This window comes from Elusimicrobiota bacterium (genome assembly GCA_016706425.1).
Taxonomy (GTDB): Bacteria; Elusimicrobiota; Elusimicrobia; order FEN-1173; family FEN-1173; genus JADJJR01.
This window is the reverse complement of the sequence record JADJJR010000001.1, coordinates 1-57671: the sequence shown is the minus strand read 5'-3', so window position 1 is coordinate 57671 and position 57671 is coordinate 1. Positions and strand designations below refer to the sequence as shown.

General features: G+C 55.7%; 43 protein-coding genes, 1 tRNA gene and 1 pseudogene (1 of these 45 running past the window's edge). 31 read left to right on the top strand and 14 right to left on the bottom strand.

What is annotated here, in order from left to right; genetic code table 11:
* Positions 1-120 carry the beginning of a pirin family protein gene (locus IPI56_00225; protein ID MBK7544166.1) on the bottom strand. Its footprint begins 753 nt before the window's first position, so 120 of the gene's 873 nt are visible here — the first part of the coding sequence; the start codon lies at positions 118-120; its stop codon lies off the left edge, out of view.
* A gap of 133 nt (positions 121-253) precedes the next feature.
* Between IPI56_00225 and IPI56_00220 the strand changes: the two genes are divergently transcribed.
* The 13 genes from IPI56_00220 to IPI56_00160 all read left to right on the top strand — a co-directional run bounded on the left by IPI56_00220 (position 254) and on the right by IPI56_00160 (position 14483).
* Positions 254-886, top strand: coding sequence for a redox-sensing transcriptional repressor Rex (locus IPI56_00220; protein ID MBK7544165.1), 633 nt, complete (start codon positions 254-256; stop codon positions 884-886).
* 3 nt (positions 887-889) lie between these two features.
* Complete coding sequence (locus tag IPI56_00215) at positions 890-1384, top strand: NAD(P)H-dependent oxidoreductase subunit E (GenBank protein ID MBK7544164.1); 495 nt, start codon at positions 890-892, stop codon at positions 1382-1384.
* Complete coding sequence (locus IPI56_00210; GenBank protein MBK7544163.1) at positions 1384-2994, top strand: SLBB domain-containing protein; 1611 nt, start codon at positions 1384-1386, stop codon at positions 2992-2994. Before IPI56_00215 ends, IPI56_00210 begins: the two co-directional genes overlap by 1 nt.
* 9 nt (positions 2995-3003) lie before the next feature.
* Positions 3004-4749, top strand: coding sequence for an iron hydrogenase small subunit (locus IPI56_00205; GenBank protein ID MBK7544162.1), 1746 nt, complete (start codon positions 3004-3006; stop codon positions 4747-4749).
* 14 nt (positions 4750-4763) lie between these two features.
* On the top strand, positions 4764-6155 hold the full coding sequence (locus IPI56_00200) for an aspartate ammonia-lyase (GenBank protein MBK7544161.1): 1392 nt from the start codon (positions 4764-4766) through the stop codon (positions 6153-6155).
* On the top strand, positions 6139-7398 hold the full coding sequence (gene hydF, locus IPI56_00195) for a [FeFe] hydrogenase H-cluster maturation GTPase HydF (protein MBK7544160.1): 1260 nt from the start codon (positions 6139-6141) through the stop codon (positions 7396-7398). Before IPI56_00200 ends, hydF begins: the two co-directional genes overlap by 17 nt.
* On the top strand, positions 7383-8882 hold the full coding sequence (gene hydG / locus IPI56_00190) for a [FeFe] hydrogenase H-cluster radical SAM maturase HydG (GenBank protein MBK7544159.1): 1500 nt from the start codon (positions 7383-7385) through the stop codon (positions 8880-8882). The genes hydF and hydG overlap by 16 nt, the downstream gene beginning before the upstream one ends.
* Positions 8879-9895 carry a [FeFe] hydrogenase H-cluster radical SAM maturase HydE gene (hydE, locus tag IPI56_00185; protein ID MBK7544158.1) on the top strand — a complete coding sequence of 339 codons (1017 nt, stop codon included), beginning with the start codon at positions 8879-8881 and terminating at the stop codon, positions 9893-9895. The genes hydG and hydE overlap by 4 nt, the downstream gene beginning before the upstream one ends.
* Before the next feature lie 147 nt (positions 9896-10042).
* Positions 10043-10465: a transcriptional repressor gene (locus IPI56_00180; protein ID MBK7544157.1), complete on the top strand. Its 423-nt coding sequence runs from the start codon at positions 10043-10045 to the stop codon at positions 10463-10465.
* Positions 10466-10661: 196 nt separating this feature from the next.
* Positions 10662-11927 carry a hypothetical protein gene (locus IPI56_00175; protein ID MBK7544156.1) on the top strand — a complete coding sequence of 422 codons (1266 nt, stop codon included), beginning with the start codon at positions 10662-10664 and terminating at the stop codon, positions 11925-11927.
* 93 nt (positions 11928-12020) lie between these two features.
* Entirely contained in the window at positions 12021-12920 is a 900-nt protein-coding gene (locus IPI56_00170; GenBank protein ID MBK7544155.1) for a zinc ABC transporter substrate-binding protein, read from the top strand.
* 16 nt (positions 12921-12936) lie between these two features.
* Positions 12937-13680, top strand: coding sequence for a metal ABC transporter ATP-binding protein (locus IPI56_00165; GenBank protein ID MBK7544154.1), 744 nt, complete (start codon positions 12937-12939; stop codon positions 13678-13680).
* Positions 13677-14483, top strand: coding sequence for a metal ABC transporter permease (locus tag IPI56_00160; GenBank protein ID MBK7544153.1), 807 nt, complete (start codon positions 13677-13679; stop codon positions 14481-14483). Before IPI56_00165 ends, IPI56_00160 begins: the two co-directional genes overlap by 4 nt.
* A gap of 101 nt (positions 14484-14584) precedes the next feature.
* Here IPI56_00160 and IPI56_00155 read toward each other — a convergent pair whose 3' ends face one another.
* The 3 genes from IPI56_00155 to IPI56_00145 all read right to left on the bottom strand — a co-directional run bounded on the left by IPI56_00155 (position 14585) and on the right by IPI56_00145 (position 17516).
* Positions 14585-16204 (bottom strand): cbb3-type cytochrome c oxidase subunit I, encoded by a 1620-nt coding sequence (locus tag IPI56_00155; GenBank protein ID MBK7544152.1) that lies wholly within the window; start codon positions 16202-16204, stop codon positions 14585-14587.
* Positions 16201-16770 carry a cytochrome C oxidase subunit II gene (locus IPI56_00150; protein ID MBK7544151.1) on the bottom strand — a complete coding sequence of 190 codons (570 nt, stop codon included), beginning with the start codon at positions 16768-16770 and terminating at the stop codon, positions 16201-16203. The genes IPI56_00155 and IPI56_00150 overlap by 4 nt, the downstream gene beginning before the upstream one ends.
* Positions 16771-16847: 77 nt before the next feature.
* Entirely contained in the window at positions 16848-17516 is a 669-nt protein-coding gene (locus IPI56_00145) for a Crp/Fnr family transcriptional regulator (GenBank protein MBK7544150.1), read from the bottom strand.
* 75 nt (positions 17517-17591) lie between these two features.
* Between IPI56_00145 and IPI56_00140 the strand changes: the two genes are divergently transcribed.
* A tRNA-Ala gene (locus IPI56_00140) sits at positions 17592-17664 on the top strand.
* Positions 17665-17683: 19 nt separating this feature from the next.
* Here IPI56_00140 and IPI56_00135 read toward each other — a convergent pair.
* On the bottom strand, positions 17684-19108 hold the full coding sequence (locus IPI56_00135; protein ID MBK7544149.1) for a recombinase family protein: 1425 nt from the start codon (positions 19106-19108) through the stop codon (positions 17684-17686).
* Positions 19109-19322: 214 nt separating this feature from the next.
* Between IPI56_00135 and IPI56_00130 the strand changes: the two genes are divergently transcribed.
* The 10 genes from IPI56_00130 (at position 19323) to IPI56_00085 (ending at position 34524) form a co-directional block, all read left to right on the top strand.
* Entirely contained in the window at positions 19323-19508 is a 186-nt protein-coding gene (locus tag IPI56_00130) for a hypothetical protein (protein MBK7544148.1), read from the top strand.
* Positions 19509-20826: 1318 nt separating this feature from the next.
* Positions 20827-21885 carry a hypothetical protein gene (locus IPI56_00125; protein MBK7544147.1) on the top strand — a complete coding sequence of 353 codons (1059 nt, stop codon included), beginning with the start codon at positions 20827-20829 and terminating at the stop codon, positions 21883-21885.
* Entirely contained in the window at positions 21882-22160 is a 279-nt protein-coding gene (locus IPI56_00120) for a hypothetical protein (GenBank protein ID MBK7544146.1), read from the top strand. Before IPI56_00125 ends, IPI56_00120 begins: the two co-directional genes overlap by 4 nt.
* 2 nt (positions 22161-22162) lie before the next feature.
* On the top strand, positions 22163-22843 hold the full coding sequence (locus IPI56_00115; GenBank protein MBK7544145.1) for a hypothetical protein: 681 nt from the start codon (positions 22163-22165) through the stop codon (positions 22841-22843).
* On the top strand, positions 22840-23658 hold the full coding sequence (locus tag IPI56_00110) for a thermonuclease family protein (protein MBK7544144.1): 819 nt from the start codon (positions 22840-22842) through the stop codon (positions 23656-23658). The genes IPI56_00115 and IPI56_00110 overlap by 4 nt, the downstream gene beginning before the upstream one ends.
* A gap of 88 nt (positions 23659-23746) precedes the next feature.
* Complete coding sequence (locus IPI56_00105) at positions 23747-25027, top strand: DUF2130 domain-containing protein (GenBank protein ID MBK7544143.1); 1281 nt, start codon at positions 23747-23749, stop codon at positions 25025-25027.
* Positions 25028-25052: 25 nt separating this feature from the next.
* The gene (locus IPI56_00100; protein ID MBK7544142.1) at positions 25053-27017 is read left to right on the top strand and encodes an ATP-dependent endonuclease; all 1965 of its coding nucleotides are present in this window, start codon (positions 25053-25055) and stop codon (positions 27015-27017) included.
* A 20-nt stretch (positions 27018-27037) separates the two neighbouring features.
* Positions 27038-31843, top strand: coding sequence for a DEAD/DEAH box helicase (locus IPI56_00095; GenBank protein MBK7544141.1), 4806 nt, complete (start codon positions 27038-27040; stop codon positions 31841-31843).
* Between the two features lie 3 nt (positions 31844-31846).
* Positions 31847-33268 (top strand): AAA family ATPase, encoded by a 1422-nt coding sequence (locus tag IPI56_00090; protein ID MBK7544140.1) that lies wholly within the window; start codon positions 31847-31849, stop codon positions 33266-33268.
* 275 nt (positions 33269-33543) lie between these two features.
* Entirely contained in the window at positions 33544-34524 is a 981-nt protein-coding gene (locus tag IPI56_00085; protein ID MBK7544139.1) for a DUF4268 domain-containing protein, read from the top strand.
* A gap of 122 nt (positions 34525-34646) precedes the next feature.
* On the opposite strand, the gene IPI56_00080 is transcribed toward IPI56_00085, so the two are convergent.
* From IPI56_00080 to IPI56_00065, 4 genes are all read right to left on the bottom strand, one after another.
* Positions 34647-35147 (bottom strand): hypothetical protein, encoded by a 501-nt coding sequence (locus IPI56_00080; GenBank protein MBK7544138.1) that lies wholly within the window; start codon positions 35145-35147, stop codon positions 34647-34649.
* Positions 35148-35180: 33 nt separating this feature from the next.
* On the bottom strand, positions 35181-35696 hold the full coding sequence (locus IPI56_00075; protein MBK7544137.1) for a hypothetical protein: 516 nt from the start codon (positions 35694-35696) through the stop codon (positions 35181-35183).
* Complete coding sequence (locus tag IPI56_00070) at positions 35666-38239, bottom strand: hypothetical protein (GenBank protein MBK7544136.1); 2574 nt, start codon at positions 38237-38239, stop codon at positions 35666-35668. The genes IPI56_00075 and IPI56_00070 overlap by 31 nt, the downstream gene beginning before the upstream one ends.
* A 1663-nt stretch (positions 38240-39902) precedes the next feature.
* Entirely contained in the window at positions 39903-41378 is a 1476-nt protein-coding gene (locus IPI56_00065) for a recombinase family protein (GenBank protein MBK7544135.1), read from the bottom strand.
* Positions 41379-41458: 80 nt separating this feature from the next.
* Here IPI56_00065 and IPI56_00060 point away from each other — a divergent pair, with 80 nt between their 5' ends.
* Positions 41459-41680, top strand: a complete 222-nt coding sequence (locus IPI56_00060; protein ID MBK7544134.1) for a helix-turn-helix transcriptional regulator — start codon at positions 41459-41461, stop codon at positions 41678-41680.
* Between the two features lie 649 nt (positions 41681-42329).
* Here the strand turns inward: IPI56_00060 and IPI56_00055 are convergent.
* Positions 42330-42491, bottom strand: coding sequence for a hypothetical protein (locus tag IPI56_00055; protein ID MBK7544133.1), 162 nt, complete (start codon positions 42489-42491; stop codon positions 42330-42332).
* A gap of 676 nt (positions 42492-43167) precedes the next feature.
* On the opposite strand from IPI56_00055, the gene IPI56_00050 reads away from it, so the two are divergent.
* The 6 genes and pseudogenes from IPI56_00050 to IPI56_00025 all read left to right on the top strand — a co-directional run bounded on the left by IPI56_00050 (position 43168) and on the right by IPI56_00025 (position 54061).
* Positions 43168-44004, top strand: coding sequence for a thermonuclease family protein (locus tag IPI56_00050; protein MBK7544132.1), 837 nt, complete (start codon positions 43168-43170; stop codon positions 44002-44004).
* A 114-nt stretch (positions 44005-44118) separates the two neighbouring features.
* Positions 44119-46998 (top strand): annotated as a pseudogene (locus tag IPI56_00045) (DEAD/DEAH box helicase).
* Positions 46999-47143: 145 nt separating this feature from the next.
* The gene (locus tag IPI56_00040; protein MBK7544131.1) at positions 47144-48127 is read left to right on the top strand and encodes an Abi family protein; all 984 of its coding nucleotides are present in this window, start codon (positions 47144-47146) and stop codon (positions 48125-48127) included.
* A 1-nt stretch (position 48128) separates the two neighbouring features.
* The gene (locus IPI56_00035) at positions 48129-50030 is read left to right on the top strand and encodes a site-specific DNA-methyltransferase (protein MBK7544130.1); all 1902 of its coding nucleotides are present in this window, start codon (positions 48129-48131) and stop codon (positions 50028-50030) included.
* Positions 50030-53002 (top strand): DEAD/DEAH box helicase family protein, encoded by a 2973-nt coding sequence (locus tag IPI56_00030; protein ID MBK7544129.1) that lies wholly within the window; start codon positions 50030-50032, stop codon positions 53000-53002. The genes IPI56_00035 and IPI56_00030 overlap by 1 nt, the downstream gene beginning before the upstream one ends.
* Positions 53003-53275: 273 nt before the next feature.
* Positions 53276-54061, top strand: a complete 786-nt coding sequence (locus IPI56_00025; protein ID MBK7544128.1) for a DUF2971 domain-containing protein — start codon at positions 53276-53278, stop codon at positions 54059-54061.
* Between the two features lie 300 nt (positions 54062-54361).
* Here IPI56_00025 and IPI56_00020 read toward each other — a convergent pair whose 3' ends face one another.
* From IPI56_00020 to IPI56_00005, 4 genes are all read right to left on the bottom strand, one after another.
* Complete coding sequence (locus IPI56_00020) at positions 54362-54634, bottom strand: sel1 repeat family protein (GenBank protein ID MBK7544127.1); 273 nt, start codon at positions 54632-54634, stop codon at positions 54362-54364.
* Positions 54635-54968: 334 nt separating this feature from the next.
* Positions 54969-55205, bottom strand: coding sequence for a hypothetical protein (locus tag IPI56_00015; GenBank protein ID MBK7544126.1), 237 nt, complete (start codon positions 55203-55205; stop codon positions 54969-54971).
* A gap of 130 nt (positions 55206-55335) precedes the next feature.
* On the bottom strand, positions 55336-55554 hold the full coding sequence (locus IPI56_00010; protein MBK7544125.1) for a hypothetical protein: 219 nt from the start codon (positions 55552-55554) through the stop codon (positions 55336-55338).
* Between the two features lie 90 nt (positions 55555-55644).
* A complete protein-coding gene (locus IPI56_00005) occupies positions 55645-57519 on the bottom strand; it encodes a DUF3857 domain-containing protein (GenBank protein ID MBK7544124.1) in 1875 nt (624 codons plus the stop codon).
* Positions 57520-57671 lie beyond the last annotated feature (152 nt).

Sequence of the window (57671 nt, the reverse complement as noted above, 5' to 3'; positions counted from 1 at the left end):
GAAAGGGCTCATGCGCTTGACGGTGTCCAGGGCCGCCGGGAAATAGTTGCTGACGTTGAAGCCGTTTCCGACCCAATGGTGGGGGGCGCCGCGAAAAACCCGTTCGATGGTTTTGTCCATAGGTTCCTCCTTATTAAATCAACGCCGGCCCCGGAAAAAGGTTCCACGCAAAAAGCATCGATACCCGACAATATTAGGCAAATATAATATACCTAATATTGATAAATATGTAACATCATGTTACAATAACTCCATGATCGGCAAAAACCAATTCAACAGCGTCTACCGCCTCCACCTCTACCGCAAGGCCCTGCAACGGCTGAAGCAGATGGGGTTTGTGCGGGTGTTCTCGGACAACCTGGCCGACGCCGCGGGTGTCACACCGACCCAGGTGCGGCGGGATTTCGCCTCCTTCGGCCTCACCGGCCAAAAACGGGGGGGCTATTCCGTCCAGGACCTGCTGGCCAACCTGGATGTCAAGCTGGGCAAGGAAAAGCCGCAGAACGCCGTGGTCTTGGGCGTCGGGAACATCGGCCGGGCTTTGCTGAATTACCGGGGATTCGCCACGGCCGGCATCCGCATCGTCGCCGGTTTCGACAGCGACCCCCGAAAAATCGATGGGAAAGCCGCGGTCCCGATCCTGCCCCTGGAGAAATTGCGGGAGTTCGTCGCCAAGAACGCCACCCACGTGGCCATATTGGCTGTGCCCGAGGACCAGGCCCAGGCCGTTTTCGATCAGATGATCAGAGCGGGGATCCAAGGGGTTTTGAACTTCGCCCCCCTGCGTCTGACGTCCCCCAACGACGACGTGGTCGTGCACAACATCGACGTGGGCCTCGAAATTGAAAAAATCCTTTATTTGGTTAACCAGATGAACAAGGAGTAACCGATGACAACGGACACCCTGGAGCTTGAGAAAATCCGTCTCGATGTCGATAAGATCTGCCAACCCTGGAAAGACCGGCCCGGGAACCTGATCATGGTGCTTCACGCGGTCCAAAAAAAATACAGCTACGTCCCCCGGCGCGTGTCGTTTGAGGTCGCCAAAACCCTCGACATTCCCCTGGCGCGCATCTACGAAGTGATCACCTTTTTCAATTACTTCAAGCTCGAGCCGCCGGGCAAAAACGTGGTGTCCGTGTGCATGGGCACCGCCTGTTACCTAAAAGGGGCCGGCGCGCTGGTGCAGGAACTGCACCAGGCTCTGGGCATCCGCCCGGGAGAAACAACGCCGGACAAAAACTTCCATTTGCAGGAGGTCCGCTGCCTCGGCTGCTGCGGCCAGGCGCCGGTGCTCACGGTGGGGGAAAAAGTGTACAGCCGGTTGGCGGCCGGCCAGGTCCCGGGAATTGTCCAAGCACACACGGCGGAGGGCGCCCAATGATGACACGCGACGAACTGCTGAAGATCAAGCAAGAGATTTTGTCAAAACGGAAAAAAGCGACCGTCACGATTTGCAACTCCACCGGCGGGATCGCCGCCGGGTCGCGTGAAACGTATCAGTCCATCCGCACCGAAGCGGCGAAACGCGGTTTGACCGTGGACTTCGAGGCCAAACGGTGCGGCTGTCTCGGGAAATGCGCCGAGGACCCGCTCTTGACCGTCGCGGTCGAGGGCATGCCGACGGTGACCTACGCCCGCATGACCCCGGACCGGGTCCCGGCGCTGTTGGACCGCCACATCGTGGGGCGTCAGGTGATCCCGGAGTTCGTCCTGGAAAAGAACGAAGCCAAACAACTCAAGATCGTCCTGCGCAACTGCGGCATCGTCGATCCGGAAAACATCAAAGACTACATCGCCCAGGACGGCTACACGGCCGCGGCGAAGGTGTTGTTGGAAATGAAACCGGAAGAAGTCATTGAGGAAATGATCGCCAGCGGCCTGCGGGGCCGTGGCGGCGCGGGGTTTCCCACGGGGCTCAAATGGCGGATGACCCGCGCCACGCCCAGCGACCAGCGCTACATTATTTGCAACGGCGACGAGGGAGATCCCGGCGCCTTTATGGACCGGGGCGTTCTGGAAAGCGATCCCCACTCCGTTCTGGAGGGCATGCTCATCGGGGCCTACGCCATGGGGGCGTCCATCGGGTATTTTTACATCCGCGCGGAGTACCCCCTGGCCGTCGAGCGCGTCGAGCGGGCCATCAAACAGGCCTACGGCCTGGGGCTATTGGGAAAAAACATTTTTGGGACGGATTTTTCCCTGGACTTGGAAATCCGGCTCGGGGCCGGGGCCTTCGTCTGCGGTGAAGAAACCGCGCTCATCGCCTCCATCGAGGGGAAGCGCGGCTACCCGCACCCCCGCCCCCCCTACCCGTCGGTCAAGGGGCTTTGGGACAAACCCACCTGCATCAACAACGTCGAAACCCTCGCCAACGTGCCGGTGATCTACCAAAAAGGCGCGACCTGGTTCTCCTCCATCGGGACCGGAAAATCCAAGGGCACCAAAGTCTTTGCCCTCACGGGCAAGGTGCGGCACACCGGCTTGGTGGAAGTCCCCATGGGCACAACGTTGCGGGAAATCGTTTACGACATCGGCGGCGGACCCGCCCAGGGTAAAAAAGTCAAAGCCGTTCAGACGGGCGGGCCCTCGGGCGGAGTGATCCCGGCCGACCTGTTGGACACGCCGGTGTCCTATGAAAACCTGCAGCAATTGGGGTCCATCATGGGCTCGGGCGGCATGATCGTGATGGACGAGGACGATTCGATGGTCGACATCGCCAAGTTCTACCTCGGTTTCTGCGTCGACGAATCTTGCGGCAAGTGCGCCCCCTGCCGCATCGGGGGGACCCAGATGCTCCGCATTCTGGAACGGCTGACCGACAAAAAGGGCGCGCCCGGGGATCTCGACAAGTTGCGCACGATCTCCCTCGCGATGCAAAAAGCGTCCCTCTGCGGGTTGGGGCAAACCGCCCCCAACCCTGTTTTGTCAACGCTTCGCTACTTTGAACAGGAATACCGCGCGCTGTTGCCCGAAGCGGCGCCGACGCGATAGGAGCTCCCCATGATCAAAGCACTTATCAACACCATCCCCGTTGAAGTGGCGGACAACACCACCATTCTGGACGCGGCGCGAACGGTGGGTGTCAAAATACCCACCCTATGCAAACACCCCGATCTGCGCGCTTCGGCGGGTTGCGGGATCTGCGTGGTCAAGCTCAAAAACTCGGTCAAGATGCCCCGGGCCTGTTGTACGCCCGTCGAAAACGGCATGGAGATCACGACCCATGACCCCGAAATCGTCGCGATCCGCAAAACCGTTGTGGAACTGATCCTCTCGGCCCACCCCAACGACTGCCAAGTCTGCGGCCGCAACACCCAGTGCGAATTGCAAAACGCTCTGGCGGACTTCGGCATTCGGGAGGAACCCTTCGACAAGATCGTCCCCCAGCTGCCCAAGGACGCCACCACGGGCACCATCGTCCTCGATCCCGCCAAGTGCATTAAATGCGGGCGCTGCGTCGTCGTCTGCCAGGAAGTGCAGAACGTGTGGGCGTTGTCTTTTCTGGAGCGGGGCATCAAAACGCGGATTGCCCCCGCCGGGGACATCAACTTGGCCGACTCGCCCTGCGTGCGATGCGGGCAATGCTCGGCCCACTGCCCAACGGGGGCCATTATAGAGTTCGACGACACGGCCAAAGTTTGGAGCGCGCTCAACAACACGAAAAAACATTGCGTGGTGCAGATCGCGCCCGCCGTGCGCGTGACCTTGGGGGAGCACTTCGGTTTCGCTCCGGGCGTCAACCTGTCGAAAAAAATCTACACGGCGCTTCGCCGCATGGGTTTCGCCGCGGTCTTCGACACGAACTTCGGCGCGGACCTCACGATCATGGAAGAGGCCGCCGAATTCGTCCAACGGTTCGCCCACGGGAAAGGCGCTTTGCCGCTCATCACGACCTGCTGTCCGTCCTGGGTGGATTTCATGGAAAAATTCCACGGGGACATGATTGAACACTTCTCCTCGGCAAAATCCCCCCACGAAATGGTGGGGGCCATGGCCAAGACCTACTACGCGCAAAAGAACGGCCTCGCCCCGGAAAATGTGGAAGTCGTTTCCATCATGCCCTGCACGGCCAAAAAGTACGAGATCCACCGGAGCCAAGAAATGTCCGCCTCCGGTTACCAGGACGTGGACACGGTGCTCACCACCCGGGAGCTGTCGCGAATGATCCGCCAGGCGGGCATCGACTTCGCGAACCTTCCCGACGGGGAGTGCGACCAGATGTTGGGCGACTACACCGGCGCGGGCACGATCTTCGGCGCCACGGGCGGCGTCATGGAGGCCGCGCTCCGCACGGCGGCGCACATGGTCACGGGGGAAAACCTGCCCAAGCCGGACTTTGAATCCGTCCGGGGCTTGAAAGGCGTGAAAGAAACCACCGTGACGGTCGCCGGGAAAGAGATCCGAATCGCCGTGGCTCACGGGCTGTCCAACGTGGAACACGTGATCGGTAAAATCCGCGCCGCCAAAATGGCCGGCGCGCCCCCGCCTTACCAGTTCGTCGAGGTGATGGCGTGCCCCGGCGGGTGCATCGGCGGCGGTGGCCAGCCCTACGGCGTGACCGACGAACTGCGCGCCCAACGGGCCGCCGGGCTCTACGCGGAGGACAAGGATATGCCGCGCCGTTGTTCGCACGACAACCCGCACATTCAAAACCTCTACAAAGAGTTCCTGGGCGAACCCTTGGGCGAAAAGTCCCATCACCTGCTCCACACGAGCTACACGCCACGGCCGCTCTATCAGCGGTGATTGACGGGGGCGCGATGGCCGAGGACACACGTCGGGAAACGGACGGTTTGGGGGCGATGGACGTCCCCGCGCGGGCCTATTGGGGGATCCACACCCAACGGGCCATCGCGAACTTCCCCCTGACGGGGCGGCCGGTGCCGGAATCCCTTCGGACGGCCCTGGCGACCGTGAAAAAAGCGGCCTGCGAAACCAACCGGGAACTCGGTTGTTTGCCGCCCGAGAAGGCGGAGGCCATTCGAGCGGCCTGCGAGGAAATCGTGGAGGGCCGGTGGGCCGACCAATTCCCCGTCGACACCCTGCAGGGGGGGGCGGGGACCTCCACCCACATGAACATGAACGAGGTGATCGCGAACCGCGCTTCCGAAATGATGGGCGGCGCGCGCGGCGCGGGGGCGCTCGTCCGGCCGTTGGAGGACGTGAACCTCCATCAGTCCACGAACGATGTGTTCCCCACCGCCGTCAAGATCGCGGCCCTGCGGGGATGCGCCCGCTTGGCCCGCGCGGTGGAAAAATGCCAGGGGGCTTTCCAAAAGAAAGAATCCCAATGGGCCGGTGTGGTGAAACTGGGGAGGACGCAGACCCGGGACGCCGTCCCCATTTCCTTGGGCGCCGAATTTGGGGTTTTCGCGGAGGCCCTGGCGCGCGACCGATGGCGCGTTTATAAATCCGAAGAACGGTTGCGCGTGGTCAACCTGGGGGGGACCGCCGTGGGGACGGGTCTCACCGCCCCCCGGCGCTACATTTTTCGCGTGACCGAGGTGTTGAGGGAAATGACGAACCTGCCTCTCGCGCGCGCCGAAAACCTCATGGACCCCACCGCCAACGCCGACGCGTTTGTGGAGGTGTCGGGCATTTTGAAGGCGCACGCCGCGAACCTGGTGAAGATCTGCGGGGACTTGAGGTGGATGAGCGCCTTCGGTGAAATCCGGCTTCCGAAAGTCCAGGCGGGTTCTTCCATCATGCCCGGAAAAGTGAACCCGGTCATACTGGAAGCGGGAATCCAGGCGGGGTTGAAGGCGATGGCGGGGGATTTCCTTGTCACCGAAGCGGTGTCCCGGGGCACGTTTCAGATTTGCGAATTCCTGCCCCTGCTGGCCACCGGCCTGTTGGAGACGCTGGACCTTCTCGAGCGCTTCGACCGGATTTGGGCCGGGCACATCGACGGCATCGAGGCCGACCCGGCCGCGTGCGCGCGTCGGGTGGACAGTTCGCCGATTCTTTTCACCGCGTTGTTGCCCCGCTTGGGTTACACCGCGGCCGAACGGTTGGGGCGGGACTACGAAGCCTCCGGCGGCACGGACGTCAGGGCGTTTTTGGTCGGAAAATTGGGGGCGGAAAAAGCCGGCGACCTCCTCGCGCCCGACCGTTTGCTGGCCCTGGGAGGACCCGATGAACCAAACGCCTAAAAGCAACCGCCTGCACGTCGGCCTGTTCGGCCGGGTCAACGTGGGGAAATCCAGCGTGTTGAACTACATCGCCGGCCAGGACGTGGCGATCACCTCGGCGGTCCCCGGAACGACCACGGACGTTGTGGAAAAACCCTTTGAACTTCTGCCCCTCGGGCCCGTGTTGTTTTTGGACACGGCGGGGCTGGACGACGCCTCGGATTTGGGGGAACTGCGGCTCAAACGCACCCGGGCCGCCTTTGACCGCAGCGACATCGTCCTTTTGGTGACGGAACCCGAGGCGTGGGGCGTCTACGAACAGGCGGCGGCCGAGGAAGCGGCGACGCGCGGCACGCCGCTCGTGATCCTCGTGAACAAAACGGACGAACGCGTCCCCTCCGCCGCGTTCCTGGAATCGTTGAAAAAGGTGTCTCCGCACCTGTTGTGCCTCTCTTGCCGACGGCCGGCCGATCGGGAACGGACCGTGGCCGAATTGAAAGAACATTTGATCGCCGTTTGCCCGGAGGATTTTGTGACTCCCCCCCCGATCCTGGCCGACCTGATCCCGGCGGGGGGCTGGGTGGTCATGGTCGTGCCGATCGATTTGCAGGCGCCCAAGGGCCGGTTGATCCTGCCCCAGGTTCAAGCCCTCCGGGACGCCCTGGACCGCGACGCCGTCTCCGTGGTCGTCAAGGAACGGGAGTACGCCTCGGCTTTGGCCGGTCTGGCCCGGCCGCCCGATCTGGTCGTGTGCGATTCCCAGGTGGTTCTGAAAACGGCGGCGGACACGCCGGCGGGCGTGCCTCTGACCACGTTTTCCATCCTTTTCGCCCGCGCCAAGGGGGATTTGGCCGAGGCCGCCCGGGGCGCCCGGGCCATTGCGAAACTCAAGCCCGGCGACCGGGTGCTGGTGAGCGAATCTTGCAGTCACCACGCGATGGAGGACGACATCGGCCGGGTGAAACTGCCCCGTTGGCTAACGAAACACGTGGGCGGGGAACTGGCCGTGGACGTGTGTTCCGGCCGCGACTTTCCCGCCAACGCTTCGGACTACCGATTGGTCCTCCACTGCGGCGGGTGCATGCTGTCCCGCCGGGAGATGTTGTCCCGCCTGCAAAAGTTTCGCGGGGCGGGCGTGCCCGTCACCAACTACGGGGTGGCCATCTCCACCCTGCACGGGGTCGCGGAACGCGTGTTGTCGCCGTTTCCCGCCGCGCTGGCGGCGTATCGAGAATCCAAGGAGACCCCATGCCCCTCGTCATGAACGAAACCCAAGCTTGGGCCCAACGCATCGTTCCGGAACAAATCGACCGGTACATGACGGGCGGGCGGGATTTTATCGACGACGATAAAATCCACGCCACCCTGCGCCAGGCCGCCGCGCCCTCCCGGGCGCGGTTGGAGGAGATCTTGGCGAAATCCCTCGCCGTCGAAACGCTGACGCCCGAAGAGACGGCCTGCCTCCTGCGCGTCGACGACCCGGCGATGTGGGCGCGCATGCGCGAGACCGGCGCCGCCGTCAAGCGGAAGGTCTACGACAACCGCATCGTCACTTTCGCGCCCCTCTACCTCAGCAACCACTGCGTGAACGATTGCGCCTATTGCGGCCTGCGCCGAAGCAACACGGCCATGACGCGCCGCACCTTGAGCCTCGATGAGGTGAAACGCGAAACGGCCGTGCTCGCCGGGGAAATCGGCCACAAACGGCTTATCGCCGTCTACGGGGAGCACCCGGCTTTCGACGTGCACTACATGGTGGACACCCTCCGCGCGATTTACGACACGAAAACGACCACGCCGGGCGGCGGCCGCGGGGAGATCCGCCGGGTGAACGTGAACGCGGCGCCGCAAACGGTGGAGGATTTGAAAGTGTTGGCCGAGGCGGGGTTGGGGACGTTCCAGGTGTTCCAGGAAACCTACCACCACGACACCTACGCCCGCGTGCACCCCGCCGGCACCATGAAGGGCGACTACCGCTGGCGGCTGTACGCCATGCACCGGGCGCTGGAGACGGACATCATCGACGACGTGGGGTTGGGCGTCCTCTTCGGTTTGTACGATTGGCGCTTTGAAGTGCTGGGGCTCTTGATGCACAACATCGAACTGGAATCCCGGTTCGGCATCGGGGCGCACACGATCTCGTTTCCCCGCCTGGAACCCTCGGCGAACACGCCGTTTTTGGACGCGTTGCCCCACCGGGTGTCCGACGACGATTTTGAGAAGTTGGTGACCGTCCTGCGGCTGGCCATTCCCCACGCGGGGATGATCGTCACCGCGCGGGAGTCCGCGGCGGTGCGGCGGCGTGTGTTGCCCTTGGGGTGCACGCAAACCGACGCGTCCACCAAAATCGGCGTCGGCGCCTACGCCGAACACGGTCCCGTTCAAAAAGACGATCGCCAACAGTTCGTCCTGGGGGACACCCGGAGTCTGGACGAGGTGGTTCGGGAACTGGCCGAAAACGGATGCATCACGAGCTTTTGCACGGCGGGGTACCGTTGCGGTCGTACGGGGCGGTGCATTATGGAGCTTCTCCGCTCGGGGACCGAAGGCAAGTTCTGCAAACTGAACGCCGTGCTCACCTTCCGCGAATGGCTGGACGATTTTGCCTCGCCCGGAACCCGCGCGGTGGGAATCAAGGTTTTGGAAGCGGAACTCGCGGAGGTGAGCGTGAAAAACCCCCAGGCCTTTCCACGGCTCATGGAAAGCTACAACCGCATCGTGGCCGGGGAACGGGACCTCTTCTTTTGACGTCCATCGGCGGTTTCCCGCGGGCCCGAATCGTCGACTGGCTGGCGACCGAGGACCGGGCCGTCGTGGAGGCGCTGTTCCGGGACGCCGACCGCGTCCGGCGGGAGGAAATGGGCGACGGGGTCCATCTGCGGGGGCTCATCGAGATTTCCAACGTGTGCGGCAAGGAATGCCTGTATTGCGGCTTGCGCCGGTCCAACGCCGGGGTCGAACGGTACAAGATGTCGGCCGACGACATCGTGGAGGCCGCCCGGGAGGCCCACGGGCTGGGGTACCGGAGCGTCGTGATTCAATCGGGGGAGTCCGGCGGGTACACCGTCGGCGAAATGGCCGACGTCGTGGCCCGCATCAAAAAATCCACCGGCTTGGCGATCACACTGTCTTTGGGGGAAAAGCCCCGCGCCTTCTACGCCGCCTGGAAAGACGCCGGCGCCGACCGGTACCTCCTTCGTTTTGAGACTTCCGACCCCTGGTTGTTTGGCCACCTCAAGCCCGACGGCTCCATGGAAAACCGCCTGCGTTGTTTGGCCGACTTGAAAGAGCTGGGGTATCAGGTCGGGTCCGGCGTCATGGTCGGTCTGCCGGGGCAATCCGTCGAGACCCTGGCGGACGACATCGCGCTCATGGATCGCCTTCAATTGGACATGATCGGCGTGGGGCCGTTCATTCCCAACCCCGACACCCCGCTGGGCGGCCAGAAAGGCGGGAGTTTGGATTTGACGTTGCGCGTGGTGGCCGTTCTGCGCCTTGTCACCCGCGTCGCCCATATCCCCGCCACGACGGCCATGGGGTCGATCGATCCCCGGGGCCGGGAAAAAGCGCTGGAATGCGGGGCCAACGTGCTCATGCCCAACGTGACCCCTCGGACCCACCGCGAGCACTACCGGCTCTACCCGGGGAAAATCTGCTTGGACGAGGACCCGTCGACCTGCGCCGCGTGTTTGCGGATGCGGCTGGACGCCCTCGGCCGGACCGTGGACGCCACCCCGGGCCATTCCCTGCGATCCGCGTAAAACCACACCGAGGCTCCACCCACGCGGCGCTTCCGCAACGGCGGTCGCGAAAGCGCGATCGCGTCGAACCACTCGACCCTCCGAATATTCTCACGTCCTGGGGTTTCGCCCGTTGCGTAAATGATAATCATTTGCAATAATAAACACATGGTGCCAATAGCGAGTGATCTTCGGTTGGCTTTCGCGCAAGAGGGAAAGCGATGGACGGGGGCGCGGGAAACGGTGCTGTCCGTGTTGGAAAAGAGCGCGTTGCCGATTTCGGCCAAAGACATTTTTAAACAGGTGCACTCAAGCGGGGTGAATTTGGCTTCGATCTATCGAACGACCGAAATGCTGGCCGAGCGGGGAATCGCCATCCAAGTGGAGTCCCGAGACGGCGTGCGGCGTTTTGAATTGTCCGATCGGTATCGACCCCACCATCACCACGTGGTCTGTCGGGACTGCGGGGAGACGCGGGACGTTTCCGGGTGCGGGGTCAAAGGCATAGAGGCACGGGCGGCTCGTTCGACAGGGTTTAAGATTGTGGGGCACCAACTCAGCTTGACCGGGCTGTGCCCCCGGTGTTATTGACGGTTTTTTTTAATCTTTTATTGCAATAGGTTCTCATTAATTATTGGGGTTCCAGGTTGCCTGAAAGGGACCGAGCCCTCCGAAGTCCCGCTTAAGGGAGATGTGCGCGGATTCAACCGGCTCGAAGCGGTTCAAGAGGGGTGGGAGTCTCGGGCCATGTCATGCTCCCTCATATTGACGAAAGAGGAGAATGAAAATGAAACAGCAGGAACGCATCACATGGATGGCGGCCCTGGCCGTGGTTCTGGCCCCGGCCGTTGCGGGCGCCCAGAGCAATCCGCTGGGGACCGCGAAGATGAATCCCGACGTTTCCGCTATCGTCGATATGTTTTACACGAACGATGATACGAAAGAAGGGATAAACCACATCAAAGAAGAGATCGCGGGGTTTGCTGAAACGCCCGGGATCGTGGAGGAGCACGAGCACGCGCATGGCACGGAAGAGGGGTTCAACCTCCGGCATCTGGAGCTTCAATTCTCCGCCGCCGTGGATCCCTATTTCAAGGGGTCGGCCATCGCCGCCGTCGACATGGAAGGCGCCGAGCTGGAAACCGCCGAGGTTGAAACCACTTCTCTCCCTTGGGGGCTGACGGTGAAAGGCGGAAAATTCTACAGCAACTTCGGCTACATCAACTCCAAACACGCCCATCAGTGGGATTTTACGGACCAGACCCTGGTTTATGAACTTCTGCTCGGCGAACACGGGTTGAACGACAAGGGGCTTCAAGTGTCTTGGCTGGCGCCGACGCCGTTCTACATGCTTTTGGGAGCGGAATCTTTCCAGGGGAACAACGAGAAAATGTTCGCCTATCACGGCGACGGCTCTCTTCCCCGCCACGAGGGACCCCGGGTCGGGACCGGCTGGCTTAAAGTGTCCCCCAACCTCCCTGGAGCCCATGCTCTGCAGGTGGGCCTTTTTGCAACCAAAGGGGTCCATCAAGAAGAGCTTGATCTCGATGCGGGCGTCGATGGGGCTGACCAATTCCGGGATGGGACCAACGCCTTCCACGGGGCCGACCTCATCTACAAATTAAACAGCCCCAAAGCCTATGGCCAGAGCGATTTCTTCCTGCAAGGCGAATACATGAAGCGCAAAAAGAACATGGAAATCGTGGAAGACACCGGTCTGATTCCCGCTGTCGTGGGCACCCGCCAGGTCGACGTTCAAGACGGCTACTACGCCCAGGCGGGGTACGGAATTTTGCCCCGGTGGCGGGCCGCCGCGCGTTGGGAAGAGCTGGGTCTGACGAACAAAACGGACTTGCCCGACGGAACGTCTCTCGTCAACGGGTCGAGCCGCAAATTCTCCGGCATGGTGGACTTTACGCCCACGGAATTCTCCCGCCTGCGTCTGCAGTTCAACAACGGGTCCTACGCCACGGAGGACGGCCGCACGCACGCCTCGGAGATTTTCATGCAGTGGATGGTCTCCATCGGCGCCCACGGCGCGCACTCGTTCTAAAAAGGCTCGCCCGCTGGTCGGGCGGTTCGGTGCCCCCTCTCCCGCGCGCGGGAGAGGGGTAAGGTTCCAAAACAGCGGCACAAGGGGAATGAAATGAATAAGCTTTCGGCATTGTTCGGCATCCTGTTGTTGGGGGGCGGTGTTTATGCCGCGCCGTTAAAAGTGGTGACCACCACGCCGGACCTGGCGGATTTGGCCCGACAGGTGGGCGGAGATCGCGTGAAGGTGGATAGTTTGTCCCGGGGATCCCAGGACCCTCATTTCGTGGAAGCAAAGCCTTCCTTAATCGTGAAAGTGCGTGACGCGGACCTGTTTGTCCAGACCGGTTTGGACCTCGAGATCGGCTGGGCTCCGCTTCTGATCCAGGGGGCCCGCAATGCCCGCGTGCAAAGGGGCGCCAAAGGGTTTTTTGATGCGTCGGCCTTCATTCAACCCCTGGAGGTCCCGACCGTCGTGAGCCGGGCGGCGGGGGATGTTCACCCCGGGGGCAACCCCCACTTCCTCGCCGATCCGCACAACGCTTTGGCGGTGGTCAAAGCGTTGGGTGAGAAACTGGCCGAATTGGATCCCGCCGGAGCGGCCGTCTACAAAAAAAACGCCGGGGATTATTCCGCCCGGCTGTCGGCCAAGATCGCCGAGTGGGAAAAGCGCATGGCCCCCGCCAAGGGCGCGCGTTTTGTCAGCTACCACAAAAACTTGGTCTATTTGGCCGATCATTTCGGTCTTGTGTCGGATGGGGAAATCGAGCCCAAACCGGGAATCCCGCCCACCCCTAAACACACGGCGGACTTGATCGCCGTGATGAAAGAACGACGAACGCCGCTGATCCTCACCAATCCTCATTTCGCGCGGCGCACGCCCGACGCTTTGGCCCGGGCCACGGGAGCTGCGGTGGTGACGGTGGCGCTCACCCCGGATGCCGTGCCCGAGGCGGTGGACTATATATCCGCCGTTGAATTCAACGTCGCCGGAATTTTGCGGGCGTTAAAATGAAGTAAGCTTTTTCCCAATGCCTACCCTCATTCAGTTCGACAAGGCCAGTTTGGGCTACGGCTCGTCCACGGTTCTCCGCGACGTCAGTCTGCGGATCGACGAAGGGGAATCCGTGGGCCTCGTGGGTCCGAACGGGTGCGGGAAAACCACGTTTCTTCGGACGGTATTGGGTTTGCTCCCCCCCTTGGCCGGGCGGGTGGACCGCCGAGCGGGGCCGCGGTTCGCCTATGTTCCGCAGGCGGAGGAGATGAACCTCCTCTGGCCGTTGACCGTCAAAGACGTGGTGGAACTTCCCGCCCGGGCGAAACGCTGGGGGGGGCGGGTCGCGGCCGCGGACGCCCGCCGGGTGGGGGAGGCCCTGGCGCGCGCCGGCGTGGAGCCGATCGCGGATCAACTTTTGCGGGAGGTCTCGGGCGGACAGAGGCAGAGGACCGCCCTCGCCCAGGCCCTCGCCCAGGCGCCGGACGTCTATTTGTTGGACGAGCCCACCAAAGGGTTGGACGTGGTGGCCGAGCGGGACCTGTTGGGACTTGTCGCGGGGTTGTCGGAGGGGGGCCAGACGGTTTTTCTGGTCAGCCATTCCCTCCATATTCCGCTCAACCTTTCCAAACGGATCCTCCTCTTTCACCAGGGGGCGGTGATCTCCTCGACGGCGGAGGAAATCTATCGATCGAAACGGTTGGAGGAAGTGTACGGGGTGCCATTCGTCCACATGGAACAAAACGGGCACCGGTGGGTTGTGCCCGAGGGGGCCCGATGAGTTTCCTGGAATTGCCGTTCATGCGGACCGCATTCGCCGCGGGTCTCTTCGCGGGCACGGCCCTGTCCGTCATCGGGATTTTCTCGGCGACGCGGAGCGTGGCCTTTTCCGGGTTGGCGGCCTCGCAACTGGCGGCCCTGGGCGGCGTGGTGGGAGTTGTTCTGGGTCTTCATGTGGGCGCGAGCGTTTTCTCCTGGTCCTTCGTCGTGGCGGGGTTGATGGTCCTGGCCTTTCTGTCGCGTTCCCGAAAAACCTCGGCGGACAGTTGGGTGGCGACCCTCTATGTCCTGGGCGCGGCCCTGGCGGTCTTGGTGTTGTCCAAATCCCCGCGCGGCGAGAGCGAGGCCCTCGGGGTGTTTTTTGGAAATATTTTGTCCCTGGGAACCCTGGAAGTGTGGGAAGCGGGGGCGCTGTTCATTTTAACCCTGGCGGGGCTGGCGTTGTGGTTTCGCCGTTGGGTTTGGCTGGCCTTCGACCCCGTGGGCGCGGAAGTGGCGGGTCTTCGGGCGGGGCTGTGGAACGGGATCTTCCACGTCTTCTTCGCGGCGGCGCTCACGCTCTCCATCCATATCTTTGGGGTCTTGCTCTCTTTCGCCTATCTCATCCTGCCGGCGACGGCGGGGCTCCTGCTGGTGCGGCGGACACGGACCCTGGTGATCTTTTGCGCGGCGTATTCGGCCCTCGTCACGGTGGTGGGGTTCGAAATGTCTTTCCGGTGGGATTTCCCGACGGGGCCCTTCGTTTCCGCTCTCTTGGCCGTCGGGGCGATCGGCGCCCGGTTGTACAAAGCCAAGGAAACGTAAAATGCCAGTGGGCATTTTATGGGTGGATGACCCCAACAGCCCCGCCCTAAAGTAAAACTCCCCCGCCGGGGTCTCCGGCGGGGGAGGGGGGTAAACAGAATTTAGGCGGAGGGAACCAAGTCTTTCGTGTTCAACTTGGCGGGGAGGAAAATGCCGACCACCCCGCGCAGGCCCACGCTCATCACGATATTGAAGAAAAACGCCAGGAACCCCAGCAACAAGAGGGACCCGGAGAGCGCGGCCAGGATCATGTAACCCGAAAACTCCCCGTTGAAGTACATGGTGCGCCGCAACATGCCGTGCAGGCCGGCCATGCCCATGAACGCCCCCATGCCGATCCCCCCCAGCAAATGAGACCAGAAATGCAGGTTGACGAGCTTTTGGCTGTACAATTCCGCCCCGTTGGTCAACAGGGGGAGCAAGTAGTACACCGCCGCGTAGAGGGTCATGGTGAGGCCAACCAGGACCGCCACGTGAACGTGAGGCCCCACGATCCACTGGGTGTTGTGGAGGATGCGGTTGAGGCCGAGGTCCGCCTGCATGATGCCCGCGGGAACCGCGAGCGCGAAGCCCAAAAGCCCGCCAAGGAGGAATTTCAGAGGGTTCGTCATTTTCAGCGGCCGCGCGCTCCAGAGCGTGACCAGCGTGATCGTGAAAGCCAACCCCTGGGTGATCAGTTCGAACGCCGTCACCATCTCCCCCGAGAGGATCTTAAGGATTCCCGGCTGAGCCTGGTCCGACATCAGGTGATGGGACCAGACCGTCCAGGACACCACCATTTCGACAAAAAGCGCCGCTCGGGCGACGTTTTCCATGAAAAGCTTTTTCCCGCTGATCAACGTGGCCATCAGATACCAGGTGCCGGCCACGTAGATCAAAACCAGGCCGTCGGCGATCAAGTCGAGACCCCACCAAAACCAGTTCTTGTACAGGAGCGCGTCGACCGCGGAATGTTTGAGGCTGTGGCCGGACAGCTCGGCAACCATGTACACCAAAATCAGAACGCCGGTGAACAGGATAATCCCGGCGTTGAGAGCGGTGTCCACGGTTCCCCGGGCGATGGCCGCCACCGGCAGGGAGACCGGGTGTTCTTTTTTCTCTCGAGAAAAGAGGCTCCGCAACCCCGTCAACCCCAGGGCGGACGCCAACAGAGCGCCCGCGGGTTGTGGGGGAAACCCGGCCGGCGTGTACGTGATCGTCTTGAATACATTGATCACGAAAAGCGCGGTGCCGACCATAACCAGGGCGATGCCGAGAATGAAAAACGTTCCCCCCACGACACTGAATTGGGTGAAATCCGCTGGAAGCGGCCAATAGAGCGTGTAGAGCGGCGCGTAGTGGCTGATGAACGCGGCGCCCCAGAACGTCAATGTCCCGACGGCCAGGAGTCCGCAGGTCCAATTCGCGGCTTTGATGCTCCAGAGGGGTTTTTTCATCAAGAAAGGCACCAGGAAAAGGAACGCGCCGAAGACCACGGAATACGTGGACCCGAAAATCCCCACGAGGGGATGCGCGGTCAGGATCGCGTAATAATGCCCGGGGGGAAATGGCGGCAGGGGCTTCACGAGGGACACCCGCATGATCATGCCTTCGACCACCGCGATCCCGTACCAGAGAAGCCCCACCACCACGAACCGCAGGGTCATTTTTTGCATGGGGGTCAATGTGTCCGGCTTGAACAGATCTTTGGTGCCGCGCACCAGGGTTTGAAGAAAAGTCATGGGAGGACCTCGCCGGCTTTTTCAACCACTTCGATGACGTCTTTTTCGATCATTTGAATTCCTTTCGGGCCTGAATATTCCGTCGAGCGGATGGTGTAAAGCCCGGGAACTTCAAAGTGCCAGAGGAGGTCGTTGCGGTGGCCGGGCAAAACCTGCATTTGGAAGAGCATGGATTGGTCCGGGCGAAACACACCGAAGCCGTAGGTGAGGTCGTCGGACGTCACGTTGAAGAGGACCTTTTCCCCCGCGACGATGGTCATTTTATCCGCGGGGAGAGTGAATTTGTGCGCGGCCACGCGGATGTCGAAAGTCTTGTCGGCCGCGATGTGGGCGCGGTTTAAATCCAATTTTTTCCACGGGATGGTTTCGTGCGTCACGATGTGGAGCGACACCCCCACCGTCACCAACGCGCCCACCACCGTGTGGAAAACCCAGTTCGGGATAAGCTTAAGCGAGCCGTCGCGCGTGACTTTGTACGCGAACCAGGCCATGCCGGCCATCACGGCCAGAACGTAGGCGGTGTAGCCGACCGTCTGCCCCCACAGCACAAGCTTTGAATCGATCATGGTTGTGTCCTTTCCTTGTCGGTGCGCCGCCGGAGGCGGAGCGATGGGGAAAGGATAAGCCTTGCGGAGGAAGGGGACTATGCGCTCGGACAGGTTTGGGGCGAGGCGATCGCGCGAAGGGCGGCGGGGTCCAGCACCGCCACGCGTTTCCATCCCGTGCGCACGAGCCCGCGTTTGGAAAATTGGGAAAGGACGCGGATCGCTGTTTCCGGAATGCACCCCGCGAGTTCGGCCACGTCTTCCCGGCGGAGACGGACATCGACACCCGGGTTCGGCGACAGGCGAAGCAGGACGTGCGCAACCCGGCGTTCCACGGGAGCGTTCGCCAGGGCGCGCATCTCTTGGGCGTGTCGCACCCGCTCGCCCAGCGCCGCCAGCGCGGCCCGGGCGAAAACGCGATGGCCTTGAAACAGGGTCTCAAACACCGCCGGAGAAATTTCGTCGGTTTCGGAAGGTTCCAGCGCCAACGCGGTCGCGGGGTACGGGCGGCGGTCCAGAACCGCCACCAGACCGAACCATTCCCCGGGGCGGGCCAGTTCCATGGCGAGCGGGCGGTCCGAAGGGGACTGTTTGAATATTTTGATCAATCCCGCGCGCAGGAGGAAGGCCCCGCGCGGGGGATCGCCCTCGTTGAAAACCGCCGTTCCCCGGGGGTGGCGACGACGTACAAAGGCCCGGGTGGCCCGGCGGGCGACGCCGTCGGGAAGGCACGCCAGGATCCCCGCCGTCGGATCGGTAAATTGCATAGGGGAATTATAGCGGATCGGGGGGACGGCGAAAACTTTCGAGGGTGTGGTATAATAAACGCTCGATTCCCTCACGGGGCTGTAGCTCAGCTGGGAGAGCGCGTCCTTCGCAAGGACGAGGCCGTCGGTTCGATCCCGATCAGCTCCACTTTCTTTCTGAATCAAACTCACCAAAAGAGTCCAACTTCATTCCGAGGTTGGGCTCTTTCTTTTGGGCGGGCACGGGCAGGACGGAAGCGGACACCACACAACGCACGGCGGAACGAAAGAACGTCCGATTCTCCCAATTCTCCGTCGATCGGAAGCCCCCACCGAAACCGAACTGTGATGCGGTCCTTGCCGTAAAAAACCTTTTCGATTCGTTCCCGGACGCTCAACGATTTTTCAATTCCGGTTTTGCGCGCGCAGGTTTTCACATGCCGTTGGAGTGCTTTTTGCAGAATTTCGGGGGTCAAAACGCTGTTACATTGTAACGGTTCGATCCCGTTTTCAGGGGGCTGTTGCAATAGAAGTTTCAGGTAAAGCGGGTCCCCGGAGAGCCGGACGATGTTTTGGTGGATGATCTCCTCCAGCCGAGGAGCGCTAATCTGGCGGGTGGAGCAAGCGTTCCATCCTTTGTGATTCGTTGCTGTGCAACGATAATAAAAATAGCGGCGGCTTCCCTCCGGGGTCTTCTTGTCTGTAAAAGAAACGCTCATGCTGGAACGGCATTCCGTGCATTCCACCAGGCCGGAATAGGGGAGATGGTGATAAGAAGACCCCGGCCGCTTGGCCTCTTGGGTTTCCTGGGCCAACAACCCTTGGACGTGGTTAAACAGAGTTTCGGAAATAATGGGGGAATGGACGCCTGGAAGAACTTTCCCCTTGTAGGACACTTTTCCCGCCACCGCCGGATTTTTTAAAACTCGCCAAACAAAAGAGTCGCTGAGGGTGGTCCGCTCGTGCCAAGAGTCCCGAATGGCCAAGGTCACTTGGTGTGCGGAGCCCAGTTCGACGTATTTTTCAAAGATGTATCGGACCACCCGGGCGCGGCGAAAATCAACAACCAGTTTGCCGGTTTCCTTTTTATAGCCGTAGGGCGGGCGGCCTCCATTGTATAGTCCGCGTTGGGCGCGTTGAGCAAATTTATCCCGAATGCGTTCCGAGGCCAGCTCCCGCTCGAATTGGGCGAAAGTCAGCATAATGTTGCGCAAAAGCCGCCCGGCGGGGGTGGACGTGTCAAAGCGCTCCGTCACGGAAATAAACCCGACATTGTGGGCGTCGAAAATTTCGATGAGCTGGTAAAAATCCCGTGGGGAGCGCGTTAGACGGTCGATTTTGTAGGTGATCACCATGTCGATTCGATCGTTTTTAATGTCGGCAATTAAGTTTTTAAGCGCCGGTCGGTTGAGATTGGCCCCGGTGAAGCCTGGGTCGGAATAAACATTGGCAAGTTCGAACCCTTCTTGGCTTTTGATGAACGAGTGGATGCGGTCGTTTTGAGCCTCGCAGGAATTAAACTCGACCTCGGCCTGTTGGTCGGTGGAAACACGGGTGTAAATGGCGCATCGGATGGGTTTAGTGGCTTGGTTTTGATTTGAAGTTAGAATCATAAGACCCCCTGGACTTTTGTAACGACAAAAACCCTTCGTAGGTAAATTCGTTTAACAGTCGGAGCAGAGAATCGGACAGGATCGGATCTTTTTTTGACAGAGCGAGAATAAAGTCCACGGCCACCCCCTGCTGGTAAGGCGCAGTAATATATTACACAACTAGCATAAACGGTGCTAGATGTTCTGTCAACGCCCGAATTGTTAAGGTAACGCCATGAGCCCCAGCGAAAAGCCCGTGATCACAGGCACCGACTTCTACAAGAAAAAAGGATTTGTTAAAGCGTTGACGCTCCATTTGACGGAGACGCTTTACGAGGCACTGAGGAAAAAGGCTTTTGAAGAACGATCCTCTTTGCAGGTGATGGCCCGCAAGGCCTTGGAGAAAGGCCTGAAGAAGTAGGCGGGCTTTCTCGGCCCGCCCCGCCGGGGAGGGAACGGGAGGGGTCCGACAGTCCCCCGGCCCGCTGGGATCGGGGGAAGCAGGGGGAAGGGACCGCTTTGGGGTTGCGCGCGCGGTGTTGGAATTGAAAAATCGTTGAGCGTCCGGGAACGAATCGAAAAGGTTTTTTACGGCAAGGACCGCATCACAGTTCGGTTTCGGTGGGGGCTTCCGATCGACGGAGAATTGGGAGAATCGGACGTTCTTTCGTCCGCCGTGCGTTGTGTGGTGTCCGCTTCCGTCCTGCCCGTGCCCGCCCAAAAGAAAGAGCCCAACCTCGGAATGAAGTTGGACTCTTTTGGTGAGTTTGATTCAGAAAGAAAGTGGAGCAAATTAGAGCGGCCGCCAACTTTTGACCTGTCGATGCCCCATTTGACACATGATTATTGGACGAACTATCGCTTAACGGGGCAATACAACCTGCGGCCCACCTTGTAGGGATCGATCGGCCTGTTGCGAAGGGAGGGGGGACCCGGTGGGCCCCCAACCTGCCGCGTGTGTAGGGGGTGCGGAGCTCGACCAACCTTTGCGGCGGGTGTTGCCGCCGCCGTGGCCGTGTTACTTTTCGACCGCTATACGGGCCCTTTTCCACCGCTGAATCATTCGATCCATTCCCCTTTGAAAGACAGTGGCAAGGGGTTGAGCCTTGCCGCGCAAACCTTCCGCCGATGGCGGCGGTGTTGGACGGGAAACCCCCGCGCGATAGCGCGGCGGCCGGGAAAGAAAAACCTCCGGCGGAACAGCGGAGAAAACCCCGGCCGTTGGCCGGGAGAAAGACAGCGCACACTGCGGTTGATCTGTTTGTTGGGAAAACCCCGGACGCGGCTTGCTTCGGTTGGACGCTGAAAAACAGGTGCGCGGGCCGCGCGTCGGCACGAGGAGCGCGCGCCGCCGCCCGGCCCGCTTGGCGTGTGGGCGGACTGGGACGCGGGCCGCTCCGCCTGAAAAGCTGGAGAAAACCGGGCCGCCCCGCGCCCGCAGGTAAAGCGTGCGCGGTCGCCGGGCTTGGCGTGGTGAGCCGTGGGACGCTGCCCGCTGCGCTTGAGCCCCCATCAGCCCTGTGCGCCGCCGCCGGGGCCGAGCCCCGTCGTCGGCCTTGCCTGGCCTGGGGTCAAGGCCGTTGGCCTCGCCCCTCCCATCGGTCGCGCGCGCCTTTGACTTTTGTTTTTCTGGTTTTGATTTTGCCCCAACAAGCCCGGCACGTGGAACGCGACGGGTTGGTGGGGCGTTTTTAGTAATATGAGGATTCCACCTCGTGGGTTCTTCTGCCGGGAGGCCTATGATTAAAAACCTGTTGTGGTCTCTGTTGTTTGTGTCGTCGATCGCGTCCGCGTCGTCCTATGAACATCCGCTCCAACGCGGCGGCGGCAATCCTTCCACCGCCCCTGATTTCCCACTAAAGTTGACCAACTACCTCTCCGCCATGGGCGGGGGAGTCTCCGGCGAGGAGCTTCTACAAAGTTATTACGGCGACCGAAGAAATATCGCCTTCCCGGATTTGGTCTTGGCGTTTGGAAAAACAGACCCCTACCCCGTCATGTCCCTCTGGCATCGGGGGAAACAAACCGACCGGCTCTCCAACGAAGTGTTTTTGTATGTGGTGGTATTTGTGGAGGAGGGCGCCCCGGTTTTGAACCAAAAACCAGCCGTTCCAGACACCCCCGTCACAATGGCCGGGGATTCCCGCGACGTTTGTTTTAAAGAACCGAGCCAATTTCAAGTCCGACTGGAAGGCCTGGTCTACGAAAAGGAAAAAGACTCCGGCATTAACGCCATGGAGGTCATCAAGCTGTACACGGGCAAAGAGCCCCAACGGTATGGCCAACGCCCGTTGGAAGGCGTCTGCGCCGCCGTAGATATGACAAAGGCGGAGCCGATCCCGGGGACTACAATCCGAAAAGCCATCATCAAGTTCCCTCTGGAAAAGGAATCGGTCTATCGCCTAAACGTCCACCAAACCGGAAACCAACAAAGCAGTGACTTCCACTTTTCGAACATCCGCCTATCCTTATTCGGTGCCGGTGTTGGCGCGGGGGCGGCCAATAAACAGGACAACTTCACAAAGGCCAGCGTTAAGCCCTACATCTTCGCCCATGTTTATGTGTCCAAAGCATTCAACCCGTGGAACCGATCCATAGCAATCGTGGCGGGAATCCCGATTGAAAACAAAGTGGAAGAGGCGATGGTGGGCGCAAGATGGAGCCCGGCCAACGAATGGAAAGCCCCCGACGTGTCGCGGTTCGGTCTAATCATCGGGAGCCACTATCACCGCCCCACTGGGGAATACAAAGACCAACGCCAGTGGCGGACATTCATTGGCCTGGACTACAAACTGTGAAAAGAAAAACCACAAACAAAGAGCCCATCCCCATCAAACGACGAGTGGAGCTGGACGTCCTGCGCTTAGAGGGACAAATCCAGTCGCTAAAAGAACGGCTCGGCTTCACCGATTGGCGGAAAGTCCTGATGTTGGCCGTGTGCATTGAAGGCGCGACGGATCGCCTGATCCGCGATTTGGTAGCTTTACACCTGGACTCTTGGGCCGATGGTGTGACGGACGAAAAGAAGCTGGAAATGGACGAGATTTTGAAGGTTGTGTTGAGGAGAATGTAGTAATGAAATCATCCATAATGATTATGATGGGGTGGTTGGCCGTTCTTGTACTTTTCTCTGGCTATGCAATTAAACAAGAGTGGATATCGTTTCATTCCGCGCTTTCAGGATTTCTAGCCGCTTCTGTTTCATTAATCTCGTCCTTAATTATTTGGACACTTTCAGAAGCCAAGAAAAAAGCAGATAAAGAAAAAGGGTTGAAAGAGGAGACCACAAGAATCATGCAGCAATTGGCGGCGGAAATTGGCGAAAATCTTAAGCTTTGTGAAACAATGCGTAAATACATGCATGAAATCTCCTCAATGAGCCCAGGCGCATTTCAAAAAACACGAATCGTACTTTTTGAAACATTCCATTTGAATCTAACCGAAAGAGCGTATGACGAAGTTGTCACCCGGATTGCGGACAGCGACACCATCAAGGAATTGAGAAATTTTAATCAAACACTTAAATATGGGGCTCAACTGCTTAGGGCAACCGCGAGGAGTATCCAAAATGAAGTGCCCAAGACGCTTGAGCGCTCTTTTTCGGTTTCGTGGCACCCGCAATTGTTTCAAGAAGCGTTAAAGAAATCCGTAGATAATAATCCCTGGTGGCAGCATCTTGACGTGATTCTGGCTGAAATTGAAAAGCACAAAGAAACTTTTCTCCCTAAAATGCAGGATTTGGCAAAACAAAAGTGAGCCAGCCAAATATTATTTCTGACTCCGGTTACGCCAAGCTTTTCTCCGATCTCCGAAAATTGTGGGAATCGGGGAAGGGCCGGGCGCGGGCGGCGGTGAATCATCAGCTTTTGGTGACCTATTGGGAGATGGGTGGGCGGATGGCGATGGAAAACCTCTCCGAAAACGCGGGGTATGGGCGGGCGATCATCACTCGCTTAGCTCGGGACATGGGGACCGACATCACGACCTTGTACCGGTGCATCCAATTTCACGAAACCTATTCGATGGTGCCGAAAAGCGACCACTTAACGTGGAGCCATTTTCGGGTTTTGTTGTCACTGAAAGACCCGGCGGAACGGAGGCGATTTGCGGAACTGGCCGAAAAGAACCGCTGGACGCGGGACCGGTTGATTGAAGCAATCGAAGACAGCCACGACGAGACGGACAACAAGGGCAAAAAGACCAAACAGCTGAAGCGCCCGGAGGGCGCGGATTACGTGTTCAAAGCCACGGTGCTGGATGTGGTGGATGGCGATTCGTTGGTTTTGGACATTGATTGTGGCTTTGACATCAAAAAGAAACAGCGGGTACGTCTGGCCCATGTGGATGCGCCTCCGATTGAATCCACGGATGGAATAGCGGCGGCGAATTATGTTCGCAATCAATTGGCCATGGCGGAGTTCGTGGTGGTGAAAACAACAAAGGTGGACATCTACGGCCGATACTTGGCCGACATATTCTATTCCCACAATCCCAAGGCGGAGATTGGGGAAGTCTATCGGAAGGGGCTGTATTTGAACCAGGAATTACTGGATAAAGGTTCGGCAGTGTAGGGGAATAGTAAAATCAAGCTTTATCACTTTGTGGGTGCAGGTTGGAAAATAAAAATTAGGAAAACACGTGGAATAGGAACATGGTGCCATGGAACCGACAATAATCTGCCCTAAGTGCAAACAAGAAATAAAACTGACGGAATCTTTAGCGGCTCCATTGGTGGAGTCCACCCGGCGGGAATACGAGAAGCGTTTGGCCGAAAAAGACGCGGAGGTCTCGAAAAGAGAATCGGAGATTCGAGATCGAGAGGACGCCGTTGCCAAGGCCAGGATGGGCTTGGACGAGCAGGTAGCGGGCAAGGTAAAAGCCGAGCGGGCAAAAATCGCAACGGAAGAAGCAGCCAAGGCTCGGCTAACCTTGGCGACGGATTTGGATCAAAAGGCAAAGCAAATATCGGACCTGAACGAAGTCTTAAAGGCAAGAGACGCGAAGCTTGCCGAGGCGCTCAAAGCCGAAGCGGATTTGGTGCGAAAACAAAGGGAACTTGACGACGCCAAGCGGGCAATGGACCTGAATATCGAGCGTAAAGTTCAGGCAGGGTTGTCTTCGGTGCGGGAGCAGGCCCGGAAAGAAACCGAGGAATCCATGAACCTCCGTCTCTCCGAAAAAGAACAGATCATCCATTCAATGAAGAAACAGTTGGAAGAGGCCCAACGGCGGGCCGAGCAAGGGTCCCAACAGCTACAAGGAGAAGTTTTGGAATTGGAATTAGAAGCACTAATCAGAAGCAAATTCCCCCGTGACACGATCGAGGCAGTGCCAAAAGGCGAATTCGGCGGGGACATCATTCACAAAGTTATTGGCCCCACGGGGCAGGTGTGTGGAACGATTTTGTGGGAATCAAAAAGGACAAAGAATTGGTCCGATGGTTGGCTTCCGAAACTTCGGGAGGATCAGAGGGCGGCGAAGGCCGAAGCGGCGCTCCTCATCTCCCAAACCCTGCCGAAGGGGGTGGAAAGTTTTGACCAGGTGGAGGGCGTTTGGATTGCGCACCCGAGAGTGGCTTTGCCCGTGGCGGCCATGCTTCGCCAAATCCTAATCGAGGTCAACACCGCCCGCCAAGTTTCCGACGGACAACAAACCAAAACCCAGATAATCTATCAATACCTAACGGGGCCGCGATTCCGGCAACGGGTGGAGGGCATCGTTGAGGCGTTTACGTCGATGAAGACTGACCTGGATGTGGAGAAAAAAGCAATAACCAAACAATGGGCTAAACGTGAAGAGCAGATCGAACGGGTTATGCAGGGAACTGTTGGCATGTACGGAGATTTGCAGGGGATTGCGGGGAAGACATTGCAAGAAATCGAAGGATTGAGCCTAAAAAACCTAGAAGGCCCGGTGTCCAGAAAAAAGGGGAGCGATTGAAGGTAGACCACCGGGATTCTCTGAAATGAGAATCGCAAAAATTCGGGTAGCCAATTTCCGATCCATTCTTGATGCCACTCTGGAATGCGGGCCGTTGACTATCCTCATAGGGTGTAATGGTGCCGGAAAATCATCCTTTCTTCAGGCATTGCGGATGTTTATGGAAACATCCACCTCTTTTGTTCCCACAAACGAAGATTTTTATAATCGAGACCAGACCAAAGAAATCCTCATTGAGGTAACTTTTTGTGATCTGGCTAACGATGAAAAGGCGGAATTTAAGAGCTATCTCGATAAGAATGAAACCCTCGTTGTTCAAAAACGGTTTCCAGGGGGGGAGTACTACGGTCAAACCTTCGGTTGTGCCGAACTCGAGCCTGTGAGAGAAAAAATACGGCAAAAAGCATCTAAAGTTTCCGACCATGCCCAAGTATTGAAAAGTTTGGTTGATACTGGGAAGTTCCCGGGATTGCAGGCCGTCACAAGGAACATTGATGAAGAACTGAAACGCTGGGAAGGGGAAAACGTTTCAAGATGCTCGCAATATTTTAGGGCCGGGGAATTCCAGGGGCCACAGAATATTGCAGGTGGGAAGGTCAAGGGGCGGACGCAGTTCGTTTATATTCCTCCGGTCCGGGAGGCGGATCTGGATGCATCTGGGGTGGGGAAGCAGACCCCCCTGGGCGCACTTGTGACACCCCTCTTAACGGCCATGACCGAACGCAACGCAGACATCGCTAAGGTCAAGGCGGAGGTCCAGAAAGGATACGATGAATATCGAACGATGGTTCAGGGCGCAGGTGAAAAGGAAACGTTGGAGAAAGAGCTGACCAGTGTTTTGCGTCGATATGATCAAGAAACTTCGGCTACCGTTCAGCTCCAATTGGATCCGGAAATTCCTCTGCCTCCTCCGAAACCAAGCGTTTGGCTTAAAGAAGATGGCTTTGACGGTGAAGTCTCCCGGAAAGGCCATGGGCTCCAAAGGCTTTTCATCTTTTCGATCCTGGAACTCTACGAAAAGAGCAGGAAAGGCCCGGTGGATAATGGAGAGGGAAAGGGGATACTCCTGGCGATTGAAGAACCTGAGCTTTATCAACACCCAGCACGGTCCAGAGCAATTTCCAGGATTTTCAAAGAACTTTGCTTTCCCCAAGGAAAAACAAATTTTCCGTTTCAAATTCTTCTGACAACACATTCCCCCTATTTCATTGACTTAGAAAAGTTTGACGGTATACGAAGAATTGAGAAAGCAGATTCTGGCCGAGAAGGCCCGATGCAAACTGTGGTCCACAAGACGGATCTGAAGATCGTGGGACAAAAGGTGACTGAGGCCCTGGGCGAAAAGACAGAAGTCACAGATTCCAGCGCATGGGCCAGGATGAGAGCCAATATGGGGTTGAAGGGGAGCGAGGCGCTTTTTGCGGAGGGGATCATCCTGGTCGAAGGGGTCGAGGATGAAGCGATATTAAGCGCCTGCGCGGATCATCACAAGGTTTCACTGGACGCTGAAGGCATCGCCATTCTTCCCGTCGAAGGAAAGAATAAGTTGCCATGGCTTTTGGTCCTTTGCCGAGAACTGAACATTAAAACCTATACAATTTTCGATGCAGACATAGATAAAGTAGAAAAGAAGAAAGAGAAGGAGAAGGATAAAGATTTGGCTTTGAACAATGGACTTCTTAAGTTACTAGGGCACTCACCAAACAGACAATTAGAGACTCTTGTCACTCCAGCCGGATGCGTCTGGAAGACAAACTTCGCCGATGAAGTAAAGGCGGATTTCGGAGAGGCTGAATGGGAGTCTGCTTTCAAAAAGGCCTGCGATGAATTCGGAATCGAAGCAGCGCGTGGAAAAAAGAAATTTGCCTTACTCTATCGAACAGCCGAAACCCTCCTTTCCAGTGGGAAACAGCCTGCACAACTTGAAAATCTGTGGTCTGCGATTAGCCAGTATTTTAATTTTCCTGGGATGAAGTCGCCAGGCAATTAACCCAAGGTAAAACGATAACCATGACCAAATCCATCAGCGATATTCTCCAGCAGTTCCGCGATGAGGCCCGAAGCAATCGGGACCTGGGGGATCGCTTTGAGCGATTGATGGTGGGGTTTTTGAAAAAGGATCCGATCTATTCGGATTTGTTTTCTGCGGTGTGGTTATGGGGGGAGTGGCCGGAGCGAGGGAATAAGCCGGATGTTGGGATTGATATCGTGGCCCAGGAGCGGGGGAGTGGGGATGTTTGGGCGATTCAGTGTAAGTTTTTTGATCCGGCACACACCCTTCAAAAAGCGGACATCGATTCATTTTTCACAGCGTCGGGGAAGGCACCGTTTAAGAAGCGGCTTATTATTTCCACGACGGATAATTGGAGCAGGCACGCCGAGGATGCGTGTAAGAACCAGCAAATACCGGTAAGTCGGTTGCGGGTGCAAGATTTGGACGAGAGTCCGGTGGATTGGGCGGCGGTGCGGCCGGATCGACCAACGGAAATAAAATTCAAGGACAAAAAACACCTTCGCCCCCATCAAAAAGAAGCCCACGACAAAGTCATCGCCGGGTTAAAAGCGGCTGACCGTGGGAAACTGATCATGGCTTGCGGGACGGGGAAAACTTTCACCTCTCTGCGGATCGCGGAAACGATGGCGCCCGCTGGGGGATGCGTGCTGTTTTTGGTCCCTTCGATCTCGCTCATTTCGCAATCCGTGGCGGAATGGGCGGCTGAGGCGGAAACCAAGTTTAGTTTCTTTGCGGTATGTTCCGATCCCAAGGCCGGGCAATCGGGGGAGGAAGAGGATATTTCCACCCACGATCTTGCTTTCCCGGCGCACACCAACCCAAAGTTGTTGGGGCATCAGATCGAAGCCCTGCGGAAAATTCGGAAGAAAAACGTCACGGTTATCTTTTCAACTTACCAATCCATTGAGGTGGTTCAGGAGTCACAAGACTTTGGGACACCGGCTTTTGATTTAGTGATTTGCGACGAAGCGCATCGAACAACGGGGATTGAAAGAACGGAATACGACAAGGCAGGGGCGTCGGCATTTGTATTGGTTCACAAGCCGGGTTTCATCAAATCGAAAAAGCGGCTTTATATGACGGCGACGCCGCGGATTTATGACGATGTCTCAAAAGGGAAAGCCAAAGATGCGGATATTGTCCTCTATTCCATGGATGATCCATCGGTTTATGGGGAAGAGCTGTATCGGCTCGACTTTTCGGAAGCGGTGCGGCGGGGGTTGTTGTCGGATTATAAGGTGATGGTGTTGGCGGTGGATGAAAAGCATGTGTCCAAGGCGTTTCAGAGCCAGATTGCGGACAGGAACAAAGAATTGAATTTGGATGATGTGATTAAAATTGTCGGCTGTTATAACGGGTTGCAGAAGAAGATCCTTCCGGTAGACGGCGATGGGGCGGCGGTGATGGACCAGACGCCGATGCGCCGTGCGGTGGCGTTTAGTCGGTCGATTAAGGACTCGAAGAAGATTACGGAGCTTTTTGAAGGAATCGTGAAGAATTACGTGGGAGAGAAGGCGGCGGGGTCTGAAGAGGCGGAGGAAGGGAAATATTTGAGGTGCGAAGTGGATCACGTGGACGGGACGCACAACGCGTTGATCCGAAACAAGCGGTTGCAATGGCTAAAAGAAGACACGACAAAGAATGGGAATGTTTGCCGGATTTTGAGCAATGCGCGTTGTTTGTCGGAAGGCGTAAATGTTCCCGCGTTGGACGCGGTGATGTTTTTGAACCCCAGGAACTCGGTTGTGGATGTTGTGCAGTCCGTGGGGCGGGTGATGCGCAAGGTGGAGGGGAAACAATACGGGTACATCATTCTGCCGGTGGGGATACCGGCGGACGTGAGCCCAGAGGAGGCCTTGGCAGACAATCAAAAATACAAAGTGGTCTGGCAGGTGTTGCAAGCGTTGCGGGCGCACGATGACCGCTTTAACGCGATGATCAACCAGATCGACATCAATAAACAGCGACCGGGGCAAATACAGATCATTGGAGTGGGGGAGAATAAAAAGGGGGAAAAGGGCCCAGGGGCGGGTGGGAATGTCCAGGCTGTTTTTAACTTCCCCCACCTGGAAGAATGGCGGGACGCCATCTTTGCAAAAATTGTGGTGAAGTGCGGGAACCGGCGGTATTGGGAAAGTTGGGCGCAGGATGTGGCAAAAATTGCGGAGCGGAACACAACGCGGATTAAAGCTCTGGTGGAGACGGCGAACTCCGTCCACCGGAAAAAGTTTGAAACCTTTTTAAACGGATTACGGAAAACCCTAAACCCGAGCATTAGTGAAAACGACGCCATTGAAATGTTGTCCCAGCACATCATCACAAAGCCCGTGTTTGACGCGCTTTTTGAGGGTTATGAGTTTACAAAACGGAACCCTGTTTCAAAGACCATGCAGAAGATGCTGGACCTTTTGGAAGGGCAAAGCCTAGAGAAAGAAACGGAGAAATTAGAAAAGTTTTACGAAAGCGTGAAAGAGCGCGTGCGAGGGATCGACAACGTCGAGGGAAAGCAAAAAATCATTATCGAGCTTTATGACAAGTTTTTCAAAACGGCGTTCCCCCGAATGGCGGAAAGGTTGGGGATTGTTTACACGCCGGTGGAAGTGGTTGATTTTATTTTGAAAAGCGCGGACGCAGCGCTTCGCGAGGAATTCGGAGTGGGGCTGTCGGACAAAGACGTGCATGTGCTTGACCCGTTTACCGGGACGGGGACGTTTATTGTTCGGCTTTTGCAGAGTGGGATTATCAAAGAAAAGGATTTGATGCGGAAATACCGGGACGAGTTGCACGCCAACGAAATTATTCTGCTGGCCTATTACATTGCGGCCATAAACATTGAGGAAGCCTATCATGGGCGGGCAAAGGCGGATTACGAGCCGTTTGAGGGGATCGTACTGACCGACACGTTCCAGTTGTCGGAGGGCAAGGGGGCGTTTGAAGACCCCAATTTCCAGGTGAACAGCGAGCGGGCGGACAAACAAAACCGGCGGGATATTCGGGTGATTGTGGGGAACCCCCCCTATTCCGCTGGGCAAACCAGCCAGAACGACAACAACCAAAATCTCAAATACCCAGGGTTGGACCAGCGAATAGCCAATACCTACGCGGCCAACGCGCGATCGACGAACATCAACAGCCTTTACGACTCGTACATACGGGCTCTTCGGTGGGCGAGCGACCGGGTGAAAGACAAAGGAATAATTTGTTTTGTGAGCAACGCCGGTTTTATTGATGGGAACGCGATGAGCGGGTTAAGGAAGTGTGTGCGGGATGAGTTTAGCGCTGTCTATTGTTTTAACTTGCGTGGAAATCAAAGAACGTCGGGGGAGTTGTCGAGAAAAGAAGGTGGGAAAATATTCGGTTCGGGGAGCCGCGCACAAATCGCCATCACGCTGTTCGTGAAAAATCCGAAGAAGAATGGGCACGCGAAAATAAATTATCACGACATTGGGGATTATTTAACGCGGGAAGAGAAACTGAAGATTATTTCGGAATTTGGCGACATCGGGAATATCCCCTGGGAACCGATAGCCCCGAACAAGAACCAGGATTGGATCAACCAACGGAATGAAGCCTTTGAGAAGTTTATTCCACTGGGAATAAAAGAAGATAAGGGCAGTCAAAGCACTGAATCTGTTTTCGTCACATACTCAAGGGGCATTGCCACAAGCCGGGATGCTTGGGCCTATAACTTCTCTGAAAAGAAGTTGGCCAGCAAAATGTCCCGCATGATTGAGAATTTTAATGAGCAGGTGAGGGGTTTCCAAAAAAGAAAAGATTCAAAACAAACGGCTCAGGGATTCATCAATACTGACCCGAACAAAATCAGCTGGTCGAGAGGGCTTATTTCCGATGTGGAAAAGAATAAACCCGGGGTATTCGAAAAGAAAGCGGTCCGGAGTGCGGTTTATCGGCCGTTTACAAAACAATACCTATATTTTCACCGGCAATTTAACGACATGGTTTATCGAATGCCAATCTTTTTCCCCGAAGCTGACAAAAAGAATTTAGCGATTTGTGTGACGGGGGTAGGGACAACCAAAGAATTTTCAGCTTTGATCACGAATGAAATTCCAGACATTCAATTATTGGCAAACGGCCAGTGTTTTCCTCTAAATTTCTTTGCTGAAGCCGATGGAAATGAAGGGGAGTTAAATTTCAATAATAAAAAGGAGGGAGCACAACCAAACATTAGTAATTTTGCTTTTAAAGGCTTTAAAGAGCGATATCAAGAACAAACGATTGAGCGGGAGGACATTTTCTATTACACGTATGGCATTTTGCATTCGGGAGAGTATAGGAATCGATTTGCTTCCGACCTAAATAAAGCGATGCCAAGGATCCCGTTCGCGAAGGACTTTTGGGCTTTTAGCAAAGCGGGGCGCAAGTTGGCGGAATTGCATTTGGGGTATGAGAACATAAAACACTATCCGGTGAAGGTGGCGAATAAAGAATTGGCGCTGGATTCGGCTCGTCTCTACGAGGTTCAAAAAATGCGGTTTGGCAAAAATGCCGGTGGCGAGGACAAAACGGTTATTCAATATAACAGCCATATCACCATCACCGGCATTCCCCTGGAAGCCTATGAATACGTTGTTAATGGTAAATCCGCGATTGAATGGGTGATGGAGCGCTACCAAGTAAGCCAAGATCCGGACAGCGGGATTGTGAACGACCCTAATGATTGGGCGAGGGAGCACGAGGATCCGCAATATATTCTCAACCTGTTGAAACGGGTTGTGACGGTGAGCGTGGAAACGATGAAAATTGTGAAATCACTCCCCCCGCTGGAAGAACGAACCTGAACCATGGCCGGAATTTGGGGGGGGTTCAAAAAGGCGCTCGGAGTTGAGCCGCAGGAAGTAAAAGATTTGGAACAGAAGGCCCTTCGGCGACAAAACCGACCGGTGAAGGCACCGACGAAACCGCGACGCCCCTCCATTGAAGTAACTCCCGAATACACGGAAATTATGCGGTGGTTGAACGCCAAAGCCCCCTTAGTGTTTGTGACGGGGAAGGCGGGGACTGGCAAATCGACATTTATCCAATACCTGCGGGATTGCTTCCCCGAAAATATGGCGGTGGTGGCCCCAACGGGAGTGGCGGCCTTGAATGTGGGGGGAGCGACGATCCATTCCTTTTTTCGGTTGCCGCCGCGGATTGCCACGGATGACGATATCCATCTGGTAAGAGATCGGCGGCTGTATCGAAAACTAAAACTTTTGGTGATTGATGAGATCTCCATGGTGCGGGCCGATGTGGTGGATGCGATGGATCAATTTTTGAAATTGAACCGGGAAGTGCAGGAGCCGTTTGGAGGGGTGCAGGTGGTGATGGTTGGGGATCTGTTTCAGTTGCCGCCGGTGGTGCAGGCCATTGAAAGGGACGTTTTGGCTCAAATGGCGTACCAGAGCCCGTATTTTTTCAGCGCGAAGGTTTTGAAGAGCGGGTCAATGGTGACGAAGGAATTGACGAAAATATATCGACAATCCGAGGAAGAGTTTATCCGCCTATTGAACCGAGTCCGGGTTGGGGATGTGGACGAGGAGGCGTTGAACAAAATCAATGGCCTGAGTGAAAACGGGGAAGCGCGGGAAGGCGTGATCACCCTTTGCGCAACAAACCGGGTGGCGGACGCCATTAACGACGAGGAATTGAAAAAGATTGAGTCGGAAGAAAAAACGTTTATGGGCAGCGTGACGGGAAAATTTGCGTTGGAAGAAACCAAACTTCCGTCCCCATTGAATTTGACGGTGAAAGTGGGCGCGCAGGTGATGTTTACGAAAAATGATGAAACCAAACGCTGGGTGAATGGAACGGTGGGAAAAGTGGTCGAATTAAAAGACGAGTCGGCCACCGTTGAGATTTTGGACGGAACAGGCCGGGCTTACGAAGTGGGGCCGGTGGAATGGGAAACGTTTAAATACGAGCTCAAGGATGAGGCGATCAAGCCTGTTTCCATGGGGAAGTACACGCAACTGCCCCTGATGTTGGCGTGGGCGGTGACGATTCACAAAAGCCAGGGGAAGACGCTCGACAAGGTCCGGATCGACTTGGGATCGGGCGCCTTCGATTATGGGCAGGTGTATGTGGCGTTGAGCCGATGCAAGGCGATGAGTGGAATTTCATTGGCAAAACCAATGAACAAAAACGACATTCGATGTGATCCTGTGATAAAAAGGTTTTATGAGGCATTGAATGAAAGAGGAAAGCCGGGTTTGGCGCGGTAAAAAAGACGTGCGGCCCACCACTCGCCATGATGGGTTCTATTCCCTTGGGGCATAGGGGAGGTCCAATCTCAAGATATCAAGTTGAGGTTAGCGAGCTTGCTATAAGCGGTTTCCCTGTGGTTCTACCAAGGGAGGCTCGCTTGCGGGAGGGAATCGCTCTTGTTAACCTGATACCTTGAAAACGCCCCCTAGACCCCTTATATAACTGAAGATGTCTTTTTGAAGCTCAACGATAAACCAAACACCACTTGGAAAATTACATTTGGAGGTACCCTGTGGCAAAGGAAAGTTTAGGCGAATTGACGGCTGTTGATTTGCGGGAGGTCTGGGAAGACGAGGCGCGGGATTTTACGCCCTGGCTGGCCCGACCTGAAAACATTGCCGCCCTTTCTAGGCAATTGGGTGATCTGGAGCTTGAGGTGGAGGGCGTGGAGGTCCCCGTGGGGGTCTTTAAATCCGACATCGTTGCCCTTGATACGCTTACAAACACAAAGGTCATCATTGAAAACCAGTTGGATAAGACAAACCATGACCATCTTGGGAAAATTATCACATACGCCTCCGGGTTGGGTGCGGGTATCGTCGTATGGATTTCGCGTGAATTCACCGAAGAACATCGCCAGGCGATTGATTTCCTGAACGAAAAGGTCGCCCCGAACATGCGTTTCTATGGGATCGAAATGAAATTGTTGAAAATAGGAAATTCCCTCCCAGCCCCCGATTTCCGGGTGGTAGCCCGTCCGAATGAATACGTGGCTTCAGTGAATTCCGAAAAGAGGGGAATGACAGAGACGAAAGCCCTTTATCTGGATTTCTGGAATGGCTTTAAGGACCATTGCACGAAAACGAAAACGAGCCTTAGCCTTCGAAAACCCAGGCCCCAGCATTGGTACTCCATCGCGGTTGGTCGGAGCAAGTTTCAGATCAGTTTGACGGCAAGCACCATGTATAACCGAATCGGTTGCGAGATTTACATCCGAGGCGTCAATGCCAAAAAGGCTTTCAAGTTGTTGGAGCAAGACCGGAATGGGATCGAGGAAATTACGGGAAAGCTGGAGTGGCAAGAATTGAAAGATGGGCAAGATTGCCGGATTGTCCAATATCGGCAGAATGTCAATATTGGTGAAAAAACGTCTTGGATCGATGCCTTCGATTGGCTTAAGGGGGAGGCAGAGACATTTTTCAAGGCCTTCTCCCAAAGGATAAAGACGTTGCCTATCAAGGATGAGGACGAGGATGGAGAAGAAAAAGAATGATCTTTCGATCACCACAACTTTTCTGATATAGGGGATGTGTAATGCTCCCCATTATTAGGCAAAGGGCCCATTTAAAAAATAGCCGAACCATTTAAACCAACAGAGAGACCGACGGCCTCAACTTATTCATCCTTTTTTTCTTCCAATTTTGGTGAGGAAACAAGATCGGGCTGAAATTGTGGGACACCGGAGGGATAAACTTCTGTCAAAAGCCAATACACATTTATATTTAAATTATCTAAACGGTTGTTGGACGAAGCGGTTATCTTGGCGTAGATCCCGAGAAACGAATCTTCAAAATGATTTTCTTCAACAATTCGTTCAACACGATATCGTGTCCCGGAAGGGACCAACCCCTCAATGATGTAATCGCCATGGCGGTAGACACCTTCTTTTAATTGATCTTTTGAAGGAAGTCCCCCGTTATGTGAGGAAAATTCGTCGATATAAACGGTGGATTTTTTATCACGATAGCGGAATGCAATAAGGTCTTTTTTGGTTTCGTATGTTTGCCCGACCACCGAGGAAAAGCGTGTATCATTGGTGACATTACGGTCGATCATAAAAAAGCAGCCAGACAAGAACATCAAAAGAACCAAAGATATTGGCGACCATTTCGTCATCTTGTTGGCTTCAAAGGCCCTCTTTTTCAAACTTCAGTGTGCTAACGGATTATAGGTTTCGACAAATTCTTGATTGAAAACGGGGCCGGTGCTCTCGTCCCCTTTTACAGAGAGAAGATCTCGGATTTCAAAAGATTTCCCTAGCAAGATTGGGTTCTGAGATTTCTCAATTTTCACTTTGTAAACAAGCATTGAGATCTCGAAAGAAACATCGTTGGTGACATTTGTAACGGAGAAAACAGTGCCCTTTGGGACAATTTCCTCGACGATTAGATTTTCATAACGAAAAGGTGTGGGTTTCATTTCCGAGCGAGAGGGAAGATCGCTTTTTCCAGGCCCAAACGGGGCAAGTTTCGTCCTTTTTGGCTCACTTGTGAAATGATAAGCGAGAACGTCCTCTTTAAGAACAAAAGAGCTGCCAGCGATCCCTTGAAATTGAGGGGCCAGAGTTAGATCGCGGTTGATAAAACAGCCGGAAAGAAACAGAAGGCTCAGCGCGGGGAAATACCGAAACAAATTCAACGACCAACCTGTTGGCTTTGTGCCCATTCATCGATCCTTTTTTTGTAATAACTAAAACTATGGGTCCAACCAAACCTAAATTCACGTCGATAATCAACTTCGTTCACATATAAACGTCCGACCCGCCAGGGAAGGACAAAATTGAGTGGTGCGGCAAGAAAATTCCCGAACACAGGCACAATATCAAAACGATTGAATATGTTTTTTGACGACCCGAGCCCATTGATTTTGGAATTGATGATAACTTCAGGGCCAAGGCCGAGGTAATGAATCTTTTTGATTTCCTCGGGTTTCAATAGGTAAAGGGCTTGCCGAAAAATTGAAGTCCCCTGACTGTGGGCGACAACATAGACCTCCCCTTTTTGTTTTATGCCTTCGCGAATTGCCATTGCGGTTAAAATGGCGGGCTTGTCTATGGTCCCAAGGGTTTCGTGGCCGATAATTTGAAAGAAATCGCCAAAGAAATAATGAGTGTCGTTGCGGACAATGGTTGCGTCACTAATCCCAAACGACCGCCGAACAGCGTTGCTTATTTCTAAAGCCTGAGTCGCTGAGTTTAAAATACCGTTAATTGTGATAACTGCAGGGCCGTACAAATCAAACCTAATTGCATTTGCCCTATCGAAAATGTCCCCGGAGAGAACGCCAAAAATAGCCCCGGCGGCGAGCTGTTGTGTTCGTCGAGCGGTGCGGCCTGTGTGGTCAACCAATTTCCCCAAAAAGAGCGCGGCGCGTTGCCCGAGGTGAATGGGCAACTTAACGGCTTCAACAAACCCGTGGACGAAATTTTGAACCACACGAACAAAACCGCTGATGACCCCCCTGGGAGGCTGCGCCGATGTGGATTCTCTCGGGGTGGTGGTGGGGGGTTGTAATGCCTCGGAGATTGGAACAAAGAGCTTGCCCCCTTTGGGGAGGGACTGGGCCGATTTGGAAATTTCTGTTTGAATGAGTACAGCCAAGTCTGACGGGGAAAGAGTTTTCGAATCCTCGTTTTGGACGACATTGCTTAATGCGTGCTCAATGACGCGAAGGGCAACGGACTGGGTTTGGATGGGATTAATTTTACTGGCTATGGCGGATTGTTTGACTGAAGCGTCGGAAAGGATTGCGTCGGCGGCATGGAAATCCCCGTTATCGGCGAGTTCTCGGGCTTTGGTCAAGGATTGGGATAATGCGGTGGAATCTTTGACAGCATTTGAAAAATCCGTGGACAGGCCAAACTGGATCGTCGCGTCGGGATTGTCTGTCCCCGATAATCGGGAGATTTGTGCGTTCACGGCTTGGGCGCGAAGGAAAAAGTCCTTTTCTGTCTTTTGAAGCACATCGGCGTTTGTTTGTGAGTTGTTGGCGAGCAAATCAAGTTTTTCTGAAAACTGGGAAACGTCCAACGGCGGTTTGGACTCTTGGATGAATGTGCGCTTGTCCCCGTTTTCCAAGAGGGCGCTGTTGAGCCGCATCAACCCCGCCTGGAGGGTGAAGGTGGCTTGTTTAATGGTGACGGTCGGGTCCACCCCGAACTGCCGGGCGGCGTCGTGATCCAGATCCACTTTCACGCCTTGAAAGTTAAACCGACCGCCGATGGTCGTTTTGGCCGCGTCTTTGACCGGGCCTTGGTAGGTCAATTCCCCAGGGTGGAGTGTGCCAAAGCCTCCAACGGCGGTGGGATGGGCGACCTGCAAAACGGTGTTGGGGCGCATCCGGTCAAAATCCAAACCCACGGGCGTGATGGCCCCCTCTATGTTCGCCATCCGGACGGGGAGCAGGCCCCCGTTCTTGTCTTTGATCCCCCCAAAGCTGGATTCCAGGGAAACGCCTTGGTTTAGCTGGAGGTTCCCGTCCTTGGCGGTGAAGGTGGAGCCCGGCTCCCAAACTTTTCCAAAGGCCACAGTGGCCTTGCCCACGGCGACAAAGGAATTCGGCCCTGTTGGTTGGAGGTTGGGGAACTGTGCGAGGATTTCTCTCTGCTGGGGAGAGACCACTCCTGGCTTGTCTGCCCGGGTGAAAACCCGCTGGACCACGTTCCCAATCGCCTGGCCGACCTTATGGAACCCCGCTCCGATGCCTTTGAAAATGGATTGAACCGCCCCAAAGAATCCGGGCTTGGCGATTGAAATGGGTTGAAGGGGCTTTGTGCCCAAGACAGGGGCCTTAACCGGGTTGGCCATGGCCAGTTGGAAGAGAATCTTGGGTTTAAACGTGTCCTGGGAAAGTTGGTCGGTTTTTAGGTCGATTTTCGGATTGGTGAACCCGACGTTCTGCTTGAAGGTTAAAACCGAGTTCATGTTGCTGATCTGGCGGTTTAACTGGGAAGAGGGTGAAAAGTTATTTTGCGGGCGGTATTGGTTTTGATAGTTCTGGACGCGGGGTGGGGTGTAGGTGTAGCGGTCGTCGTCGTAAGAGAAAGCGGAGGCCGGGCCTAGGACGAGGGCCAGGCTGAGGAAGCCAGCTAAAACCTTATGGAACGCGGAGCCGAGCGGGAAGTCAAGCGAGGGAACTCGGCGCATGGGGAATCCTTCAAAAGTATTGGAAAGCAAGGATATTTTAAACCCGTTCCCGTCGGAAGTCAAGCCTTGTAAATGCGCTTTTTGGGGTGGCGGGCGGGCGCGGGTGTTGGCGCCCGCATGTTGTGGCTTTAGGGGTTTCGGGGGAGAAGACAAAAAAGACTTGGGGGGGTGGGGGGCACTCTGTCGCGGGGGGAGTGAGGCGTCTACGGCCGGCGAGGGCGACTAGCCCGAGGCGGGCCGGCTAGGGAAAGCAGAGGATCGGAGCGAAGGGGCACGGCGGATGCTTTTCTACGGCTTGCCGCCGAGCCCCCGAAACCCTGAAACAACCCGCGCCCCGGAGCGGAAGGCTCCGCGCCGGAAGTGCCGAACGGGAGTGCCCCCCTGCCCCCGACCGATTGCACGCGATACCCGGCGGCGGATTGCGCCGCCCTGTGTTGGCGGCGCGGGAGCCGACGCCGGGCGAGCCACCCAACAAACTTTCGGACTGGAGAGAGGTGGTGGGCCGGGGACCGTGCCGTGTGGCCCCGCCGGAGAGGGGGCGGGGCCAGGAAACCCGGCCCAGCACCGTCGTGGGACCGGAGGGGGGAACGGAAGGAGGCGGCGCGTGGGGGGCGGGGGGGCCAATTACGGCCCCCGCGCAAGCTGTGGCGCGGTGAGGCGGCGAAGCCGCCCCGCCGCGCCACACCACCCGCAGGCCCGGAGGGCCGAGGACGATTAAGGGGAACCATGTGCTCCCGCGCAAAAGGCCGCGCGTTATACTCCCTTGGGTAGTATGTGGGCCACGGGCGTAGAACGACAAACCGACGGTGTTACGGGTTGTGCGTTGCTTTAAACGCTGGACCACATACATCAAATAGTCGCCCCTAGGGGCGACCATAAAGCCCTGTGGCCCGCGAAGCGGGCTTGCCTGGCCGCTCCCCACCTTTTGCGCGCGACCGATGGGAGGGGCGAGGCCAAAGGCCTTGACCCCAGGCCAGGCAAGGACGACGACGGGGCTCCGCCCCGGCGGCGGCCCACAGGGTGGACAGGGGCTCAAGCGCAGCGGGCAGCGTCCCACGCCTCAACACGCCAAGCCCGGCGACCGCGCACGCTTTACCTGCGGGCGCGGGGCGGCCCGGTTTTCTCCAGCTTTTCAGGCGGAGCGGCCCGCGTCCCAGTCCGCCCACACGCCAAGCGGGCCGGGCGGCGGCGCGCGCTCCTCGTGCCGACGCGCGGCCCGCGCACCTGTTTTTCGGCGTCCAACCGAAGCAAGCCGCGTCCGGGGGTTTTCCAACAAACGGATCAACCGCAGTGTGCGCTGTCTTTCTCCCGGCCAACGGCCGGGGTTTTTCCCGCTGTTCCGCCGGAGGTTTTTCTTTCCCGGCCGCCGCGCTATCGCGCGGGGGTTTTCCGTCCAACACCGCCGCCATCGGCGGAAGGTTGCGCGGCAAGGCTCAACCCCTTGCCACTGTCTTTTCAAAGGGGAATGGATCGAATGATTCAGCGGTGGAAAAGGGCCCGTATAGCGGTCGAAAAGTAACACGGCCACGGCGGCGGCAACACCCGCCGCAAAGGTTGGTCGAGCTCCGCACCCCCCCCGACACACGCGGCAGGTTGGGGGGCCCACCGGGTCCCCCCCTCCCTTCGCAACAGGCCGATCGATCCCTACAAGGTGGGCCGCAGGTTGTATTGCCCCGTTAAGCGATAGTTCGTCCAATAATCATGTGTCAAATGGGGCATCGACAGGTCAAAAGTTGGCGGCCGCTCTAATTTGCTCCACATTTTGCATTCGTTCCAACTTCAAGGAAGGGCTCGTCTCCATTTCGGGGGCGGGCCTTTCTGATTTTTGAACCGCGGAATTTGAAGCCGTCGTAACGGAAGAATCGGCGGAAGAAATCGGCTCGTTTGGGGCCGCATTTCCGACGACAGTCGCTCCGCACCGAAAGCGGACCGAGATCATCTCCTTCGAATAAAACACCTTCTCGATCCCCTGCCGAACCGCCAACGCTTTTTCGATCCCGGTTTTGCGCGCGCACGATTTTACATATGCCTGTAGGCTTTTTTGGGCGATTTCGGGGGTCAATGCGTCCGAAAGGGGGCGTGGTTCGATCCCCTTTGGGTAGGGATTGTGCAACACGTTTTTGAGGGCGGCCATGTGGTTTTTTACATGGAGCGGGTCCATTGAAATGCGCAGCAAATTCCTAAAAATCATATCGTCCAATCGGTCGGCGCTGATTTGACGGGTGCCGCAGGCGTTCCATCCCCGGTGGTTAGTACTGGTGCAACGATAGTAAAAATAGCGCTGCCGACCGGTTGGACGTAATTTGTCGGTATGCGAAGGGCTCATGGTGGACCCGCATTCCACGCATTGAATCAGCCCGGCATAGGGCAGGTCATGGTAGGGCGAGGATGGCAGACGGGATTTTCGCGTCGGTTCGGCCATAATTGCCTGGGCGTGGTTGAACAACTCCTCTGAAATAATGGCTTTGTGTTGGCCAGGATACAGTTTCCCCTTGTAGAGGACCTTCCCGGTGACCACGGGGTTTTTTAGGACCCGGAGGACAAACGAATCCGGGAGTCGCCGGTCGTGCCACTTGTCGCGCAGGGCGATCGTGACTTGGTGGGCGCAACGGGTCTCCACGTACTTCTCAAAGATGAAGCGGACAGTGGCGGCCCGCTTTGGTTCAATTTCAAGCCGACCCCCTTCTTTCGTATAGCCGACAGGAGGAAGGCCGCCGTTGGTGAGCCCCCGTTGCGCTCTTTGAGCGCATTTGTCCCGGATGCGCTCGGAGGCCAGTTCCCGCTCGAACTGCGCAAAGGTCAGCATGATATTGCGGAGCAGTCGTCCTGCCGGGGTGGACGTGTCGAAGCGCTCTGTAACGGAAATGAACCCGACGCCGTGCTTTTCAAAAATCTCAATCAATTGATAAAAGTCGCGGGGGGAGCGGGTCAGTCGATCGATTTTGTAAGTGATCACCATATCTATGCGCCCAGCTACGATATCGGCCAAGAGCGTCTGAAGGGCTGGGCGGTTGGTGTTCGCCCCCGAGTAGCCGGGATCCAAATAGACTTGAGCCACGGTGTAGCCCTCTTGGCTGTCGATGAAAGAACGGATGCGGTCCTCTTGGGCTTCGCAGGAGTTGAACTCGACCTCCGCCTGTTGATCCGTCGAAACACGGGTGTAAATCGCGCAACGGGTCAATGTCGGCCTTTTGGCTTGCATGGGGAGCCTCCAATCGGTAAGATGCGAGTAAGATTTAAAGTAACTACATAAACAATACTACATACACATAGGCATACACAATGGGCATATCAGACAGCTTGCGTCGGCTCCGAAAAGCCAGGGGACTGACTCAGCAAAGACTCGCCGAAAAAGCGGGCGTGTCGATGATCGTGGTGACAAAAATTGAACAGGGAACCACAAAGGACCCCGCCATGTCATCGCTGGTGAAAATGGCGGATGTCCTGGACGTCAGTATTGACGAGTTGATCGACCGCAAATCTCCGAAGCAGTCCAAGAAATAGTTTTCGGGATGTTGTCCCGCTTGCCCCGCCGGGGCGAGGCGGAGTGGGGCACCGACGGCCCCCGGCCCGCCGGGATGGGGGAAGCAGGGGGAAGGGCACCCCTTTGGGGTTGCGCGCGCGGTGGTGGGATCGAAAAAGCGTTGGCGGTTCGGCAGGGGATCGAGAAGGTGTTTTATTCGAAGGAGATGATCTCGGTCCGCTTTCGGTGCGGAGCGACTGTCGTCGGAAATGCGGCCCCAAACGAGCCGATTTCTTCCGCCGATTCTTCCGTTACGACGGCTTCAAATTCCGCGGTTCAAAAATCAGAAAGGCCCGCCCCCGAAATGGAGACGAGCCCTTCCTTGAAGTTGGAACGAATGCAAAATGTGGAGCACATGGCCTGGCCGCCAACCCTGGACATCTTTTTCGCAAACACCGGGCATAGCTATTGGGACCACTTTCGACTGACCGGCGAATACAACCTGCGGCCTACCTTGTAGGGATCGGACGGCCTGTTGCGAAGGGAGGGGGGAGGCCTTGAATGGCCTCCCCCACTGACGCGTGTTTAGAGGGGGGTGCGATGCTCTCCCAACCTCTGCGGCAGGTTCCGCCGCGCCCCTGCCGTTTTTTTTGACCGTCGACCGCTATCGCGGCGCCACACGGGGCCACTCTATTTATCCTCCACGGGATAGAGAGACAGCGAGCGGAGGGGCATAGTCCCCGGCGCGGGGGCGGCCGCCTCGGGATCGAAAGGACGGGCCGTGGCTGTCGTCCCCGAAAACCCCAAACCCACCCGCCGGGAAAACCCCCGGCGCTCGGCGCGCCGCCCCATCGTCCGCCCCCTTGGTCGCTCGCCGGCCCCGCCCGAAAAGCGCGCGCGGGGCCAGCTCGCTCCGTCGCCCCCGCGACCTGAACGCTGACCGCTCCGGTCAATCCGTTCTGGTTTCCGGGCTAGCGCCCTCCAACCATTCCCTCGGCTCCCACGCCTCGGTCATAAATCCGCTCCGGTTGATTCGCTGCCCGGGAAGAAAAACCCCCGCCGCTTGCTCTGGTTGGGTCGTCTTTTTGTTCGCTCCGCCGCGTCGGCCCATTGCGCCGCCGCAGCTCCGCTCCGTCGCCCGCGGGACTGAAACGTTGTCCGCTCCGATTTGATCGCCCCAACCCTGCTCCGGAGCGCGGCCCGCGGCCCCGCCCACGGGCTTAGTGGGAGTGGTTGGCTTCGGTTTCCCTGGTCCCGGTCGCCCGTCCGCGTGGCCACTCCCCAGGGCTGTGGTGGTGTATTCGGCTCCGTTTCTCGGCACGTCAACCCCTTTTCACCCCGTTGGGCGCGCGCACGTTTCTGACTTTGCTTTTCAGCCCACAAAGCCCGACACGTGGAACATGGCGGGTTTGTGGGCGATTTTGGGAGTCAGTCGAATTCCGTTCTTTGGGCTCCGGATCAGCCCTGATTTTCATAGACTTACGGTGCCGTCAAAAAGGCAGTATCGAAAAAAGGAACAGCCGCGCCAATGAAAAGCGTGCAAGTCGTCGGCAAATCCATCAACGCCAACGCCTATGATCGCCTAATCAAAGATCTTCGGACCATCTGGGAAACAGGAAAAAACAGAGCCCGACGAGCTATTGCGAAGGAGGCCCTTCGAACCTATTGGGAAATGGGGGGGAGGATCGCGCAGGAACAACTGACTGAAAATGCGGGTTATGCAAGGTCGGTCATGCAACGGATGGCCAAGGACATCAAAACTGATATGACCACCCTCTACCGTTGTGTCCAGTTTCACGAGACATACAAGGCCGTCCCGGAGACCGAGGTTCTTGCCTGGGCGCACTACCGGGTCCTATTAACAATCAAAGATCCCAAAGAGCGGGAATATTATACGGTCCAGGCGGAGAATAACGAATGGACCCGTGACCAGCTTTTAAGGGCCGTTCAGGGGGACAGATATGGGGAGGGAAAGAAGGGGAAAAAGGTGACGCAACTCCCCCGCCCCTCCGGTGCAACATACGTTTTCAAGGCGACAGTCCTGGATATTGTGGATGGCGACACAATCGTGCTTGATGTGGATTGCGGTTTTGAGATCAAAAAGAAGGAGCGGATCCGGTTGGCCGGAATCGACTGCCCGGAGATCACCACAGAGGAAGGCCGCGAAGCCGCCGAATACGTCCGAAACCAACTGTCCCGCGTCCCCTTCGTGATGCTCCGCACCACCAAGGTGGACATCAACGGCCGCTTCCTCGGCCACATTTTCTATTCGCTGGATGAAACGATGGACAAAGACGACATTTACCGGGAAGGCGTGATGTTGAACCAAGAGTTGCTGGACAAAGGATTTGCGAGGATATATTAGGTTGGCATTCTCTGGGAGTTCCAATCCGACTGAAATGCAAATGAAAAACCCGATACGTGGAGCGCGGCGGGTGTTTGGAGCGAAATAGGCGTGAGCGAAAATAAATCATCTGGTTTGAATATCACATCTTTTCATGGGAAACTCTTGGCGGAGGAACTGCTTCAAAGGTTTCCTTCCGACAGCATTGAAAAACTTGCTTTGCTTGGCCGGGGCCCCTAGCCCACACCAACCCCCAATGAGGCGCCCCCCCTTTTTGCTTTTCGGAACCCGCTTTCCAGGGGAGCTATTTTGGCGGACGAAGTGGGGCTTGGGAAAACAATTGAGGCGGGTCTCTTGCTCTCTCAGCTTTGGGCGGAACGAAAACGCCGAATGCTAGTCATCCTCCCGGCCAACCTACGAAAACAGTGGAGCCAGGAGCTGTTGGACAAATTTCACCTGCCTACCGTCATCCTTGAAAATCGAAGTTTTAACGAAACCATCGCGGCGGGGAATCTGAATCCATTTTTGCAAGAGCCCATCGTCCTATGTTCCTACCAATTCGCCCGCACCAAAGAGGCCTACATCCGGCAGGTGGGTTGGGACTTGGTCGTCGTTGACGAAGCCCATAGGCTCCGAAACGTTTACAAGCCCACATCCAAAATCGCTAATGCGCTTCGCAACTGTCTGGGGCCTTATCGCAAGGTCCTGTTGACCGCTACTCCCCTGCAAAACTCCCTGTTGGAACTGTATGGGCTCGTGAGCATCATTGACGAATATGCCTTTGGGGATTTAAAAAGCTTTCGTTCGCGCTATGCGCGATTTGGCGACGGCGCGGATTTTAACCAGCTCAAAGAACGCATTAAACCCATTTGCAAACGAACCCTGCGGAAACAGGTACTGGAATATGTGAAATACACCAACCGCTTTGCCATCGTTCAGGAATTCACACCTTCGGCCGAAGAACAGAAGCTCTATGACCTGGTTTCGGATTATCTGCAAAGGCCCCAGCTCTATGCCCTCCCCACCGGCCAGCGGCAATTGATGACGCTGATTTTGCGAAAGCTCTTGGCTTCCTCCACCTTCGCGATCACAAACACCTTGGAAGGGTTAGCCAAAAAACTGGAAGCCGCCGCGAAGGCCGCCGAACCGGTTCAAAGCCCTCCGGATGACATTCAAGATAACCTCGAAACCGTTGACGCGCTCATGGATGAATGGGAAGAGTCTGAAGACGGGGAAGAACCGCCCGCAAAGGCAACGCTCAGTCCTGAACAATTGGCGGAACTAAAGAATGAAATGGATTTACTGAAAGAGTTTCACAATTTGGCCAAAGCCATTATCAAAAACTCCAAGGGGGAAGTATTGCTAACAGCCCTCCGAAGGGGGTTTGAAGCCGCGGCCAAAGCCCAAGGGGAAAAGGGGGCTTCCAATCTACAACCCAAAGCCATCATTTTCACGGAATCGAGGCGAACCCAGGAATATCTCTTCAACATCCTCGAAGGGACAGAATTTAAAGGGAAGTTGGTCTTGTTTAACGGAACAAACAACGATCTCCGATCAAAAGAAATATACAAGGCGTGGCTCCAGAAGCACGCGGGGACCGACCGAATAACAGGATCGCCCACGGCGGATATGCGGGCCGCCATTGTGGAACGCTTTCGGGACGATGCCGCCATCATGATCGCCACCGAAGCGGCGGCGGAAGGGATCAATCTCCAATTCTGCAACGTGGTGGTGAATTACGACCTTCCGTGGAACCCTCAGCGGATCGAACAGCGGATCGGAAGGTGCCACCGCTATGGGCAGAAATTTGACGTGGTTGTGGTCAACTTTCTCAACAAATCAAACGCCGCGGACCGGCGGGTTTATGAGTTGCTCGCGGAAAAGTTCAAGCTGTTCAACGGCGTGTTCGGCGCCAGCGATGATGTGTTGGGGGCCGTTGAATCCGGCGTGGATTTTGAAAAACGCATCGCCGCCATATACCAAAAATGCCGCACGGCGGATCAAATACAAACGGAATTTGATTCCCTTCAAAAAGACCTCTCATCTGAAATCGGCGAAAAGCAACGGGAAGCTCGGGACAACCTGCTCAACAATTTCGACCACGAGGTTGTCGAGAAGGTTAAGCTCCAAAGCCACGAGACCCTTTCAAGATTTGGCGAAAAACTCTGGCGACTCACCCGCCATGTCCTGGCGGGTTACGCACGCTTCAGCGAGGGGGAATACAGTTTCACTCTCGCGAAAAACCCATTCCCAGATGAGCCCATTCATCCCGGTCCCTACCGTATGGGAAAAAGCGGGAACGATGAGAACCTTTTTCGTGTCGGGCACCCGCTGGCTCAGCGCGTTATCCAAAAGGCCGCCAAGGCAGGGGGCGGGATCGGTGGAATTAAGCTTTATTACACCAGGTGGGGAAGGAATATCGCCGCGCTCCAGCCCCTTATGGGGAAAGCGGGATGGCTGACCTGCGTCAAGTTGACGATTACAGCCCTGGAGACCGAGGACCACATTGTTTTTACCGGGCAAACCGATGACGGAAAGCCCCTGGAAAACGACCAATGCCGAAGATTATTCGATCTCCCCGGCGATGAATTTGAGGTGATATCCACCAATGGAATGGAGAAGGCGCTTGAAGGGATGGTCGCGACCCAAATTAAACAACGCCTTGAAACCATTTCCCGCCGGGACGGGCATTGGTTCGAAACGGAAATGGACAAGCTGGACAAGTGGGCCGAAGACCGTCGGGATGCGCTAAAATTGTCGTTGGAAGAACAGGATGAGGCCATTAAAGAAGCCAAACGGGCGGCCCGCCTGGCGCCAACTCTGCCGGACAAACTGGAGTTGCAGAAAAACCTGCGGCAGATGGAATCCAAACGGGCCGAGGCCTGGCGCGCCTTTGACGCGGGGGTTAAGGAGATCGAAACCGCCAAAGACCGGTTGCTGGACGAAATTTCACAGCGGCTTCAACAAAGGATTGATAGGCAAACACTCTTTACCGTCCAATGGGAAGTGCAATGACCCTGCTCTCTGTTTTCTCTGATCGGACCCGATACCCTTGTTTTTCTGTCGGAATCAGGTATAATATGGCTAACAAACCCGCCAGGCCTCTACCCCGTAAGGGGCAAGCTCAACTGTGGCGGGTTTCTTTTTTTAGGGGGACTCGTTGAAATATTCCAAACCCCCTCTCACCTTCGAAAAACAAGCCGACCTACTCATTCAGCGGGGACTTGGCGTCCAGAACAGACAGGACCTGATCGAAAAGCTTCGGGTGGTCAACTATTACCGCCTAAGCGCGTATTGGATTCCCTTCAGGCAAACCGATGAGACTTTGCGGCCCGGTACCACCCTAGACCTGGTCTGGAATCGATACACATTCGACCGCCAACTCCGCTTGTTGGTCATGGACGCCGTGGAGCGGGTGGAGGTCGCTTTTCGCACCCGGATGGCGGAACTCCATGCCAGCAAACACGGGGCCTTTGGCTATCTGGATCGTGCAACCTTCTCGCCAAACACGAACATCTTATCGGTAGCAAAGTTCCATGCTAAGCGGTTCCTCCGAAATATCCTTCCTTGCGCGCTGGCTAATCGGAAGGGCTTAATGGACTCCCATGACGAATTTGTTCTCCGCCTTAGAAAAATAGCATCTGAAAGCAAAGAAGAATTCGTCCGGCACTTTTTCAGTCGTTATTCATCCGAGGCAAATTTGCCTGTTTGGATGGCGGTGGAAATCATGACCTTGGGGAACGTGCTTTCCATGTTTCAACGTTTACCACGAGAGGACAAGAAGACCTTGGCGGGAGTCTTTGGCGTTATCTCTCCCGTCATGGAAAGCTGGTTGTTGACGCTTAACTACGTTCGCAATATCTGCGCGCATCATTCACGGCTCTGGAACCGCACCTTGGCCATCCGCCCTTTCATCCCGCACAAAAAGCACGGGTCGGAATGGCATGTTCCTGTTGCTGTCGCCAACGACAAAATATTTGGGGTATTAACGATCTTAATGTTCTTGCTCAAAAGGATAGCCCCACAAAGCCGGTGGGCCGATCGCTTAAAGGATTTGATGGCACGGTATCCCGACATTCCACTTGCTGAAATGGGATTTCCCGCCAACTGGAAGGATTGCCCAATTTGGATTAAGGAGCCATAAAATGGAACCAGAGAAACTCGATTTGAGGTCGCACACCATTGCGGAAGATAAGAAGGCGGAGCTGTTGCGGCTATTGCCGGAAATCCGAACGGAGGGGGGTAAGATTGATTTTGACCGATTAAAGCTTGCTCTGGGCGAAACGGTGGATGTGGGGAAAGAACGCTACGGCATGACCTGGCCCGGCAAGGCTGATTGCTTCAAAACCATTCAATCCCCCAGCATGGGCACCCTGCGGCCCTGCGCGGAAGAAAGCGTCAACTTCGACACCACTGAAAACCTTATCATCGAAGGCGATAACCTGGAAGTGTTGAAGCTCCTGCAAAAGTCCTACATGGGCAAAGTTAAAATGATTTACATCGACCCGCCCTACAACACCGGCAACGATTTCATTTATCCCGACAATTACACCGAGAGCCTTCAAACCTATTTGGAATACACGGGCCAATTGGACGCCCAAGGGAAGCGGTTTGGGACAAACACCGACACGGACGGCCGGTATCATTCGAAGTGGATGAAAATGATGTATCCGCGGCTATACTTGGCTAGGAATTTAATGGCTCAAAACGGGATAATTTTCATAAATATTGACGATACAGAAATCGATAATTTGAAAAAATTATGCAACGAGGTGTTCGGGGAAAATGAATTCATAGGATGCTTGCCTTGGAAGGGCCGTGGAGGGAGACAGGATTCAAAATACGTTGCGCAAATCCATGAGTATGTTCTTGCTTATGGGAAATCTTTAGAGGAGTTTGTCGTCGGAGGAGAAGCACGAACCATGGAAGGGTTTGTTAAGTGGGATGATACAAAAAAACTTCACTACAAAACCCAGCTCGCAAGGAAATGGGGGGCAAATAGCCGCCAAGAAGATCGTCCGAATCTATATTATTCAGTCGTTGCTCCTGATGGAAAAGAGGTTTTTCCAATGTTGCCTAACGGGAAGCCTGGGTGCTGGCGATGGTCAAAAAAAAGGATGCAACAGGAGTTTGAACATGGGAATGTCGAATTTGTTGCTTCAGGGGATCAATGGATTTTGTATGAAAAACTTTTCCAACCAAAGAGCGATGACAAAGTATTTGCTAAATGTGTGAGTTGGTTGGATGATGTTGGCACAACTGCAAATGGAACGAAGGAATTGAAGGAACTGTTTAGTAACTTGGATAAGCCCCCATTCGACTTTCCAAAGCCAATAGAATTGATTTTGAAGTTGGTAAAAATCGGAAATGCAAATTCAAGCGACATTGTTCTCGATTTCTTTGCGGGTTCCGGAACAACGGGTCACGCTGTTTTGGACCTTAACAAACAAGACAACGGCAATCGCAAATTCATCCTTGTCCAGCTACCCGAACCCTGCGGCCCGGAAAGCGAGGCATTCAAAGCCGGTTATAAAACGATCGCAGACATCACCAAAGAGCGCGTCCGCAGGGTCATCAAGAAGCTGAACAAAGAAGACGAAGACAAGCTGGGATTGGATGGGAAAAAAAAGGATCGCGGTTTTAAGGTTTTTAAATTGGCGGAATCCAATTTTAAAACCTGGGAAAGTGCCGGTTCCCAAGGGAGCCAGACAAAACTCACCAAGCAGATGGAACTGCACATCAACCACGTCCGCAAAAACCGGACCCAGGACGACATTCTTTTTGAAATCCTATTGAAGAGCGGGTTCCCGCTCGCCACGCCCATTGAGAAGTTGTCTTTGGCGAGAAAGTCAGTCCATTCAGCGGCGGGTGGGGCCCTGTTGATCTGCCTTGAGCCGCAATTGACGCTTGAGTTGATTCGCGCCATGGCGGATAAAAAGCCCGAACGGGTGGTTTGCCTGGATGAGGGGTTCGCCGGGAATGATCAGCTTAAGGCCAATGCCGTCCAAACGTTCAAGGACCGCAACATCGTTTTCCGAACTGTCTGATGAAATTACAGTTCGACCCCAACCAGCAATTTCAACTGGACGCCGTGGCCTCGGTGGTTGACCTGTTTGACGGCCAGCCAAATGAGAAACCGGATTTCAGCATTATTCACCAGGAAGAAGGCGAAGGGCTCTTTAGCGGCAAAACGCAGACCGAGCTTGGCCTGGGGAACCGGCTCATTCTGGCCGAAGACAAACTGCTGGCCAATACTCGGAAGGTCCAAACCCGCAATGATTTGGAAGTTGATGGCGGTAAGCCCCTAGAGTCTTGGGAATTAGTGGATGCCACCAAAGGAGCCCCAAGGCGATGCCCCCATTTTTCCATCGAGATGGAAACCGGGACAGGCAAAACCTACGTTTATTTGCGGACCATTTTTGAACTTTCTCAACGGTATGGATTTCAAAAATTCATCATCGTCGTTCCCAGCGTGGCGATCCGGGAGGGCGTCCTTAAAAACATCGAAATAACTGGCGAACATTTCAAGGCGATCTACAACAATCTGCCGTTCGAGCATTTTGTTTACGACGCTAGGCGGATCAACAAACTCCGCCAATTCGCCGTCAGTAACGCCCTGCAAATCCTGATCATCAACATCGATGCCTTTCGGAAAAAGTTTGCTGGGACGGACGAAGAGAAGAAAAGCAACGTCATTTACAAAGAAAGTGACCGCCTGTCGGGCCGACAACCCATTGAGTTTATCCAAGCCGCCCGGCCCATCGTCATTATTGACGAACCCCAAAGTGTGGACAACACGGAAAAGGCCCAGGACGCGATCCGAGCCTTGAACCCCCTTTGCACCCTGCGTTATTCGGCCACCCATCGAAACCCTTACAACCTGATTTACCGCCTCGATCCGATACGGGCCTTTGAATTGAAATTGGTGAAGCAGATAGTTGTGGCAAACGCCGCGCCGGAAGGGGCCTCAAATGACGCTTTTGTCCGCGTTGAAAAGATCGATAACATAAAGGGCATTCGGGCCAAGGTGCGACTTCACCGGCAGACAGCAAATGGCCCTGTTGAAAAATCCCTTTACGTAAAGAAAGGGACCGACCTTTACACCGTGTCGGAAGAACGGGCCAATTACGGCTCCGGGTTCCAAGTGGTGGAGATCAATGCTGAGCCGGGAAACGCCTATATTCGTTTTAGCAACGGAGAAGTGTTGCGCGAGGGGGAGGAGCGGGGCGGCTTGAGGGATGATGTTTGGCGGTTGCAGATTAGGCACACGGTCAAAAAGCACCTGGAAAAGGAACTTCAAACTCGCAGCCGGGGGATCAAGGTATTGAGCCTGTTTTTCATTGACCGGGTCAGCAATTACCGCGATTACGATGCCGAGGGGAAACCGGTTCAGGGGAAATTGGCCCTGGCCGTAGAGCAATGTTTGGCGGAATTTGCCAAGGATGACCGATTCAAAGATTTGGATTGGTTGCGCCTCTCTGTGGACAAACTTCACAACGGGTATTTTGCCCAAGACAAAAAGGGGGTGCTAAAAGACACCCGGGGTGATACTAAAGACGATGACGAGATTTATAACCTCATCATGAAAGATAAGGAACGACTGCTTTCCATGGATGAACCCCTGCGCTTTATCTTCAGCCATTCGGCGCTCCGCGAGGGGTGGGACAACCCCAACGTTTTTCAAATCTGCACGCTAAACGAAAGCCGGAGCGCCCTGCGCAAACGCCAGGAGATCGGGCGCGGCCTCCGTTTGCCCGTTGATCAAACCGGGGCGCGGGTGATAGACGAATCCATCAACAAGCTGTTGGTCGTGGCCAACGAAAGCTACGAAGACTTTGCCCGCGCCCTTCAGACGGAATATGAGGAAGATTGCGGCGTGACCTTTGGCAAGGTTCCTATAACGGTGTTTGCCAAGATGGTCAGAATTGTGGATGGGGAAGAGCGGCCCGTGGGGCCTGATGTCGCCAAGGAAATTCAAAAGGTGTTGTTGGAGGGAGGCTTTATTGATGCCGAAGGGCGGCTTCAACCGAGCTTTGACCCAAAAAGAAAAGATTTCAAAATAAACCTACCTGAACACCTAGCGGATTTGGCTCCCGCAGTGGTAGACCTCTTGGCGGGCTACCAGATGAGCCGCCACATTCGAAAAGAACGGGACGAGGGGCCAAATCGTTTTCGGAAGGATATCGCGCTAAGCCCCGAGTTTAAAGTCCTTTGGGAGAGGATCAAACCAAAGACGACCTATCGCGTTGAATTTACAACAGAGGAGTTGGTGACAAAAACTGTGAGCGCCATTCGTAACATGGAGCGCATTGAGCCCGCGCGCATCAACTTGACCACCGGGATGCTGGAGGTGACTAAAGCTGGCGTGGGCGCAAAGGCCTTGAGTGCGTCCATGGAGGAGGTGAAACACACAGGGGGAATTCCGGACATTCTGGGCTATCTACAAAACGAAACCGAATTGACCCGGGGAACGATTTTCAGGATTTTGAAAGAGTCCAGCCGATTGACGGATTTTTTCGTTAACCCCCAACGGTTCATGGACAAAGTGGCAATGATCATTAAGGCCGAACTGCACCGTCTTTGCGTTGACGGCATCAAATACGAGCGGTTGGCTGGCCCGGGGCCGGAGGCGGAATGGGAAATGGCTCTCTTCAAGAATGAAGAGCTGGTGAACTATTTGACGTCCCTACCGGTCAAAAAATCAATTTATGAGCAGGTGGTTTACGAATCCGAGATCGAAAGAACATTTGCCGAAAAACTGGACCAACGGGAAGACATTCGCCTTTTCGTCAAACTCCCCGATTGGTTCCAAATCGATACCCCCGTTGGAAAATACAACCCCGACTGGGCCATCGTTAAACACGACAGCGACACGATCTATATGGTCAAGGAAACCAAGGGCACCAAAGAATTTCTTAAACTCCGAACCACCGAGGCCGACAAAGTCCGTTGCGGGGAGAAGCACTTTCAAGCGCTTGGCGTCCCATTTGCCGTGGCTGTCACTGCCGATGAAGTTTAATGGCGATTGGTTGTGCTTCAATCAAGGCGGAAAAGCAATGAGGCCTTAAAATGGATACAGGGTTGATTCTGAGTTATAAGCAGTGTGGAATGCTGAACATTGGATGCATTGATGCTATCGAGGCATGACAAAACGCACTTCTTTAAGTATGTGGATACAAGCGCAGCAAAACAAATCCTAAAAAGCAGAAAGCTGCAATGGAAGGAACCCGGATTATTTAACGACCCATTCGACCATAATACGGGCTTTAAATATCAATTCAACAAAGAGGACATGCTCGCTGAACTTTCCAATACATTCGATAGGATTATGTTCGGTGAGACTGGCTGTCATTTTAAAGTAAGGACGAATCTCGGATCCATGCTTCAAGAAATGCGCCAGAAATTAGTTCAAGTTCGGAGTAAATTACCAGTCGAGGAGATTAAAAAGTTTAGAACCAAGGTCATCGAAGCCGTCTTGTCATCGCAGGATAAGTTACCGTTTCTAGAAAATCAAAGTACTTTCAGGCGATTTGCACTGGCATTCATAAATCAATCACGTACAATCTGTTTTTCGGAGATCAAGGACAATATTGTCATGTGGTCTCACTACGCTGACCAACACAGAGGAGCTGTCCTCGGTTTAAAATGTATGAAGGAAATTGACGATAATTTTCTTATAGCAATGCCGGTAAAATATTCGAAAGAGTTCCCTCCGTTTACACCCCTTGATCGATGGGTGCGAGAGATGACTGGTGAAGAAGAGCCGGATTTCAAGAGACTCTATTTCCCCCTCATATTTACAAAACACATTGATTGGGCTTATGAGAAGGAATGGCGCATCAGTTTACCGTTGCAACCAAATGAAAAAAATAGTCGTGGGATATATCTAGAACACAAAAATGCAGAAGTATTTGATTCGGTATACCTCGGCTGCCGAATGTCAGTAATAGACAAGGATGAGATCATTGCTATTGCCAAGGCAACAAATCCGAAGGTTTCAATTTATCAAGGGCGGATGAGTGATTGTGAATTTAATTTAGAGTTTGAAAAGATGGACGGTGATCCGTCAATAACTTAAGGCCGATGGTTCCCTGGTAATCCTGAAAAGGGCCCCCACGCTTTTTGCCATTTAGGGGCATGTCGGCAGGAACGTTTGCCGGGCCCACCTGGAGAACCATTTGATTCCCAACGGGATTTGGCGGGGGACGCCCCGGCCAAGCAAGACCATAGTCAGCCGCCGTTGGGCCTGGGGGATACCGGAGCCTCGGGGCGGCCTGCGGGGGGGGGGGTGGGGCGTTTGGTGGGGGTTCTTGGGCGGGCCCTTGGCCTTTGGGCGGAAAATTGCTAATTGATATTGGCTGGACATGCCTCCTTTGTGCTATTCCCATTTCCGTCCCCGCAAATTTCGTCTCATCTCCGCGTAGGCCTTCGCCAACATGGATCGGGTGGTTTTGTCGCCCTCCCGGCCGGCGCGTTTTAGCCAATATCGCGATTGGTCCCTGTCTTTGGGGGTGCCGCATCCGATCGTCAGGATGATGCCCAGGGTGATCATCGCCTGAACGTGGCCCCGCTCCGCCGCGTCACGCCACCAGAGAAAGGCCTGCTCGGGATCGCGGGGCGCTCCACGCCCCCTGGAGTGGGCGTCTCCCATAAAAAAGGAGAGGTCGGCAGAGCCGTTGTCTCCTAAAAAGGGTTTGCCGTTGATAGAGATCCTTCCGAATGGGCTGGTGCCGGAACAATACCCGCAGGGCGGGCCATGTTTTTCCAAAGGGCTTCAGCTCCGGTTGTGGATCATTAAAATGTGCCATGACGAACCTCCTTTGATTTGGCTTCAGTTCCCGCCTTCAAATCTATTCAAAACACCGCACCCTCCGGGCCCGATGGGCTGGGCCCGGACGGGATTGGCAAAGAACGCTCGAGCGCGTCAGGGTTCCTCCTATTTCGAATATTTGCGTTTCAGATGCCACGCGACCCCGCCTTGGCGACTACCTGCGTGCGTGCAGGCCATCCAGAAACCCGCGTTTATAGCCGTCCATGTAGGTCCGTTCCCCTATCTCCGGGATCGGGGCTAGAGGAACCAAGGGAGTTATGCAGGCGTATTCGCGGTAGCAATATCCCTCAATGTAGCCATCGCGCCAGCCATCGGAGAATGACGTCCCGTAGGCCAGCGCCGATCCCAACAGGGAGAGAGACAACAGCAGGACTGCGACAATGTTCTTCATGGCAGACCTCCTTTTCCTCTTTTGAATTACATCCATCTTTAAACAGCTTGCGAGACGCGGGTCAGCGTGCCGTTTCAACCTCCTTGTCGGCGGGCCCGGTGCCCTGGGCCTTGAACCAATGGAACCGTACCTACTGCGCGGGAGGAGGGGCGGCAATGATGTAGTCCAGGATTTTCTCATAGCGTTCAATGTCTTCTTCGAGCTCGGCGATTTGTTTGTTCAATTTCAAGGTTTCGCCTGTGAGACGGATCACCTCCAGCATGGAGTCGCGGCATTTGATGACAAGGTGGAGGTTGTTCTCCCGCTCTGTTTCCTGTTTTTCCGGCTTTCCTTCATTCTCGGTTTTCATATACGACCTCCTGCGTTTCAGTTGTTGAGTCTCACAGGTTGTCGAGCCCCCGTCCCGTGGGCCCATTGAACTGGGCCCGGTGGGGGGGTGTTAGGGTTTGCGCGCCTCCTTCGTCGATGTCTTGCGCAGGATAAGGTTGTCTTCGGAGGCGTTCTTTAGCTCTTGGTGGAATTGACGAAGGCGGTGGTATTCCGTGGCGGGGAGGCGGGCGGGCGTTAGCCAGCGGTCCTCGATCACGGTGAAGCGATTTCCCTCCAGCTTACAGGCGCGTTTGAAACGGATGCCGTCGGTTTTCATGTCGAAATTGCGAGGGCGGTGGACCACACTGTGCCCCGCCGGAAGCTGGACCACGGTTTCGGTGTGGGCGTAGTCGGTAACGGTAAACCAGAGGGGATGGACGCGGGGGGAATCGGGGAAGTTTTCCATGCGGTCTTCGACCTCCAACGCATAGACCAGAAACGGGCCGTTTTTCTGGGCAAGCCCGGGGGCTGTTCCGGTAATTCGGGTTTGGATAGGCCCGAAGCGTTGGTCCACACCCTGGAACTCTATGGCGCCGTCCTGAATGCCAGCATGAATGGCCGCCAACATGACCTGCTTCGATTTGTCAGCCAGCGGCTTGGGCATGGCCTCGATCGCTCGAATGCCCTGACGCACACCGGGGCAGGATTTGCGAGAAAGGATCCCCGTGTGCTCCAACCGGCCGGAACCGTCGGGGTTGAGCTGAATGCGCTTGGTTGTCCAGGTCCCGGGGTTTGATAAGTCTTCCGTGGGGAGGGTGATCCGTTTGCCTCCGTTGCCGTCAATGAGGAAAACCTGCCCGCCGTTGAGGCCGGGGTGCTGTTCGGTGTAGGGGAAGTTGTTGTCGGTGGATTCCACGAAGTAGAGCCCGCCGTGTTCCACCGCGGCGATCATGTGGTTGAAATAACCCCAGCGCGGAAGCGCGTCTTGAATCTCCGGCAGGGTGGGGGCCACCAAGGCGGGATAGGCTTTGACGCCCAGCACTTTCAATAGCGCGATGGCGAGGGCGGTGCGGTCTTTGCAGTCCCCGTAGCGGTTTTTGAGGGTTTCCTCTGCCGGATGTGGGGTGAGGCCGTTTTGACCCAGGTTCATGGAGACGTAGCGGACGTTGTCGTCGATGTAGTTGAAGACCCCTTGAATACGATCGGCGGTGGAAGTGGATTTGGCCATTATTTCCTCCGCCAGCTTTTGGATGGGGGGCGTGACTTTGGCCGATTCGCCCACCACCGGTGCAAAGAAGGCGTCCAATTGGGACCAATCCTTCCAGTTAGAAATGGACATGGATCCTGCCAGGTGTTCCACGGGGGGCGTGTAGTCTTCATCTGGAATCTCATCCCGGTCGTTAAAGGCCCATTCCAGCGTGTGTTTCCCATTTGTGACGGTGGACTTTCCCGGTGCGAGCCCGTTTGACGGCAGGAAGGTGAGGTCCATCCCCTGCGGCCAGGTGACGGCGTAGCGGACCCGTTTCGCTTCGCCCGAGGGTTCAATTTGGTGGAAAAGCTCGATCTGGCCGGGAACGCGGGGTTTGAAGTTGTGGTAGGCGATCCTGAGCTCGACGGTCGATCCCACCGTGAGGTTGGGCACCGTGAGGGTGACCACGCGGGTGTCGTCATAAACAGCATTGTTTCCGGAGCGGGCCTTGTCTTGGACCTTATTGTGGTGGATGCGTTTGCCTTCCGGGGTGATGACCACGGCGGACATCGTCAGTTTCTCGAAGGTGGGGTTGTATTCATCTTGGAACTCGCCGAACCCATTCTTGATCGCTTCAGGGCTCTGGATCTTGTGCAGGGAGCGAACTTTGGTTTTTCGCGTAAAGTCCGTGAAGATTTGGACGTCCTGTTCCATGGACAGGGTAAGGACGTGCCGGTCGGCGTTGCGCTGTTCCCAGGTGTCGGCGAGGAGGATGAGCGGGAAGAAGAGCAGACCGGCGAGGATGGATCGTTTCATATGGCTACCGCCTTTCGGACCGAAGTCCGGGGAAATCGAGCAGCCCATGGTGTCGGAGGGCGGGTGGGTTCGCCTCTCACTTCCAGTATGGGGCCGGATAACACATAAAACCAACTAATAGTTTTTATATCTGATATAGAATCTGATAATCT

Coding starts and splice junctions, on each gene's coding strand:
- IPI56_00220 (MBK7544165.1), top strand. CDS start 254: ATGATCGGCAAAAACCAATTCAACAGCGTCTACCGCCTCCACCTCTAC.
- IPI56_00215 (MBK7544164.1), top strand. CDS start 890: ATGACAACGGACACCCTGGAGCTTGAGAAAATCCGTCTCGATGTCGAT.
- IPI56_00210 (MBK7544163.1), top strand. CDS start 1,384: ATGACACGCGACGAACTGCTGAAGATCAAGCAAGAGATTTTGTCAAAA.
- IPI56_00205 (MBK7544162.1), top strand. CDS start 3,004: ATGATCAAAGCACTTATCAACACCATCCCCGTTGAAGTGGCGGACAAC.
- IPI56_00200 (MBK7544161.1), top strand. CDS start 4,764: ATGGCCGAGGACACACGTCGGGAAACGGACGGTTTGGGGGCGATGGAC.
- hydF (MBK7544160.1), top strand. CDS start 6,139: ATGAACCAAACGCCTAAAAGCAACCGCCTGCACGTCGGCCTGTTCGGC.
- hydG (MBK7544159.1), top strand. CDS start 7,383: ATGCCCCTCGTCATGAACGAAACCCAAGCTTGGGCCCAACGCATCGTT.
- IPI56_00180 (MBK7544157.1), top strand. CDS start 10,043: ATGGTGCCAATAGCGAGTGATCTTCGGTTGGCTTTCGCGCAAGAGGGA.
- IPI56_00175 (MBK7544156.1), top strand. CDS start 10,662: ATGAAACAGCAGGAACGCATCACATGGATGGCGGCCCTGGCCGTGGTT.
- IPI56_00170 (MBK7544155.1), top strand. CDS start 12,021: ATGAATAAGCTTTCGGCATTGTTCGGCATCCTGTTGTTGGGGGGCGGT.
- IPI56_00165 (MBK7544154.1), top strand. CDS start 12,937: ATGCCTACCCTCATTCAGTTCGACAAGGCCAGTTTGGGCTACGGCTCG.
- IPI56_00160 (MBK7544153.1), top strand. CDS start 13,677: ATGAGTTTCCTGGAATTGCCGTTCATGCGGACCGCATTCGCCGCGGGT.
- IPI56_00155 (MBK7544152.1), bottom strand. CDS start 16,204: ATGACTTTTCTTCAAACCCTGGTGCGCGGCACCAAAGATCTGTTCAAG.
- IPI56_00150 (MBK7544151.1), bottom strand. CDS start 16,770: ATGATCGATTCAAAGCTTGTGCTGTGGGGGCAGACGGTCGGCTACACC.
- IPI56_00145 (MBK7544150.1), bottom strand. CDS start 17,516: ATGCAATTTACCGATCCGACGGCGGGGATCCTGGCGTGCCTTCCCGAC.
- IPI56_00135 (MBK7544149.1), bottom strand. CDS start 19,108: ATGATTCTAACTTCAAATCAAAACCAAGCCACTAAACCCATCCGATGC.
- IPI56_00130 (MBK7544148.1), top strand. CDS start 19,323: ATGAGCCCCAGCGAAAAGCCCGTGATCACAGGCACCGACTTCTACAAG.
- IPI56_00125 (MBK7544147.1), top strand. CDS start 20,827: ATGATTAAAAACCTGTTGTGGTCTCTGTTGTTTGTGTCGTCGATCGCG.
- IPI56_00115 (MBK7544145.1), top strand. CDS start 22,163: ATGAAATCATCCATAATGATTATGATGGGGTGGTTGGCCGTTCTTGTA.
- IPI56_00105 (MBK7544143.1), top strand. CDS start 23,747: ATGGAACCGACAATAATCTGCCCTAAGTGCAAACAAGAAATAAAACTG.
- IPI56_00100 (MBK7544142.1), top strand. CDS start 25,053: ATGAGAATCGCAAAAATTCGGGTAGCCAATTTCCGATCCATTCTTGAT.
- IPI56_00095 (MBK7544141.1), top strand. CDS start 27,038: ATGACCAAATCCATCAGCGATATTCTCCAGCAGTTCCGCGATGAGGCC.
- IPI56_00090 (MBK7544140.1), top strand. CDS start 31,847: ATGGCCGGAATTTGGGGGGGGTTCAAAAAGGCGCTCGGAGTTGAGCCG.
- IPI56_00080 (MBK7544138.1), bottom strand. CDS start 35,147: ATGACGAAATGGTCGCCAATATCTTTGGTTCTTTTGATGTTCTTGTCT.
- IPI56_00075 (MBK7544137.1), bottom strand. CDS start 35,696: ATGGGCACAAAGCCAACAGGTTGGTCGTTGAATTTGTTTCGGTATTTC.
- IPI56_00065 (MBK7544135.1), bottom strand. CDS start 41,378: ATGCAAGCCAAAAGGCCGACATTGACCCGTTGCGCGATTTACACCCGT.
- IPI56_00060 (MBK7544134.1), top strand. CDS start 41,459: ATGGGCATATCAGACAGCTTGCGTCGGCTCCGAAAAGCCAGGGGACTG.
- IPI56_00055 (MBK7544133.1), bottom strand. CDS start 42,491: ATGGGGCGGCGCGCCGAGCGCCGGGGGTTTTCCCGGCGGGTGGGTTTG.
- IPI56_00050 (MBK7544132.1), top strand. CDS start 43,168: ATGAAAAGCGTGCAAGTCGTCGGCAAATCCATCAACGCCAACGCCTAT.
- IPI56_00035 (MBK7544130.1), top strand. CDS start 48,129: ATGGAACCAGAGAAACTCGATTTGAGGTCGCACACCATTGCGGAAGAT.
- IPI56_00030 (MBK7544129.1), top strand. CDS start 50,030: ATGAAATTACAGTTCGACCCCAACCAGCAATTTCAACTGGACGCCGTG.
- IPI56_00025 (MBK7544128.1), top strand. CDS start 53,276: ATGCTCGCTGAACTTTCCAATACATTCGATAGGATTATGTTCGGTGAG.
- IPI56_00020 (MBK7544127.1), bottom strand. CDS start 54,634: ATGGGAGACGCCCACTCCAGGGGGCGTGGAGCGCCCCGCGATCCCGAG.
- IPI56_00015 (MBK7544126.1), bottom strand. CDS start 55,205: ATGAAGAACATTGTCGCAGTCCTGCTGTTGTCTCTCTCCCTGTTGGGA.
- IPI56_00010 (MBK7544125.1), bottom strand. CDS start 55,554: ATGAAAACCGAGAATGAAGGAAAGCCGGAAAAACAGGAAACAGAGCGG.
- IPI56_00005 (MBK7544124.1), bottom strand. CDS start 57,519: ATGAAACGATCCATCCTCGCCGGTCTGCTCTTCTTCCCGCTCATCCTC.